Source organism: Aquimarina mytili (genome assembly GCF_016735115.1).
Lineage (GTDB): Bacteria > Bacteroidota > Bacteroidia > Flavobacteriales > Flavobacteriaceae > Aquimarina > Aquimarina mytili.
The window spans coordinates 519,043-565,502 of sequence record NZ_JAERQJ010000002.1 but is presented as its reverse complement, the minus strand read 5'-3'; the positions used below and the strand labels follow the sequence as shown (position 1 = coordinate 565,502).

42 protein-coding genes and 1 pseudogene (1 of these 43 running past the window's edge) are annotated in these 46,460 nt (G+C 32.6%); 24 read left to right on the top strand and 19 right to left on the bottom strand.

Going from position 1 to position 46,460, the window contains the following annotated elements:
* Positions 1–282: 282 nt before the first annotated feature.
* The 4 genes from JJQ60_RS07335 to JJQ60_RS07320 all read right to left on the bottom strand — a co-directional run bounded on the left by JJQ60_RS07335 (position 283) and on the right by JJQ60_RS07320 (position 3,927).
* Positions 283–1,470, bottom strand: coding sequence for a class I SAM-dependent methyltransferase (locus JJQ60_RS07335; RefSeq protein WP_201918192.1), 1,188 nt, complete (start codon positions 1,468–1,470; stop codon positions 283–285).
* Between the two features lie 79 nt (positions 1,471–1,549).
* Positions 1,550–2,638: an AI-2E family transporter gene (locus JJQ60_RS07330; protein ID WP_201918190.1), complete on the bottom strand. Its 1,089-nt coding sequence runs from the start codon at positions 2,636–2,638 to the stop codon at positions 1,550–1,552.
* A gap of 129 nt (positions 2,639–2,767) precedes the next feature.
* The gene (locus tag JJQ60_RS07325) at positions 2,768–3,283 is read right to left on the bottom strand and encodes a TrmH family RNA methyltransferase (RefSeq protein WP_201918188.1); all 516 of its coding nucleotides are present in this window, start codon (positions 3,281–3,283) and stop codon (positions 2,768–2,770) included.
* Positions 3,283–3,927: a DUF4159 domain-containing protein gene (locus tag JJQ60_RS07320; RefSeq protein WP_201918186.1), complete on the bottom strand. Its 645-nt coding sequence runs from the start codon at positions 3,925–3,927 to the stop codon at positions 3,283–3,285. The genes JJQ60_RS07325 and JJQ60_RS07320 overlap by 1 nt, the downstream gene beginning before the upstream one ends.
* Before the next feature lie 44 nt (positions 3,928–3,971).
* Between JJQ60_RS07320 and JJQ60_RS07315 the strand changes: the two genes are divergently transcribed.
* From JJQ60_RS07315 to JJQ60_RS07290, 6 genes are all read left to right on the top strand, one after another.
* The gene (locus JJQ60_RS07315; RefSeq protein ID WP_201918184.1) at positions 3,972–4,691 is read left to right on the top strand and encodes a DUF1223 domain-containing protein; all 720 of its coding nucleotides are present in this window, start codon (positions 3,972–3,974) and stop codon (positions 4,689–4,691) included.
* Positions 4,692–5,246: 555 nt separating this feature from the next.
* Positions 5,247–6,311 (top strand): hypothetical protein, encoded by a 1,065-nt coding sequence (locus JJQ60_RS07310; protein WP_201918182.1) that lies wholly within the window; start codon positions 5,247–5,249, stop codon positions 6,309–6,311.
* 17 nt (positions 6,312–6,328) lie between these two features.
* On the top strand, positions 6,329–7,198 hold the full coding sequence (locus JJQ60_RS07305; protein WP_201918180.1) for a hypothetical protein: 870 nt from the start codon (positions 6,329–6,331) through the stop codon (positions 7,196–7,198).
* A 23-nt stretch (positions 7,199–7,221) separates the two neighbouring features.
* A complete protein-coding gene (locus tag JJQ60_RS07300) occupies positions 7,222–8,286 on the top strand; it encodes a GTP-binding protein (protein ID WP_201918178.1) in 1,065 nt (354 codons plus the stop codon).
* Positions 8,276–8,872: a hypothetical protein gene (locus JJQ60_RS07295; protein WP_201918176.1), complete on the top strand. Its 597-nt coding sequence runs from the start codon at positions 8,276–8,278 to the stop codon at positions 8,870–8,872. The genes JJQ60_RS07300 and JJQ60_RS07295 overlap by 11 nt, the downstream gene beginning before the upstream one ends.
* Positions 8,873–8,942: 70 nt before the next feature.
* On the top strand, positions 8,943–9,488 hold the full coding sequence (locus JJQ60_RS07290; protein WP_201918174.1) for a pyridoxamine 5'-phosphate oxidase family protein: 546 nt from the start codon (positions 8,943–8,945) through the stop codon (positions 9,486–9,488).
* Positions 9,489–9,526: 38 nt separating this feature from the next.
* Here the strand turns inward: JJQ60_RS07290 and JJQ60_RS07285 are convergent, their stop codons facing one another.
* Positions 9,527–10,684 carry an esterase-like activity of phytase family protein gene (locus JJQ60_RS07285; RefSeq protein WP_201918172.1) on the bottom strand — a complete coding sequence of 386 codons (1,158 nt, stop codon included), beginning with the start codon at positions 10,682–10,684 and terminating at the stop codon, positions 9,527–9,529.
* A 307-nt stretch (positions 10,685–10,991) separates the two neighbouring features.
* On the opposite strand from JJQ60_RS07285, the gene JJQ60_RS07280 reads away from it, so the two are divergent.
* Positions 10,992–12,677, top strand: a complete 1,686-nt coding sequence (locus tag JJQ60_RS07280; RefSeq protein ID WP_201918170.1) for a T9SS type A sorting domain-containing protein — start codon at positions 10,992–10,994, stop codon at positions 12,675–12,677.
* Between the two features lie 92 nt (positions 12,678–12,769).
* Here the strand turns inward: JJQ60_RS07280 and JJQ60_RS07275 are convergent, their stop codons facing one another.
* On the bottom strand, positions 12,770–13,474 hold the full coding sequence (locus tag JJQ60_RS07275) for a 16S rRNA (uracil(1498)-N(3))-methyltransferase (protein WP_201918169.1): 705 nt from the start codon (positions 13,472–13,474) through the stop codon (positions 12,770–12,772).
* Positions 13,475–13,597: 123 nt separating this feature from the next.
* Complete coding sequence (tsaD, locus tag JJQ60_RS07270; protein ID WP_201918167.1) at positions 13,598–14,620, bottom strand: tRNA (adenosine(37)-N6)-threonylcarbamoyltransferase complex transferase subunit TsaD; 1,023 nt, start codon at positions 14,618–14,620, stop codon at positions 13,598–13,600.
* An 81-nt stretch (positions 14,621–14,701) separates the two neighbouring features.
* Here tsaD and JJQ60_RS07265 point away from each other — a divergent pair, with 81 nt between their 5' ends.
* The 3 genes from JJQ60_RS07265 to JJQ60_RS07255 all read left to right on the top strand — a co-directional run bounded on the left by JJQ60_RS07265 (position 14,702) and on the right by JJQ60_RS07255 (position 20,880).
* Positions 14,702–19,132: a translocation/assembly module TamB gene (locus JJQ60_RS07265; protein WP_201918165.1), complete on the top strand. Its 4,431-nt coding sequence runs from the start codon at positions 14,702–14,704 to the stop codon at positions 19,130–19,132.
* 104 nt (positions 19,133–19,236) lie between these two features.
* Positions 19,237–20,223, top strand: a complete 987-nt coding sequence (gene pfkA / locus JJQ60_RS07260; RefSeq protein WP_201918163.1) for a 6-phosphofructokinase — start codon at positions 19,237–19,239, stop codon at positions 20,221–20,223.
* A gap of 183 nt (positions 20,224–20,406) precedes the next feature.
* Positions 20,407–20,880 carry a hypothetical protein gene (locus tag JJQ60_RS07255; protein WP_201918161.1) on the top strand — a complete coding sequence of 158 codons (474 nt, stop codon included), beginning with the start codon at positions 20,407–20,409 and terminating at the stop codon, positions 20,878–20,880.
* A gap of 761 nt (positions 20,881–21,641) precedes the next feature.
* Here the strand turns inward: JJQ60_RS07255 and JJQ60_RS07250 are convergent.
* Together JJQ60_RS07250 and JJQ60_RS07245 are read right to left on the bottom strand one after the other, a co-directional pair.
* Positions 21,642–22,022 (bottom strand): RidA family protein, encoded by a 381-nt coding sequence (locus JJQ60_RS07250; protein ID WP_201918159.1) that lies wholly within the window; start codon positions 22,020–22,022, stop codon positions 21,642–21,644.
* 91 nt (positions 22,023–22,113) lie between these two features.
* Complete coding sequence (locus JJQ60_RS07245; protein ID WP_201918157.1) at positions 22,114–24,891, bottom strand: putative LPS assembly protein LptD; 2,778 nt, start codon at positions 24,889–24,891, stop codon at positions 22,114–22,116.
* A gap of 285 nt (positions 24,892–25,176) precedes the next feature.
* On the opposite strand from JJQ60_RS07245, the gene JJQ60_RS07240 reads away from it, so the two are divergent.
* The 9 genes from JJQ60_RS07240 (at position 25,177) to JJQ60_RS07200 (ending at position 35,175) form a co-directional block, all read left to right on the top strand.
* Positions 25,177–26,307, top strand: a complete 1,131-nt coding sequence (locus JJQ60_RS07240) for an N-acetylmuramoyl-L-alanine amidase family protein (RefSeq protein ID WP_201918155.1) — start codon at positions 25,177–25,179, stop codon at positions 26,305–26,307.
* A gap of 86 nt (positions 26,308–26,393) precedes the next feature.
* Positions 26,394–27,344, top strand: a complete 951-nt coding sequence (locus JJQ60_RS07235; protein ID WP_201918153.1) for an MlaD family protein — start codon at positions 26,394–26,396, stop codon at positions 27,342–27,344.
* Between the two features lie 6 nt (positions 27,345–27,350).
* Positions 27,351–28,676 (top strand): (Fe-S)-binding protein, encoded by a 1,326-nt coding sequence (locus JJQ60_RS07230; protein ID WP_201918151.1) that lies wholly within the window; start codon positions 27,351–27,353, stop codon positions 28,674–28,676.
* Positions 28,677–28,735: 59 nt separating this feature from the next.
* Positions 28,736–29,182: an LNS2 domain-containing protein gene (locus tag JJQ60_RS07225; RefSeq protein ID WP_201918149.1), complete on the top strand. Its 447-nt coding sequence runs from the start codon at positions 28,736–28,738 to the stop codon at positions 29,180–29,182.
* Positions 29,183–29,241: 59 nt separating this feature from the next.
* The gene (locus tag JJQ60_RS07220) at positions 29,242–30,033 is read left to right on the top strand and encodes a (Fe-S)-binding protein (RefSeq protein WP_201918147.1); all 792 of its coding nucleotides are present in this window, start codon (positions 29,242–29,244) and stop codon (positions 30,031–30,033) included.
* A 120-nt stretch (positions 30,034–30,153) separates the two neighbouring features.
* Complete coding sequence (locus JJQ60_RS07215; RefSeq protein ID WP_201918145.1) at positions 30,154–30,639, top strand: ABC transporter ATPase; 486 nt, start codon at positions 30,154–30,156, stop codon at positions 30,637–30,639.
* A gap of 16 nt (positions 30,640–30,655) precedes the next feature.
* A complete protein-coding gene (locus JJQ60_RS07210; RefSeq protein ID WP_394369536.1) occupies positions 30,656–33,571 on the top strand; it encodes a glycoside hydrolase family 3 N-terminal domain-containing protein in 2,916 nt (971 codons plus the stop codon).
* Positions 33,572–33,607: 36 nt separating this feature from the next.
* A complete protein-coding gene (locus tag JJQ60_RS07205; RefSeq protein ID WP_201918143.1) occupies positions 33,608–34,510 on the top strand; it encodes an aldo/keto reductase in 903 nt (300 codons plus the stop codon).
* Positions 34,511–34,719: 209 nt separating this feature from the next.
* A complete protein-coding gene (locus JJQ60_RS07200; protein ID WP_201918141.1) occupies positions 34,720–35,175 on the top strand; it encodes a hypothetical protein in 456 nt (151 codons plus the stop codon).
* A gap of 1 nt (position 35,176) precedes the next feature.
* On the opposite strand, the gene JJQ60_RS07195 is transcribed toward JJQ60_RS07200, so the two are convergent.
* Genes JJQ60_RS07195 through JJQ60_RS07185 form a run of 3 tightly spaced genes read right to left on the bottom strand, consistent with a single transcriptional unit; the run spans position 35,177 to position 37,167 of the window.
* Positions 35,177–35,716: an RsmD family RNA methyltransferase gene (locus tag JJQ60_RS07195; RefSeq protein WP_201918139.1), complete on the bottom strand. Its 540-nt coding sequence runs from the start codon at positions 35,714–35,716 to the stop codon at positions 35,177–35,179.
* Between the two features lies 1 nt (position 35,717).
* Positions 35,718–36,542: a DUF3822 family protein gene (locus JJQ60_RS07190; RefSeq protein ID WP_201918136.1), complete on the bottom strand. Its 825-nt coding sequence runs from the start codon at positions 36,540–36,542 to the stop codon at positions 35,718–35,720.
* Entirely contained in the window at positions 36,523–37,167 is a 645-nt protein-coding gene (locus JJQ60_RS07185; RefSeq protein WP_201918135.1) for a hypothetical protein, read from the bottom strand. The genes JJQ60_RS07190 and JJQ60_RS07185 overlap by 20 nt, the downstream gene beginning before the upstream one ends.
* A gap of 134 nt (positions 37,168–37,301) precedes the next feature.
* Here JJQ60_RS07185 and JJQ60_RS07180 point away from each other — a divergent pair, with 134 nt between their 5' ends.
* The 5 genes and pseudogenes from JJQ60_RS07180 to JJQ60_RS07165 all read left to right on the top strand — a co-directional run bounded on the left by JJQ60_RS07180 (position 37,302) and on the right by JJQ60_RS07165 (position 41,893).
* The gene (locus tag JJQ60_RS07180; RefSeq protein WP_201918133.1) at positions 37,302–38,729 is read left to right on the top strand and encodes an ATP-dependent DNA helicase; all 1,428 of its coding nucleotides are present in this window, start codon (positions 37,302–37,304) and stop codon (positions 38,727–38,729) included.
* A 46-nt stretch (positions 38,730–38,775) separates the two neighbouring features.
* Positions 38,776–39,327 carry a DUF4126 domain-containing protein gene (locus tag JJQ60_RS07175; RefSeq protein WP_201918131.1) on the top strand — a complete coding sequence of 184 codons (552 nt, stop codon included), beginning with the start codon at positions 38,776–38,778 and terminating at the stop codon, positions 39,325–39,327.
* A gap of 140 nt (positions 39,328–39,467) precedes the next feature.
* A pseudogene (gene kdsB, locus JJQ60_RS22000) lies at positions 39,468–40,172 on the top strand (3-deoxy-manno-octulosonate cytidylyltransferase); the annotation flags it as partial.
* A gap of 78 nt (positions 40,173–40,250) precedes the next feature.
* On the top strand, positions 40,251–41,312 hold the full coding sequence (locus tag JJQ60_RS21995) for an iron-containing alcohol dehydrogenase family protein (RefSeq protein WP_236669063.1): 1,062 nt from the start codon (positions 40,251–40,253) through the stop codon (positions 41,310–41,312).
* Positions 41,313–41,335: 23 nt separating this feature from the next.
* Positions 41,336–41,893 carry a 1-acyl-sn-glycerol-3-phosphate acyltransferase gene (locus tag JJQ60_RS07165; protein WP_201918129.1) on the top strand — a complete coding sequence of 186 codons (558 nt, stop codon included), beginning with the start codon at positions 41,336–41,338 and terminating at the stop codon, positions 41,891–41,893.
* On the opposite strand, the gene JJQ60_RS07160 is transcribed toward JJQ60_RS07165, so the two are convergent.
* The 7 genes from JJQ60_RS07160 to JJQ60_RS07130 all read right to left on the bottom strand — a co-directional run.
* On the bottom strand, positions 41,890–42,396 hold the full coding sequence (locus JJQ60_RS07160; RefSeq protein ID WP_236669060.1) for a hypothetical protein: 507 nt from the start codon (positions 42,394–42,396) through the stop codon (positions 41,890–41,892). The genes JJQ60_RS07165 and JJQ60_RS07160 overlap by 4 nt on opposite strands.
* A 103-nt stretch (positions 42,397–42,499) precedes the next feature.
* Positions 42,500–43,000 (bottom strand): hypothetical protein, encoded by a 501-nt coding sequence (locus JJQ60_RS07155; RefSeq protein ID WP_201918127.1) that lies wholly within the window; start codon positions 42,998–43,000, stop codon positions 42,500–42,502.
* Between the two features lie 93 nt (positions 43,001–43,093).
* Positions 43,094–43,813 carry a YebC/PmpR family DNA-binding transcriptional regulator gene (locus JJQ60_RS07150; RefSeq protein WP_201918125.1) on the bottom strand — a complete coding sequence of 240 codons (720 nt, stop codon included), beginning with the start codon at positions 43,811–43,813 and terminating at the stop codon, positions 43,094–43,096.
* A 136-nt stretch (positions 43,814–43,949) separates the two neighbouring features.
* On the bottom strand, positions 43,950–44,237 hold the full coding sequence (locus JJQ60_RS07145; protein ID WP_201918123.1) for a 4a-hydroxytetrahydrobiopterin dehydratase: 288 nt from the start codon (positions 44,235–44,237) through the stop codon (positions 43,950–43,952).
* Between the two features lie 16 nt (positions 44,238–44,253).
* Complete coding sequence (locus JJQ60_RS07140; protein WP_201918121.1) at positions 44,254–45,186, bottom strand: septum formation inhibitor Maf; 933 nt, start codon at positions 45,184–45,186, stop codon at positions 44,254–44,256.
* 43 nt (positions 45,187–45,229) lie between these two features.
* A complete protein-coding gene (locus tag JJQ60_RS07135) occupies positions 45,230–45,817 on the bottom strand; it encodes a Maf-like protein (protein ID WP_201918119.1) in 588 nt (195 codons plus the stop codon).
* Between the two features lie 3 nt (positions 45,818–45,820).
* Positions 45,821–46,460 carry the 3' portion of a geranylgeranylglycerol-phosphate geranylgeranyltransferase gene (locus JJQ60_RS07130; RefSeq protein WP_201918117.1) on the bottom strand. It continues 263 nt past the right edge of the window, so only the last 640 of its 903 coding nucleotides appear in the window; its start codon lies beyond the right edge, outside the window; its stop codon occupies positions 45,821–45,823.

The window sequence follows — 46,460 nt, the reverse complement described above, 5'->3', positions numbered from 1 at the left end:
CCCTAATTTCTATTTGAGTTTATAACTGAACGGAAAAGGTCTGAATCGAATGTATAAGTTTAAAAACTTAGAGTGTATAGATAGTGTACCTTTTCCGTTCTTTAAAATATAAAAAATTTAAATGCAAATCTAAAGGAGTGATTCGACCTGAGAAGAAGTGTATCGAGAATAGGATTATTGATTAAAAAAAGCTATTCTCGATACATTTTGTTTTCATCACAGTACAACAAGGTGCTCGAATTGACGCTTTTTTGTAGTATTTTTCTTAATTACACAACAGATTTAACCCTGTATTTTTTTACATAATATAACGATCCTTTTGTTGTTACAATTGGTTGTAAAAAAGAGGTAGTTATCACCTCCATCTTTGATTTTATGCTTTTTTCTTAAGACTGCGACACTTTCAGGGAAGTTGCGTGTTGTAATATTGGCTTTTGTAATTCCTGCTTTAGAAATGGTTTTCTTATGATATAAAAAAGTTGTTATAACTTCAAACCGTCGACCAGGAAAGTCAATTTTCTGATCAGAAGTATATAAATGGGAATGTAAATGAAGTTTTTTTACTTCAAAGGCATTACCAACACTCAAAAAACCACCGCTCTTAAGAATTGCGGCATTGGGTTCGTATAAAAATGCTTTTGGTTCTGAATAATATATCGATTGCTTTACCTCTTCCTTTAAAGAGAAAGAGAACTCATGCGTTCGATTTTTTGTAATGTTTATGGTCTTAATGATACAGTCACCATCAAAACTTTTCTCCAAAATCCACAGTAGTTCTTTTACTTCGTTTTCTACCGCTACTACATGAATTTCTTTTACATATTTTAAGGCATTTACCCCGAGATGTATATCGAGTAGAGGAGAAGTTTTAATTAGAATGTTCTTACTTTTGGCAAATAGAATATCTAAATTATCGATTACATTAGGAATACAATCTTCCAGAAAGAAAACCTTTCCTTTACTGTCGTGCCTTCTGGAAGGATCGATGTATATCCAATCCAACTTTTCAAAATTTTTAAGAATAGTTACTCCGTCTCCCGTAAGCGATTTGATGTTTTTTACATCGAGGAGATCAAAATTATATTTGGCAATAGCACTAAGGTCAATATTAAGTTCGCAATGTATAACGTGTTGCATTTTTTTAGAAAAAAAATAATCATCTATTCCAAAACCACCGGTTAGATCTATTAAAGTGTCTCCAGAAACTAGGCTGCTTTTGTAGATAGCTGTTGCTTCAGAAGAAGTTTGCTCCAAGTTTAATGTGGGTGGGTAATAGATACCTTTTTTAGAAAACCAAGTGGGCAGTTTTTGTTTCGCTTTTAATCTTCCGTTAATTTGTTGGGCTATTTCTTGTATGGAAATATCGACAAAAGGACTTCCTCTTAAAATCAATTTATTTAAATCAATTGAAGTATTTGATTTTTCGAATATAAATTCTTGAACTTCTTTATGTAGTATTTTTTTGTTCAAATTTTCAAAGTTTCAGAATTGCAAAACCATAATGTTTGTAAGTGTTCAGTTTTATTTAAAATTCTTAACTAGTAACTAACTACAAATCCTTGGTAAGTGTTTTTACGATTTTATATTCAGACAAAAACTCTTTCGCAATTACTTTTATAGCGGTATAAAAAGGAACAGCTACAATTAACCCACCAATTCCGAATAGTAAACCAAAAATAAGAATGGCTAAAAAGATTTCTAAAGGGTGAGATTTTACGCTAGTACCAAAAATTAGTGGTTGATTTAAAAAATTGTCAATCATTTGAATTCCTAAATATCCAATTAAAATATAGGTGAGTTTTGGCAACATCACGGTTTGAAAATCAAGTCCCAAATTACTTGTTATGGCAAGAATTAGCACAAACATTCCACCAAATAAGGGGCCTATATACGGAATAAGATTAAAAATTGCAGCAATTAATGCTACGGCAATTGCATTATGAACACCAAAAATAAGAAGTAAAATAGTGTATAGAACAAAAAGAATAAAGACCTGTAAAAGTAGGCCAACAAAATAACGAGATAATAAATCTTTGATTTTAGTAAAAGCTCTCATAAACTTGTTTTCGTCTTCTTTTTTGGCAAATACCAGCAAGCTATTTTCTAATAAAAGACTATCTTTTAGTAAGAAAAAAGAAATGAATAAAACTGAAAACAATCCAATTAATACGGACCCAAATCCACTTAAAAAAGAGTTAATCATATTGGGTACCGCCTTAAGATCAAAGAACTGCATGAGGTCAGTTTTTTTGACAAGTTCGATAAGGCTTAGTTTTTCTATATTGAAATAATCACTAACTTCTTGATTAAGTCGATCTAAATCATCGCCAATACTATTTACATCAATCTCTCCAATCAATTGTCCTTGTTCTACAACAATAGGCACAAACAGCGTAAAAATACTTAAAAACAGCCCTATGGTTATAACTAAGGTAAATACTACGGCAAGAGTATTGTTGAATTTTAATTTCCTTTTTAAAAAAGAGACTAAAGGTCTTCCCATTAAAGAAATTACCGCGGCAAATGCAATATAAATGAGTACGGATTGTATTTTATACAAAAACCATAATAACCCTAGAATGCCCACAATAATTGCTACTGCTCTTAGGATACCATATGCGATTGTTTTTGAAGTCATATTTTAAGAATTTCTAAGCAATAAAGAATCAAAGTTACAAAGATTTATAGTGCCAACGTTAGAAAGCTATAAAGCTGTTAAGAATTAAGACTATAAGCATATTTAAGTTTTCAAGTTAATTTAATACATTCAATCAACCGTTAACTGTTTCGTAATTTCATACAATGCTATTCCTGTTGCAGTGGCCACATTCATACTACTATTATTGCCGTGCATAGTAATATGAACAATTTGATCTGATACAGCCAAAAGATTTTCAGATACACCAAGGTTTTCTTCTCCGATAACAATGGCTATTTTTTCAGAAGATGTTAAACGATACTCAGAAACTGGAATACTATCCTTAGTGATTTCTAAAGACAAAATAGTATAATCTTCAGTTTTTAATTGTTGTATAACATCCATAATTTGCTCTGATTGCTCATAAGGAATAATTTCATGAGTTGAGCGAGCGGTACGTTGCATACGTTTGCTAATTACAGTGACGTTTTCTCCGCAGAAATGGATTCTTTCTACTCCAAAACTATCTGCAATTCTAAATATACTGCCAATATTTGCTGGAGAATTAACCCTGTCGCATACCAATGTTATTGGAAACTGGTTTTTTGTAAATCGGTTATTTTCGTGCTTCAGTTGTTGATCCATTAATTCTCAAAAGCGTATTTCATAATATTAGCACCCATTTTTAGCGCTTTTATACGTACTTCAGGAGGGTCATTATGCACTTCAGGGTTTTCCCATCCGTCACCTAGATCACTTTCAAAAGTAAATAATAAGACTAATCGACCTTCATGTTGTACTCCTAATGCTTGTGGGCGTTTTCCATCATGTTCATGAATTTTTGGCAATCCTTTCGGGAAATCATACTTTGAAGAAAAAATAGGGTGATTATTAGGAAGTTCTACTAATTCTTTATCTGGAAAAACTTTAATGAGCTCCTTTCGTATATAAGGCTCCATCCCATAATTATCATCAATATGTAAAAAACCACCACTAAGTAGGTAATTTCTTATGTTTTCTGCATCTTTTTCAGTAAAAAAAACATTGCCATGCCCCGTCATATGAATATAAGGATACTGAAAAATATCAACACTCTCAGGTTTAACAGTTTTGGGCTTATTAGCGATTGTAGTATTTATATTTTGATTACAAAAAGAAATAAGATTAGGTAATGCTGTAGGATTGCTATACCAATCTCCCCCTCCTTTATACTGCAAAACTGCAATATCTTGAGCGCTAATACCTGCTGAAATTAAAAAAATGAAGATATACCCAGTAAGTTTACCCATAACATTCGTCTAAATTAAAGTCTAAAAGTACTAAAATAAAACAGATGCGAAAGAAGCTTTTACTCCTATTTATAACTATCATTTCGTCATTAGCAAGTGGTCAAGATAAAAATGAATCTGCAATTGTATTAGAATTATTTACCTCTCAGGGGTGTAGTAGTTGCCCTCCGGCAGACGAATTGCTAGATAAGATTCGACAACAGTATCAGGATCAAAATGTGTTTGTATTGTCTTATCATGTTGATTATTGGAATAGGTTAGGATGGAAAGACCCCTTTAGTACTAAAACATTTACTGATTATCAAAGAGCATACGGATCACAATTTAAGAGCAGATCGATTTATACACCTCAATTAGTAGTAAATGGTAGCGAGCATTTTACGGGTTCTAATCATTACAAAACTGATATTGCTTTACAAAAATATGCTAAATCTAAAAGTACAAATGTCATTATGTTGAAAAACATAAAAAAGAAACAAGAAGAAATAGAACTAGAGTATGGAGTTGAAGGCGATATGTTTAATACGATCACTTTTGCTTTAGTAGTTTCTGAACGCATTACCGTTGTATCCAGAGGCGAAAATAGAAACAGAACCTTAAAAAACACGAATATTGTTGCCAGTCGTAAGGTTACAAAAGGAAGTACAGGAAATGTTTCTATTTCTATTCCTAATTGGATAACAGATAAAGATGAACTTTCTATTATTGGATACACGCAAGATACATCTTTGAAAACCACAGGAGCGTCAAAAATTAGAATTTAGGATTTTGAAATCATGTATATTTTCCAGGGAGCTTTTTTTGTGAGATTTCGTTTTTGAATAGCGTAAATACCTCCTGTCACTGACGAGAGCTTTTCACAAACTTTGAAATACCTCCTGCCATTGACGAGAGCTCTTCGCAAACTTGAGAATATCTCCTGCCACTGACGAGAGCTCTTCGCAAACTTGAGAATATCTCCTGCCACTTACGAGAGCTCTTCGCAAACTTGAGAATATCTCCTGCCATTGACGAGAGCTATTCGCAAACTTGAGAATATCTCCTGCCACTGACGAGAGCTATTCACAAACTTAAAACCATTCTGGTATTATACTGATTATTAATCATAAAGAAATATTAAATCCGGATAAGTATATATTAAACGAAAGTTTTTTTAAAGATTAAATCGCTATATTTGAAACACTTACGTTTTAAGCACCTCCTCTAAGCATAATTGTACAAGCTAATCTAGTAATACAATGATTATAGTATTGTTTATCATTAGATGTATGGTCTGATGATCACTCATTGCTATATTTTATTGCATAAAATATGTCGATATGGATAAGGATGTAATTAAAAGGTTTATTGCCGAGGGCAAAACCCAAAAAGCTATTGAGTTTTTATTGTCAGAAAATGGTAACAACAAGGATATAATAATTTTATCTGGGCGATATGAATCTATAAATGATTTGTTTCGTAAAAATGCTGTTGATATAAGTTATAAAAGTATAGAAGAAGTAAAGATTAACAACGAATTACTTAATCTAATAGAAGATTTAGAGATAGATACAGTCAAAAATTCAAAAGAAATTATCCCTTCATTCAAATTTATTGATAATACAGAAATAAGAATGGATTATCAATTGATAGATAAAAAGGAGCATGAGATCAATTATGTAGATGAAGCTATTGGATATGGATTAAGTATACCTAATAAAAAATTATGGACAGATCCTCAATATTTGAATTATTTTGAATACTTATCCAAATTAGGTTTGAAGGGTATGGAGGAAGAATTAAAAATGGGCCTTGCGATCATACCTTTTGGCAATATGCTTCAAAATTCTAAGCATATTATTTTTCAATATGGTCGAGAGTTGGATATCAAGTATACCGATACATCTTCTACAGAACTAATCGACAAAATCATAAAGTTGGCCAATAAAGCTAGTCTTGAAGAAAATCAACAAGAATTAGATGAACAGACGATAGCTGAATTTAGAGTAGGTATGTTTAAAGGTGATTTAAATATGGATGGATCGGTATTTTCTAACGCAATCACCATAGCGGTCTATGAGAAAAAATATGCGCAAAGTAGTTCTCTGCCTATTAATCTTCCTAATTTTTTTAAGGCAATGATAGGACATAATTTAAATGAATCTATAGATAAATTAGAAGCTTTTTCAGACTCAATTATGTGGGTTACAAAGAATAAATTGTTAAATCTTGAGATTGATAATAAACGAAGTAATCTTTCCATATTTAGAGCGAATAAATTAGTCGAAAACGATGAACAAATCTTTGCAATATCGGTACAATATGCACCAGAAACGGATACAACTATAGAAATTTGGAGCGAGTTGAAAGATGTTTTTGACTCATTTTCGATTTTGAGTAATTAAAATTAGATCGAAATGTTATGACAAAACAAGAAATTACAGATGTGGTTAACGTGCTGATACAAAAAGGAAAAGTTAAAGAGGTTCTTGAACATTTGGCTAATTATGTTAAAGGAAAGGATAGGTACTTAGAAAATGATTTGTTATTGCAAACTGCTTCTTTTAATCGAAATAAAAGAGACTTTAATAGAGGCATGATATCGCAAGGCAATTTTAATGTGGCTTTAGCAAGATTAAATAATGCACTCCTGGAAATTATGGATCAATTGCCTGAGAAAGGCAATGCTGTTTCTACTTCTTCTAATGGTGTAACGGCTTCAGTTCGTAAAATACTTTTTCTTAGTGCCAATCCTAAGCATACGCTTCAATTGCGGTTAGGAGAAGAACTCCGAAAAATAAAAGATAGTATGAGTATGGCTACCTTAAAAGATCAATTTGATTTAGAAATTGAACCTGCCGTAAAAATTTCAACAATTACAAAAGCAATGCAGGTACAAAAACCAGAGATTGTTCATTTTTTTGGGCATGGAGCGGGTAGTGATGGAATTCATGTAGAAGATGATAGTGGACATTCAGTTTTATTTCCTACAGAAGGGTTAGGTAGATTGTTTAAAAATTTTAAAGATACGTCCAAATGCGTTGTACTAAATGCCTGTTATAGTAAAGCGCAGGCAGAAGTAATTAGTGAGCATGGAATTTATGTTGTAGGGATGAATGATGCTATTGGAGATAAAGCAGCTATAGATTTTTCTGTTGGTTTTTATCAAAGTATAGGAGAAGGTAATGATTATGAATTCGCCTTTGATATGGCTTTGGTAAATAATTCTACTAACCTAAAATACGCCGATACTCCAGAACTTTGGTTAAATGGTTCTAAATTAGATGTTTAGTTTTCTTAACTTTATAGTGTACTATGGAAGACACAAAAAAACAATTAGATAAAGTCAGGACATTTGTTGGCAAAGCAAAACTAGCTGAAGCAATCGAAGAATTATCTACCATAGTAAATATACATCAAGAAACGAATTATAAAAGTACCACCTTATTGATTAGTAGGCTTAATAGACTTAAAGAGAATCAAAGATTAGGAATCATTAATCAATCCGAAATCGCAACAGAGTTTAATAGAATATCCAATAGTATACTCGATATCATGTATGATATTGAATTAGAGATACATTTAGAAAATGTAAAGAAAGATACAAAAACTGAGCTTGAAAATATTCAAGAAGATAGAATTGAAGAAATACCAAAAAAAGAAAATAGGACAGTAGATCTAGATAAAAAGAATAAATTAATAATTGAGAATGGTCAGGAGGATAGTAATGAAAATGATGAAATAATAATTGAAAACTTAGAAAAAAAATTAAATTATTTAACTGAAAACAATCTTCAGAAATTCTTTAATCAAAAAATATTATTACTTGGTGCATTTGGTGTTGGTAAAACGAGTTTGGTGAATCAATTTGTTCATGGTAGCTTTTCTGAAGAATATAAGACTACTTTGGGGGTTTGTATTAAGAAAAAAAAAGTAGTTTATAATCATTCAGAAACCACATTGATTATTTGGGATATGGAAGGTGTGATAGGCGCCGAAGAATTGCGCCAATCGTATCTTAGGGGAGCACATGGAGCATTAATAGTAACAGACCTTACAAGACCTGATACAGTGGAAGTTGCTCAAAAAATAAGGAAGCTTCTAAAAGGCTTTTTACCTAATATACAAGTACTAACGATATTTAATAAATCTGATAAAACTCCGATTATAGAAACAAGTACAATGGCACATTTGGCATCAAAAGGACATAGAATACTTTTGACTAGTGCCAAAACAGGAGAAAATGTTGAAGATGCCTTCATTTATCTAACCAAACTAATTCATAGGTTACTAGTTAAATTTCGTAAAGAAAGAATTGTAAAAGTTAAAGAAAAACTTGAATATCGTAGGAATAAAAAAAACACTCAAAATGACCACTAATATTGATTTATCATTTATTCGTATCAATGACGCATCAATTACGATATTGGGTGATATTCCGACCTGGCTAAACGTGCTTTATCCAGAAATTAAAAAGGAAATATCTGTTGAAAATGTATTGAATCGATATCCATTTCTACTTTTAGCAATGCAAAAAAACGAAAATCTGGATTTTGATAATAATGCAATGAAGATTGATAGCTCTATTGAAGAGAGAGAAGATAAGATTTATGAAATTGATATTTATCGAATAGATATAAATAGTGTAAAATTTATTATTCTGCATCATATTTCTAATCGTCAAACTGGTTATGAATCCATTGCTAATGCTCGTAGTGTGGCCTTAAAAAATGAGATAGAAAATGCTAGTCATATAAATAAATTATTTGAAGTACAAGGTATTCTTTATGATATCGAAACAGGAATGACAGGGATCAATAACTTTTTTGAGATTGTAAACTATAACGGTCTTGATCATAATGAAAAAGCCCTATTTAAAATAGGAAAACGACAGATATCAAATATTAAGAGGTTATTACTAGAGTTTAAAGATATAGTCAATCCTGAAAATGAAAAACCTTTATAAGATGCTCAGCGAGATTCAAATAAAAAAATGAAAATAATTAACTTTATCACAAATCAACTTTACGATAAAAATGGCAAAAATATTCGATCACATATCAGATGACTTAAAAGAGTTTATAACGCGTCAAAAGATATTTTTTGTAGGTACAGCGGCCCAAGAAGGAAGAGTAAATGTTTCACCAAAAGGAATGGATACCTTTAGGGTCTTAGATGCAAATACTATCGTATGGCTTAATCTAACCGGTAGTGGTAACGAAACTGCTGCTCACTTGTTAAAACATAACCGAATGACTATTATGTTTTGTGCCTTTGAAGGTAAACCCCTTATCCTAAGATTATATGGGGCAGCAAAAATATATCACCAAAAAGATGATACTTATCAAAAATATATAGACTTATTTCCTAAAACAATAGGTTCTAGACAAATAATTGAGATGAATGTAGATATGGTACAAACATCTTGCGGATTTGCAGTGCCTTTTATGGATTTTAAAGAAGAGAGGACACAATTAATATCCTGGGCAGAAAAAAAAGGAGAAGACCGATTAATAGAATATCGAAAAGAAAAAAATACCGTAAGCATAGATAATTTTGATACGGGATTGCCTACAGATTAAGAATGAACTTCAAAAACTAGTGTTCCCGTAAAGAATCTTTATGGAATTACTTTAAAAACAATCAATTGATTAAGCTGTGGATAAAAAGAGTTAAAGTTATTATCAGATATAAGTACTAATGTTTTACTGCCATCTTTAAGGGTTGGTCCAAAAGTAATTCCCTCGAGATTATCTACTGTCGTATTTGTTAGGTTGCTTCTAATGGTTTCAAAATCAAAAAGCAAAGTTTTGGTAGCCTTTGTATAGTTAGCACTGTTTAAAGTCTCTATAGAAAGGGTGTTTGTTGCATTAGTAGCATCAACCTTATAAATTTTTACATTATTACCGCCATCAATATATCCAGAAGCGAAAGATCGCTCTAAGGCCAAAAATTTATTGTTTTCATATTCTAGTATTTCAACCAAACCATTAACTTCAAAAGTAGTTCCTAATGCTGCTTCTCGGGCTACTGGATCTAACTCATATGCAAATTGTCTTTCTGCAATACCGGTTGTTTTATTAAATGAGGTTATTCTTACTGGAGATTCGGTATCTGTTGTAGTAGGTTCTGGACCATCTTGTATAAGAGGTAACTCAAAAGAAACCCAATATCCTTTAGAATCAAATCGTAACGAAAGTCCTTCTAATACCCCATTATGCCTGGGGCCTGAAGTGTCGTTTGTAGTATTAGCCTTAAAATTGTCAGGCAACGTAAAACTTCTTACTTGATCACCTTGTGTAGAGATTTCAATCAAAGCAGGATCCACATCATTGTTAATAGAACCCTCGCTAGTATATACAAAAGTATTCGAAATAGGATCATATCTAATAGCTTCAGGATCTACAATTCCTGGAGTCATCGGATTACCAGAAACATCTTTTATTTCTATCATTTTGGTGATCTCCACATTCTGAAAAGCATCTTTGTCGTATATAATATCGGCTTCATAAAAACGAATTGGAGGGGTAGAAGTATCACATATGATATACCATTTTCCGTTTTGGTAATCTATCCCAGAAAACCCGCCAATAGGGACACCGTTTATTTCTTGATTAGGAATAACAAATTCATCTATAAACTCAATAGAACTAATCGTATTCTGATTATTTATCGATGGAGTATTATCTGTATTGGTGCTCGTTTCGGTAGTGTTGTTTGATGAACAACTCCAGGATAATAAAATAAGAATAAACACCCTTTTGATACTCTGAAACATAACAAATTTGATTGAGAGATAAAGGTATAGATTTCTCATCAAAATGATGCACGATGGTTTCATTAGTTTGTAGTTATGATAGTAAAACCTTACTTAGGGATAGGTGTTTAACCCTTGTTTATAAGGTGTATACCTCTTGATATTGATAATGGCATTGTATTACTTAGCTCCAGATATTGAAACTCAATTATCTTAGACTTACCCCTTTCTGTAGATTCAGAAAAACCACGAACTACTTTGTGCAGATTGATACAAACAAGCTGCGACCATACAAGAAAATTTATTAACTAATTTAATATGAATCATTATGAAAACATTTTATTACTGTATGGCCTTTTGCTTTATTACAAGCATTGGTTTTTCACAATTTCAACATTCTTATGGAACCGAAAGGACAGAAATGGGAAGATCACTCACACAGCTTCAGAAAATCGAGAAAGGATATTTATTAGCAGGGTATACTTCGCAACAATTTATTGGAAGTCAAGAAGCAACATTAGTCAAAACGGATCTTAGTGGTAATCAGATCTGGTCTCGTGTTTACGGAGGTGAAGATCGAGAATACTTTAACTCTGTAAGACAGTCTACAAATTTTAGTCCTAATAACAATACTTCGTATGTGGCCGCTGGGATGACGCGTAGTTTTGGTTTTGGCGGAGGAGATGCTTTTCTTTTGGGAACAAATACCAATGGTGCTCCTGTTTTTGCCAAAACTTATGGTGGAGAAAGGTATGATGCTGCCCATTGTGTACAAAACATCAAAGATGAAAATGGAAGGCCCGGATATATTATGGTGGGTGAAACGAGAAGTTATCCTCAGGCTTATCCAGGAACCAATATATACGTTGTACGTACTGATGATCAAGGAAATCTTACCAGAGCTACTGTAATTGGTGGAGAAGGAGATCAACGTGGTATGTGGATAGAACAAACAAGAGATGGAGGGTATATCATAGCGGGTTCTACTACTAATTATAGATGTGTTGGTAGTGATGGTTTGGCTTTTCCTCCAACAGATATCTTTGTGATAAAGTTGAAACCTGATTTAACAATAGAATGGAACAGGATACTAGGATATCCAAAAGACTTAGATCCCACTCAAGGTTATAGAAATGTTGCTACATGTGTAAAACAAAATAATAAAGGAGATTATGTATTAACAGGGTATACCAATAGTTTTGGACTTAACCATTCATATGATGCTTTTCTTTTAAATATAAGTAGAACAGGTAATTTCTTAGGGTTGAAAACCTATGGTTCAGAGCGTACCGAGGTTGGATATGGTTTAGAAGAAACTATAAGCCCAAATGGAAATCAATTATATACTATCGTAGGGTTGCAATATGTTACGTCAAGAAAAGCACTGATGTTTCAAACCGATGCCGGTGGTAATCTATTATGGGCACGTAATTATGGAAGAGATGGGCAAGAAGGAGGTCTTGAGTTGGTAAGGGATGATTTTGATAAAGGATTTGCTTTTACCGGATATACTACATCTATTGGAGCTGGTGGAGCAGATATTTACCTGGTAGAAACAACAGATACAGGTAAAACCGGAACGGTTTGCGAAAAAGAGATAGATTTAAAAGAAGTAAAGCATGAACCTTGTATTATTCGAAGTGTTCAACAAATCTTTGTAGACGATTATAGAAAAATACAACCGAAGGCAATCAGAATGGAGTATAAAGAAGATAGATGCGGCAGTGTTTTTGGTGGTAGAGCAAATGAAATTAAAGCACTAGAAAAGTTTCCGGGAGCACAGCTATTTCCAAATCCTGTAAATAATCTACTAACAATTCGAACGGGAGGTGGATCTAAGGTTGTCGCTGTTAAAATTTTTGATATACATGGCAAAGAAGTCATCGAAAATGTCCATACAGGAAGCGCGGGCGAAATGGTATTGTCAACAGAAGCTTTATCCAAAGGAGTATATATTGTAAAATTACAAACAGAAGATGGGAAAAAACATGTTATGCGATTTTTGAAGAAATAAGATTTTCAAAAGTAATACAAAAATTAGCTACACCTTCCTTGTTAAAAAAGGGAGGTGTTAGTTTTTTATGAACTCAATACGTTAGTTTATGTTCATGAATTGATAAATGCAATGCTATGTGCAGCGACCATGGCTGCAGTTTCGGTGCGTAATCTTGTTTCACCAAGTGTTATTGGCAAATATCCTTTTGATAAAGCATTTTGTATCTCTTTTTTTGAGAAATCACCTTCGGGACCAATTAGTATAGTTGTATTTAACTTAGAAGTTACCACATTTTTCAAAGACTGTTTTTTAGTTTCTTCGCAATGAGCAATAAGTAATTGATCTTCATTTTTTTGTGCTACAAAATCGGAAAAAGAAATAGCAGGATTAAGTTTTGGTAAATAACATTGTAGAGATTGTTTTGTTGCACTCAACAAGATACGTTCAAAACGTTCATGCTTAATAACTTTTCGTTCGCTATGATCACAAATAATCGGTGTGATTTCATCAATACCAATTTCTGTTGCTTTTTCTAGAAACCATTCGTATCGATCATTCATTTTGGTAGGGGCAACAGCAAGATGAAGCCTATATTTTCGGTGTTCCTGTTTTTTATGAGATTCTATAACGGCATGACACTGTGATGGATTAGAAAAGGTAATACAAGCTGTAAACAAGTAGCCTTTACCATTGGTTATATACAATACATCTCCTTCATTTTTACGTAATACCTTAGCAATATGTTTGCTTTCTTCTCTTGAAAACTTTATTTCTGTGCTGGATGTGGTTAAGGTATCGTTATAAAATAATTGCATTTTAATAGGTACAAAGTCGTTAATGTTACGTTGTAAGAAGTCGTAAAGTTATAAAGTTTTAAATGATCCGATTTTATATATGTTTAAGTTTTCAATTTTATTTATAAAATCACATCAAACTTCTCAGAACTTAATTCGGGCTTTAGCAACTACAGCCATATCTGTAAAATCTTTTTTCAAATATTTTAAATATCCTACAATAGCAATCATAGCAGCATTATCTGTGGTATATTCAAACTTAGGTACATAGGTTTTCCAACCATACTTGTGTTCGCCTTCTTTTAATGCTTTTCTGATACCAGAATTAGCTGAAACTCCACCGCCAATAGCAATATGTTTAATACCCGTTTGTTTTGAAGCTTTTTTCAACTTATCAATAAGAATATTAATAATCGTGTACTGCAAAGAGGCGCAAATATCATTCAGGTTTTCTTCTATAAAATTTGGGTTTTCTTTCACCATTTTTTGAATAAAATACAATACAGAAGTCTTAAGTCCACTGAAGCTAAAGTTTAATTCGCCAACCTTTGGTTTTGGAAATGGAAATGCTTTAGGATTACCTAATTGAGCGTAACGATCTATTAAGGGGCCACCGGGATAAGGTAATCCAAGTATTTTGGCACTTTTATCAAAGGCTTCTCCAACAGCATCATCGATAGTTTCTCCAATGATTTCCATATCAAAATGATCATTTACCTTTACAATTTGTGTATGTCCGCCACTAATTGTCATTGCTAAAAATGGAAATTCTGGTTTGTCAAATTCATCTTCATCAATAAAATGAGCCAGAATATGTGCTTGCATATGATTGACATCAATTAGTGGGATATCTAATGCTAAAGCAAGTGATTTAGCGAATGATGTTCCGACCAATAATGACCCCATCAATCCTGGGCCTCTTGTAAATGCAATTGCGCTAAGATCTTTCTTGTCAATATTTGCTTGTTTTATGGCTTGATCTATAACAGGAACAATGTTCTGTTGATGCGCTCTGGACGCTAATTCGGGTACTACACCACCATATTGTTCATGTATTTTTTGTGAAGCTACAACATTTGATAAAACTTTTCCGTTGCATAATATAGCCGCAGAAGTATCATCGCAAGAAGATTCAATACCAAGAATGTATATTTTTTGTGGATTCATTATGAGGAAAAGGGCATAGAAATTGTTAATATTGTCTACAAAGTTAAAACAATAAAACGGATCAAAAAATTAAGGAAAATATTGTTAAGGGTATTTCTTACCCTTTTATCACTTTTTGCATTTCTAGTGGTCGTATTTTCTATTCCTGCTTTGCAAACTTTTCTGGGTAAAAAGGCTACTAATTATCTTAAATCTACATATGATGTCGATATAGCGATCAATAAAATCGGCCTAACCTATGCCGGAAATATTGCACTAAAAGAAGTTTTTGTAAAAGATCATCATGCCGATACCCTTATGTATGCCGCTAGTATAGAAACTTCTATCGGTAGTATGAACGATGTGTTGGATAATAGACCAGAACTTGGAGATGTTTTGATTGAGGACCTGGTTTTTAATATGAAAATATACAAGGATGAACAAAGTGATAATCTTATGACTTTGATCAGAAAGTTTAATTCTGGTACTACAAAACCATCTGGCAAACGTTTCCTGTTAACTACACGTAATATTATTCTTAATCAAGGTTCATATAAGTTTACTAACGAAAATTTGAGGGCAACAGAAATAGTATATTACAAAAATATCTTTTTGGATGCCGAAAATCTAATGGTCGACGGACCAGATGTATATATTGATATTAGTAGTTTAGCTTTTAATGACCAACGTGGAATGAACATTTCGAGGTTGCAAACGTGTTTTGTAATTAAACCTGAAGAAATGAATTTTCAAGAACTGGTTATTGAAACGCCAGATTCTAAAATAGAAGGAGAAGTATTGTTTTCTTTTGAAGAGGGTGGACTTAGCGATTTTGAAAACAAAGTAAATATTAATGCAAGTTTTAATAGCGCCGTGGTTTCTACCAATGATTTGATTCCTTTTTATCGAGAATTTGGAAAAGACAGAAAGTTGAGACTAAGAAATACTTCGGTGAGAGGTGTTTTAAATGATTTTAAGATTGTAAATGCCAATATTTCTGGTTTAGATCGGTCTATAATAAAAGGAGATATACGAATTAAAAATGTTGTTTCTAATGCTTCAAAATTTGAACTTGAAGGAGATTTTGAAAACCTTACTACCAATTATTATGATTTGGTGAACCTATTACCTAGGGTATTGGGTAACTCTCTTCCAAGAAAATTATATCAGTTTGGTAGTGTGCGGGCTGTTGGTAATGCTATTGTTACTACAAAAGCTGTAGATGTTGATATGGATTTGTTTTCGCAATTAGGAAAAATAAATGCCTTTGTTTTATTAGAAAAATTGAACAACCTAAACGAAGCTACATATAATGGAAATGTTATTTCTAACAACTTTAATGTAGGTCAATTATTAGGAAGAAAATCTATTGGTAGTGCGTCTTTTGATATTCATGTTGACGGAAGCGGTTTTAATCTAGAAAGTTTAAATACCAAAATAGAAGGAGATATTAATGCATTAGAAATTAATGGATACACATATACAAATCTAAAAGCATTAGGAAATCTTAAAGATAGGGTGTTTGATGGAAAACTGGATTCTAGTGATCCCAATGTAAGGTTCACTTTTAACGGGGTAGCAAATTTGGCAGAAGAAATACATAATTATGATTTTGTGGCTAATGTCGATCATATAGACCTTAATAAGATTAACGTATTTACCAGGGACAGCATTTCAGTATTTAACGGGGATGTATTTATGAATATGAAAGGAAGAGGTATTAATGACGTATTTGGTACTATTTCTTTTCAAAAAACATTGTATACGAATCAAAATGCTGGATATTACTTCGAAGATTTTGATATCACATCAAGTTTTGATGAAAATAACGTAAGAACCATTACTATTAATAGTCCTGATATTGTAGATGGTAGTGTGAAAGGGGTTTTTAGATTTGAAAACGTATATGATTTATTTAGAAACTCGATAGGAAGTCTATATACCAATTTTGAAGCGACCGAAATTACAGATGATGAGTTTATGGAATTCAACTTTAACATCTATAATAAAATAGTGGATGTGTTTTTTCCTGAAATCCAATTTGCACCAAATACCATTATAAAAGGAAAAGTAGAAAGTAATGAATCAGAGTTTAAACTTACCTTCAAATCACCTTCTATTCAGATTTTTGATAACCTGATGCAGGATGTAGATATTCAGGTAGATAATAAAAACCCGCTGTTTAATACCTATGTAGCTATAGATAGTGTAGATTCAAAATATTATGATGTTTCAGAGTTCAGTTTGATTAATGTTACATTAAAAGATACTCTATTTATGCACTCTGAATTTAAAGGAGGGAAAAATAATGAGGATAATTTTAATTTAGAATTTTATCACACTATTAATGAAGAAAATAATTCTGTAGTAGGGTTACGAAAATCTGATTTTACCTACAAAGGGTATACCTGGTATGCAAATAAAGAAAAAGATAAAAATACAAACAAGGTAGTTTTTGATAATGACTTTAGCAGTATTGATATACAATCTATTATCCTTAGTTATATGGATGAAGAAATAAAGGTAGATGGTACTACAAAAGGAAAAGATTATAAAAACTTGAAAGCAACATTTACTGATGTAGACCTTAATAAAATTACTCCAAGAATCGATAGTTTAAAATTTGATGGACGAGTAGATGGAGAATTATCCATTGTACAGGAAGCTGGAAATTATTTTCCTAACTCTAAAATTATTGTCGACAATCTAGCAATTAACAAAACCTCATTAGGAGAACTAAGACTCAATGTAGCCGGTAATTCGGATCTTACCGAATATAATATTAATACCAGGCTAATAAATGATGCTAATAAAAGAACATTATCGGCATTAGGATCTATAATTGTTTCCAAAGAAAACCCATCAATAGATCTAGATCTGGATTTAGATAAGTTAGATGTTTCAGAGTTTAGCGCATTAGGGGGAATTGTAATTTCTAATATCAGAGGATTTGTAACAGGCAAAGCCAAAGTATCTGGAAATTACAAAAATCCCGATATCAATGGAGTACTAAGTCTTAGTAAAGCCGGGCTTACAGTGCCATATCTTAATGTTGATTTAGATTTTGATGATAATTCTAGAGTGATATTAAACAAACAACGTTTTGATTTTGATAATATTAATATCACAGATACAAAACATAAAACTAAAGGGGTTCTTGGGGGCTATATTGCACATAGACGCTTTTCAAAGTGGGAAATGGGACTAGAGCTCCTGGCAAATGAACGGTTATTGGTGTTAGATACTGAAGAAGATGAAGAATCACTATACTATGGTACAGGTTTTATTAGTGGCGAAGCTACTATTAAAGGCCCAACAGATGAGTTAGTAATTGATGTAAATGCTACAACAGAAGAAGGTACTGTATTCAAAATTCCTCTTAATGATACAGAATCAATAGGTGATAATAATTCTATACATTTTTTAAGCCCAGAAGAAAAACGTGCACGATTAGAGGGGAAAGAGATCATTTTAGAAGATATAAAAGGATTAGAGCTTAATTTTGAATTGGACGTAAATAAGAATGCAGAAGTAGAAATTGTAGTTGATAAAAACACTGGAAGCTCTTTAAAGGGAAGAGGGGCAGGGACCTTGCTTATAGAAATCAATACCAACGGAAAATTTAATATGTGGGGGGATTTTGTGGCATATGAAGGAACCTACAATTTTAGATACGGAGCATTTGTCGAAAAACTATTTACCGTACGTGATGGTGGAACAATAAACTGGGATGGGAGTCCAACAAGAGCTGTTCTGGACATGAGTGCCGTATATAAAACTGAAGCAAATCCTGCAATTTTACTAGAAAACTCTTCGATTAATCGTAAAATACCAATCGAGGTAGTTGTTGACTTACAAGGAGAGCTAATTCAACCTAATCTAAATTTTGATATAGAGTTTCCTAATCTAAGCTCTGTAGTAAAGAGTGAGTTGGATTATAAGTTGAATGACCAATCTAATAAAGAACTTCAAGCCATATCACTAGTGTCTTCTGGACAGTTTTATAGCGGTACACTTGATGCCAATGCAATAACAGGAGGTATAGTGGCTGAGAGAGCATCAAGCCTTTTTAATAATATCCTTTCTGATAAAGATGATAAATTTCAAGTAGGGCTAAATTATGTGCAAGGAGTTCGAACCTTAGATCAGGAGAATGCTGATCAATTTGGTTTAACGCTTTCTACTCAGATTAATAAACGAATCCTGATCAATGGTAGAGTTGGGGTTCCTATTGGTGGAGTAAATGAATCTAATGTTGTTGGAGATGTTGAGGTAGAATACCTTTTTAATGAAGATGGATCATTACGAGGTAAGATTTTTAATCGCGAAAATGATATTCAATTTATTGGGGCTGCAAATCAAGTATATGAGCAAGGATTAGGGTTGTCCTACTCAGTAGATTTTGACAATTTTAAAGAACTCTGGGCTAAGATTTTTAAGGCTAAAAAAGCGAAAGATTCCATAGCAAAACCTATAGATACAGTCAAAATTGAAACTCCGAATTTTATTAACTTTACAGAAAAGAATAAATAATTCATTCATAAATATTTGATAGTTATTTATGAATTGCAGTTCTCGTCATCCCGGTTTATGCCGGGATCCATATGTTTTAATAACAAACTAAACAACAAAATTACATGGCAAAAGAAATTAGAACAATTGGTGTTATGACTTCTGGAGGGGATTCTCCTGGTATGAATGCCGCTATACGTGCGGTGGCAAGGGCTTGTGCATATTATAATGTAAAATGCATAGGTTTTTATAGAGGATATCAAGGAATGATAGAAGGGGATCACTGCATACTAAATGCTCGTAGTGTAAGAAATATTATAAGCAGGGGAGGAACAATTCTTAAATCTGCACGATCAAAAGATTTTAGAACTGTAGAAGGCAGAAAAAAAGCAGCAGAACATCTTAAAAAGCTCGAAGTAGATGCTATGGTGCTTATCGGTGGAGATGGAACTTTTAGAGGAGGCGAGATTTTTAGTAAAGAATATGATATTCCGATAATTGGCGTGCCTGGTACCATAGACAATGATATTGCAGGTACAAATTATACGATAGGATATGATACTGCATTAAACACTGTTATTAATGCAATAGATAAAATAAGAGATACAGCAAGCTCACATGATCGATTATTCTTTATAGAAGTTATGGGACGAGATGCAGGTTTTATAGCTCTTAATACCGGTGTTGGTGCTGGTGCAGAAGAAATATTAATCCCTGAAGAAAACTTAGGACTTGATCGGTTGTTAGAATCACTTAAACGTAGTAAAAGATCTGGAAAATCTTCAAGTATTGTTGTCGTTAGCGAAGGAGACAAAATAGGTAAAAATGTATACGAACTTGCAGATTATGTTACTGATAATTTACCAGATTATGATGTGCGAGTAACTGTATTAGGACATATGCAACGAGGTGGTTCTCCAACATGTTTTGATAGAACGTTGGCAAGTAGACTTTGCGTTAAAGCAGTAGAGTTATTATTGGATGGAGAAAAAAATGTGATGGTAGGTATTATTAATAATGAAATTTCTGCAACTACTTTTGATGTAGGATTAAAAGAAGATCATGGTATCAACAGAGAACTTCTACGTATTTCAGATATCCTTTCTACATAAGTATATTTCGAAAAAGTAGGCAATAATCAAATATTATATATTAAGGGGTAAATACCCCTTTTGATTTGGAGTTAAACCCCCGATTAGGTGTAGAAACAAATTCTTAGATTCGCAATTTAAAGTATATGTTGTTTGAAGAAATGGCATAAAGAATAGTAAGAACCCCAAAATGATTGCCCCAAAATGAAAACTTTATTTTTATCCGTATTTGACGGGTTATTTTCTTCGCATACCAAAGAAAATTCCAAAAAAACAGAAAATAATCTGTTTTTGACTTCTACAAATCCTACAACAGGAAGAACGCTTATAATAGAAGAATATACATATTCCGTATGGGCATATATGTTACGTTCTGATAAAGAAGCAATTGATTTTGAAGGTTATTTGTGCACCGTAGTCGATCCAAAATCTATAGATTTTAGTACCGATAAGACATCTAAGAATAAGAAGGAAGTACCATTACCTCCTACATTGGTTAGTCGTTATAGTTATATTAGAAATCTGAAAAAAGAAGATGTACATATCAATTGGAAAGAAGAGCAAGCAATTATACATATAAGAAACAAACCATATTTAATTATGGATGTTATTACAAAAACAAGCTACTCCAAAGGCCTTGCATACGATTGTGAGTATGGTAAAGTTTTAGAACTGTAAATTTGATATTAGATTAAATATGAATTTATTTTTTCTTGAAAGAGTCGCTCATTAGCTATATCTCGGATTATATATATGCTATTTATAAAACCAAAAAGCGAGATGATTTCACCTCGCTTTTTCCACACTGTCCCAATCCTATAATGGATTGTTATTTCCTGCATTAGATTTTATCTATGTATTGCATAACTACAAGATGCAGGAAGTTCTTTTAAAAAGTTAATAATTGGCTCAAAGTTAAATCCGAATGTAATGTAATAAGTTTTCATAAGATATAATTTTAAAATGTTTGTTTCTTGTTTGGTATAGTATAAACAATTGCCGTGCCAAAAAACGAAAAAGCTTGTGAAGTACTTATTTTACTGATGCTTTCAAAATGTGATTTTCAATAAAATATAGAGGTGCTTATGTCGAAATATTGAAAATTATAAGTATTATACTTGAAATTCTAAAAGAAATTACCTGCTAATTATATAAGGGGAGAATAAAAAAATCGATCTTTTCATATCATGAAAAGATCGATAAAAGTGAGTTTTAACAACCATAATATTTTTGGCTAAGTCACAGGTTTGCATTGTATTAACGTGATTGTTATGAAAATATTTTACGTAAGTATTTGATTTTGTGATTTTTGCAGGTGTAAATGATGCTTTGTAGAATTGTGTTTTATATCGAAAGTATTGCGAGATAATTTAAGTTTTTAGAAATACAGAACCCTGAGATTTGTCTCAGGGTTTTGTGTTCTATATAAATATGATTTTCTACTGTACCGCAATCACAGAAATTTCAACATTAACAAATTTTGGTAATGCAGCTACAGCGACAGTCTCTCTTGCAGGTGCAGTATCTTCATTAAAATATTTTCCATAAACCTCATTTACCAAGGCAAAATTATTCATGTCGCTAAGAAAAATCGTTGTTTTAATCACATTTTCGAATGTCATACCTACTTCATCCAGAATTGCTTTAAGATTTTGCATTACCTGTTCTGTTTCGGTTTTGATATCATCAAGAACCAAATCTCCTGTAGTAGGATTAATAGCTACCTGACCAGAAGTATAAAGCGTATTTCCGTTTAAAATAGCCTGGCTATAAGGACCAATAGGCGCAGGGGCTTTTGATGTCGTTATAATTTTTTTCATGCGAAGTATATTTTATAATTAATTTATAATTTTCTCAAACCTGATCCCGAACTTTTCAATGGAGTCAAACTCTCGTTAATCCAATTAGCAATTATAATTGTCTGTCCGGTTCTCTTCGTTTATCATATTTAATATCACTAAGTACAGATGATTTAATACCTATGAAGAAATTCCAGGATGTTCTTTCACTAAAGGGAATCCAATTAAAACTCATTGTCCAACTTTCTAAATCCCGTTGAAATCTTAAGTTGGTAAATGTAAATCCAGGGTTTTTAAGGTCATAACCAGACGAAACGCCTACAGACCATCTGGGGGCAAGTTCTACATCTCCAGAAAATTGAATAGAATGGGAAGATATTTCATTTTGCCTGGCATTATTACTATAATTCACATTATAGGCCAATCGTAATGACCAGGGTATTTTATAGTTATAGTTTTTAACATCTTTATCCGATTTCTTTTCTTTATCTCGAACAAAAGATTGCGCTTCTCTAAAATCAGTTCCGGCACCAAAAAGATTATCAGGTCTTCCTTCGTTTCTAAAGTTTTGGTTTTCTAGGGGATCCTCGTTAACCGCTCCTTTTTCAAAATCGGTGTTTGAAAATGAATATCCAAAATTAGCACTAGCTCTTGTAAGCCTAAATAAACTACCGCCATTGTCTATATTCCAGACATCAATTTTACGATTGTTATTATCAAGTGCATAAGGGTCTAATTGTGCATTGAAATTTATGTCTAATTTATTCTGTATAATGGGGATATTACCACTAATGGATAAAGGACTTAGTTTTAAAGAATCTCCGGCAATATTGTAGGCAGTACTAAAATTAAGGTTATTTAATAATGTGATTTTTTTAGGTTCGGTTGCTGTAGTATCCCTACTTTTTACCTTCATTTCTATATTATTACTCAAAGAAAATCCGATACTGCTTGAAAATACATTACTTGGAGCACCAAAAAAACCACCTTCGAATCTAGAATATTCCACGACTTCGGTTTCATCAATATCTGTGGTGTTAGGATTGTCAGTAACCGTATAGGTGTCATAAAATTGATCAAAAGCCGGGTTAATACTATAGCTTACCGATGGCCTCATTGTATGGCGAATAGCCTGTATTCTTTTCCCTTTTTTAAAATTGAAAGTACCATAAATCGTTGTTCCTAAACTTGCGCTAAAATTATACGTTCTATAGGTATCAAAACCTGTTATTGTATCTCTAACAACTTCACCGGCTCCTTCATTTGCTGTAGAATCATAAGTTTGTTTTATAGTTTCAAAAACCCAGTTTTCCTGAAAATTTGTCCCAGCAGTGGCACTTAGATATTTTAGTATTTTAAAATTCGTACTTAACGGAATTGAATGTTGCATTCCTATTCGAGAATCTTCAAACATTTCAGAAGAAAAAAGAGCATCATCATCAGTTGTGATCCTGTTTTCTCCTCTAAAATTATATTGTGTATTTATGTTATGTATAATTCCTTTTTTAACACCAACTTTTGGTGCAAAAGGAAATATTCTTGATACACTAGCATTTACATTAGGTAAAGATAGGTTAACAATACCTGTATTGGTATTAGAGTTATGAGTTGCTGCCAGATTGAAATTAACTTGTGGGTCACCTTGAAATGTTCGGGCATACGATATCGATGAACTAATCTGATTATTCAAAAAATTACCGGTATTCAGTTGATTCGTGGATTGTTGAAAAAAATCGCTACTACCAAAGTTAACAGAAGCCGAAAATCGGGAGTTTGGATTTGCTTTAGCATCCTGACTGTGGGTCCATTGTATATTATAGGTTGTAGTTCTTGAAAAATCAGGGAAACCTCTTTCACTTTGTAAATTATTTTCAAATCTAAATCTAAGATTACCCCTAAACCTATATCGTAGGGCATAGGCAGATTCTACAGCAAAAGTATAACTACCATTGGTGTAATAGTCTCCAAGAAGTGTTAAATCTACATAGTCGCTAATGGCAAAATAATATCCACCATTTTGAAGAAAATACCCTCGTCTACTTTCTTCTCCGGGATTGGGAATAATAAACCCTGATGTTCTGTCCTCTGTTAATGGAAAATACCCAAATGGCAACCCAAGAGGTGTTGGAACATCAGCAATAAACATATTTACCAGGCCAGTTACAATTTTCTTTTTAGGAACAAACTTAATCCTGCGTGCATAGAAATAATATTCTGGATCTTCGATATTTTCAGAAGTAGTGAATTTTACATTTTTCATGTAAATAACAGAATCATTTTCACGTTTTGATACTTCATTTTTGATTTTAAACCCGTTTTGTTCGGTTCTAGAGTTAAATATTAATGCTTTTTCAGTATCAAAATTAAAACGAATGGAATCTGGTTCTACAACATTTTGTGCCTGTTTAAAAATTGGTGGTTGGGTGTACTCGCCTAAAGAGTCTTTAATTCCATAGGCATATACTTCATTTTTCTCATTATCCACAATAATGGATCCTGCATTGATCTGCATATCACCATAAATGATTTCTGCTTGATTATAGAGATACATTTTATTTTCTCTACGACTTAATCGCATATAGTCTGTAGCTTTATAATCAACTTTATCGGTAAGTAATTGTGGTTCTGGTGCTAACGTGTCTTTTTTTGTTGTATCCTGGGCTTTTTCGTTTAATAGTTGCTCAGGATCAACTTTGATTTCATTGGCTGTAGTGATACTATCTTTCTGTGCAGGAATGGGTACCTCTGTAGTCTTGTTTGTTTCTTGCGCAGTAATTTGACAAATACAAAACAGTGAAAAACTTAGTGAATAAAGTATGTAGCGTACCGTTGTTTGCAATGGTTTAAATCCTATTTTTGTAAAACTATGGCTTAGTTTTTGAAGTGCCAAAATTACATATATTTTTTGTGCTTAGATTGCAATTGATGAAAAAATAAAAAAATATGTTGATCGTATAACTCTAAAGCCATTTAAACGAAGAGGGTATGTATATGTTTTATAAATCATAATCTTACTACTTTTAAGTTGTTATTAAATACTGAAATATTTAGGGAATGTTTCAAATTAGTAGTCAAATTATTTAACTAATGCATAGTATTAAACTAAAAAAATAGCTAATTGTTACATATTAGTAAGTGATTGTAAATGATTATTGGAGAAAAATTGAATAGACACATGAGAAGACGGAATATTGGATATGGTATTTTCCTTACGGGCTTATTTTTTTTAATTTCTACCGTTACTACTTCAGCTTTTTCGCAAGAGAAAGAAAAGTTTGTAGTTGTTTTGGATGCCGGACATGGTGGACATGATTCTGGTAATAGAGGTAATGGATATAAAGAGAAAGAAATAGCACTTAATGTAGTCCTATCTGTAGGGGCTACTTTAGAGAAAGATCCAAGATTTAAAGTAGTGTATACTCGAAAAACAGATGAATTTATCGAATTGCATGAACGAGGTAGAATAGCAAATAAAGCCAACGCAGACTTATTTGTATCTGTACATTGTAATTCTCATAGATCTCAGGCTTATGGTACTGAAACTTTTGTACTTGGATTGCATGCTAATGATGAAAATTTTAATGTAGCCAAAAATGAAAACTCTGTAATCCTTTTAGAGGATAATTATGAAGCTAATTATGATGGTTTCGATCCAAACTCTCCAGAGTCGATAATTGGATTAACACTAATGCAGGAAGAATATCTGGATCAAAGTCTGACGCTCGCTAGTTTTGTTCAAAACAGATTTAAAAAGTCATTAGAAAGAAAGAGTAGAGGAGTTAAACAAGCTGGTTTTGTTGTATTACATCAAACATATATGCCGAGTGTTTTAATAGAACTTGGTTTTCTTACTAATAATAGTGAAGGAAAGTATCTTAATTCAAAAAAAGGGCAAGACGATATGGCAAAGTCAATTACGACCTCTATTGTCGATTACAAAGAAAGTCTTGATGCAATATATTTTGTGCCAAAACCCGAAACTCCACAAGAAGCCGGTAATGTAACTGCCGAAATGGAAGGTGATAAAGTGTATGAAGATATAACATTTAAAGTTCAAATTGCCGCAGGTTCAACCGATATAGAGCTTCAACCATTTAATTTTAATGGCTTAGATCAATTGTCAAAAATTAAAATTGGAGATCTATATAAATATTACTTCGGAAGCACTCCTAACTACACGCTAATACAAGAATTAAAAGAAATTGCTGTGGGCAAAGGATTTGATTCTAGCTTTGTTGTAGCTTTTCGCAATAATGAATCAATTCCGTTGACAGATGCGTTAAAAGCTAACACTTCTTCGAATTAATCTAAATAAATACTGAGAATTCATTAAAGAATAATCAGTAGATATGTATTTTTTATTCTAAATTTGTGTCCTAAATTTAAACTATTTTGAAATTTACTCGAGAAGTCAAGACAGGAATCTTAGCTATTTGTGCCATTGCACTTTTAATTTTTGGATATAGTTTTTTGAAAGGGAAAAACCTATTGGAAAATGATCGAACGTTTTATGCACTCTATGATAATGTAGAGGGTTTGATTCCATCTTCACCAGTTACTATAAACGGCTTAGTCGTAGGGCAAGTTGTATCTATTGATTTTGCAGATTCTAAAGGGACTTTGATGGTAGAGTTTAATGTAGATAGTGATTTCTCTTTTTCAAGAAATAGTGAAGCCAAAGTGTATGGAGGAGGATTAATAGGAGGGAAATCCCTTGCTATTATTCCTAAATATGAAAAAGGACTTGAAGCTAAAGATAAGGATACATTACCAGGTAGAATAGAAGCTGGGTTACTAGAATTGGTAAACGATAGATTAACACCCTTACAAGAAAAACTTGAAGCCGCTATTACTGATGCAGATACCTTGTTAACATCGGTTAACGGTATCTTAAATGTTGATAATCAAAATAATCTGAACTCAATTTTTAGAGATTTAAGTATCAGTGTAAAACAATTTAAAGGCACATCAATCAAAATAAATAGATTGTTAGAGCAAAATGAAGAAAAGCTTAATAAAGCTTTTACAAATGCAGATGAAATCTCTACAAAACTTAATAAGGTTTCAGATTCTCTGGCTCAAATTAATGTGAAACAGATTGGAAAAGAACTTGAAGTGGTATTAGCTAATTTTGAAAAGATATCCAGAGATCTTAATGATGGAAAGGGTACTGCGGGTAAGTTACTTAAAGACGATAAATTATATAATAATTTAGAAAAAACCACTAAAGAATTAGAACTCCTTCTTCAGGATTTAAGATTAAATCCAACCAGATATATTAATGTATCTGTTTTTGGGAAAAAGAATAAACCCTATAAAAAACCGACAGACTCAATAAATTAAAAGATTATGCAATATATACCTAATATCCTATTTGTAATTGCTTTAGTAGCCGGTATTGGATATTTTACAAAAAACATTCGTAAAGTTATTCGCAATATTCGTCTGGGTAAAGATGTGGATCGTTCTGATAATAAAGGAGAAAGATTTAAGAATATGGCAATGATTGCTTTAGGGCAGTCTAAAATGGTAAGACGCCCTGTGTCCGGAATATTACATATTGTAGTCTATCTAGGTTTTATCATTATTAATATCGAAGTTCTGGAAATTATAATCGATGGTATTTTTGGAACACATAGAATTTTTGCTTTTTTAGGAGGGTTCTATGATTTTTTAATAGCATCTTTTGAAATATTAGCTTTTCTTGTACTTGTTGGTGTTATTTTATTTTGGATCCGTCGTAACGTAATAAAACTAAAACGTTTTTGGAATCCTGAGATGAAAGGTTGGCCACAAAATGATGGAAATTTGATCTTGTATTTTGAAATGGTTTTAATGACATTGTTTTTAACTATGAATGCTGCTGATCTACAACTACAAGAATTGGGAGCAGATCATTATATTAAGGCAGGAGCATATCCCATTAGTCAATTTATTTCACCACTTTTTAATGGAATGTCTGAAGGGAGCTTAATACTTTTAGAAAGATCCGCTTGGTGGCTACATATTTTAGGAATTTTAGTCTTTTTGAATTATTTATATTTTTCAAAACATTTACATATTCTATTGGCTTTCCCTAATACCTATTTCGGTGATTTGAATCCTAAAGGAAAAATAGATAATTTAGATGCTGTGACTAGCGAAGTTATGTTAATGATGGATCCTAATGCAGATCCTTTTGCGGCCCCTGCAGAAGATGAAGAAGAGGCAGAACCTTCAACATTCGGAGCCTCGGATGTTACAGATCTTAACTGGGCACAATTACTTAATGCGTATACTTGTACTGAGTGTGGACGTTGTACCAGTGAATGCCCCGCGAACCAGACAGGAAAGAAACTTTCGCCTCGTAAAATCATGATGGATACCAGAGATCGTCTAAAAGAAGTAGGAGACAATATAGATAAGAATGGTAGTTTTGTGGATGATGGTAAAAAATTATTAAACGATTATATTTCACCAGAAGAATTATGGGCATGTACAAGTTGTAATGCATGTGTAGAGGCTTGTCCTGTAAGTATTAGCCCGTTATCGATAATAATAGATATGAGAAGGTATTTAGTTATGGAAGAAAGCGCTGCACCAACAGAACTAAATGTAATGATGTCCAATATCGAAAATAATGGAGCTCCATGGCCATTCAACCAAATGGATAGAGTAAACTGGAGTAACGAATAAATAATAGTAACCAAAAATTAACCAAATAAACCCTTAAAAATTAAGAGAAAAAAGAAGTTATGAAGAAGGAAGAAGTAGAAAAATTATTGCATGACAAAGTAGAAGCAGGAGAACATATAAGTCCTGTATTGCCAGAAGGTATAAAAAATTATCTGATCGATATCGATGGCACAATTACCGAAGATGTACCTAATGAAGAACCAGAACGTATGGTTACTTGTGAACCATTTCCTGATGCTTTAGCTACATTAAATAAATGGTTTGATGAAGGACATATTATATGCTTCTTTACCTCAAGAACCGAAGATCATAGGGAGGTAACCGAAACTTGGTTAACAAAGCACGGTTTTAAATACCACAGCCTATTAATGGGTAAACCAAGAGGAGGGAACTATCATTGGATTGATAATCACTTGGTTAAAGCAACTCGTTATACCGGTAAATTTACAGAATTGGTAGAAAGAGTGGTGACTATCGAGGTTTTTGATGATGGAAAACACGATTAATAAAAAGGTTATATTTTAAACGCCTTAGAATATAGACTAAGAAATATAAAAGATTACATATGAGCGAAACAGTAAAGGTGCCAACAATGGCAGAGTATATGGCTGAAGGTAAAAAACCTGAGGTTTTATTTTGGGTAGGTTGTGCTGGTAGTTTTGATGATAGGGCAAAAAAGATTACAAAGGCTTTCGTTAAATTACTACACAATGCTAATGTAGACTTTGCTGTATTAGGTACAGAAGAAAGTTGCACAGGTGACCCTGCTAAAAGAGCAGGTAATGAGTTTTTATTTCAGATGCAGGCCGTTACTAATATTGAAGTAATGAATGCATATGAGATCAAAAAAGTAGTTACTGCTTGCCCGCACTGTTTTAATACACTAAAAAATGAATACCCTGCTTTAGGAGGAGATTATGAAGTAATGCATCATACGCAGTTTCTTAAATCTCTTTTAGATGAAGGTAGGTTGACTGTTGAAGGAGGTAAGTTTAAAGGAAAACGAATTACATTTCATGACCCTTGTTACTTGGGTAGAGCGAATAATGTATATGAAGCGCCAAGAGATTTACTTAAAAAATTAGAGGTGGAGCTCATCGAAATGAAACGATGCAAACGAAATGGATTATGTTGTGGAGCAGGAGGTGCTCAAATGTTCAAAGAACCAGAGCCTGGAAACAAAGATGTTAATGTTGAAAGAACTGAGGATGCCCTAGAAACTAAACCAGATATTATTGCCGCTGGATGCCCATTTTGTAATACAATGATGACTGATGGTGTAAAGAGTAAAGAAAAAGAAGATAGTATTGAAGTACTGGATGTAGCAGAGCTTATCGCTAATGCTCAGGACTTGTAGATTTTTTCTTAGTTATATACAATTTAATTAGAGTTAATATGTTGTTCATATTAACTCTTTTTTATGTAAGAGAATAGAAATAGTTTTTGTTATTTTAGTAAAAAGTAAAAAAGATAGATAATGTTGGTAGATTTTAATGACCTTCCCGAGACCTCTAGAGTGTGGATTTATCAAGCTAACAGGTCATTTTCTGTAGATGAATTAGAAGAAATTAAGCAGAAATTAGATCAGTTCATAGCACAATGGACAGCTCATGGTGCGGACCTAAAAGCTGGGTATGATATTAAATACAAAAGATTTATAACCATTGGATTAGATCAAGGAGTAAATGCAGCTACGGGATGTTCTATAGATGCATCTGTACATTTTATTCAGGAACTTGAAAAGGTATATGATGTTGATCTAATGGATAAAATGAACGTTTCTTTTAAACAAGGAGAGTTTGTGGCGTATAAACCCTTGGCAGACTTTAAAAAAATGGCAAAAAATAGATCAGTATCCCCAAATACTATCGTTTTCAATAACCTAGTGACTAATATTGCCGAATATCGCACCAATTGGGAAATACCCGCGAGAGATAGTTGGCATAACCGTTTTTTAAATTAAGATTTTTGTGTGGCACATAATTAAAAAGTATATATCCTTAGTAGTAGTTCTTATAAATTTTAGTGTTTATGCTCAGCAACAAAACCCTTTGCATGTAGAAGAATACGATGCTCAAAAACGTTGGGTAGATAGTATTTATAATAAAATGACACTAAAAGAAAAAGTAGGTCAACTATTTATGGTTGATATATTTTCTTCAAAACCTAAAAAAGAAACCGATAAGATAAAACAACTCATTGAAGAGTATCATATAGGTGGGATCATTTTTTCTAAAGGAGGGCCTATACGTCAGGCTAAACTTAATAACGAATTTCAGGAAAAGTCAAAAGTACCTTTATTGATTGGTATGGATGCAGAGTGGGGGTTGGCGATGCGATTAGATTCTACACAAGCTTTTCCTTGGAATATGACCTTAGGAGCCATACAGGATAATAACTTGATAGAAGAAACAGGGAGACAAATTGCAAGGCATTGCAAACGATTGGGAGTACATATTAATTTTGCACCTGTGGTGGATATTAATACCAATCCTAAAAACCCGATAATTGGTAATCGCTCCTTTGGCGAAGGTAAAGAAATGGTTACTCAAAAAGCTTTAGCATTTATGAAAGGAATGCAAAAAGAAGGGATTTTGGCAAGTGCAAAACATTTTCCTGGTCATGGAGATACCGATAGCGATTCTCATAAAACCCTTCCGACTATTAATTTTGAGGCTCAACGAATAGATAGTATAGAATTGTATCCATATCGTAAGCTCATCGATGAAGGCTTGTCTAGTGTTATGGTTGCCCACCTTAATATACCTAGTTTAGAGCCTAGGTCTGGATATCCCTCTTCAATTTCAAAAAATGTAGTTACCAATATATTAAAGGATAGTTTGGGTTTTAATGGTTTGATCTTTACGGATGCACTAAATATGAAAGGTGCTTCTGACTTTAAAGAACCCGGAGAAATAGATTTGGCTGCTTTTTTAGCCGGAAATGATGTGCTGTTAATTTCTGAAGATGTTCCGTTAGCGTCTCAAAAAATAGTTTCTGCGTACTATTCTGGCATGATAACCGAAGAACGTTTAGCTCACTCTGTTCGAAAAATTTTATTAGCAAAATATAAAGCAGGTCTTAATGCCTATAAACCAGTAGAAACAGAGTATCTCTACCAAGAGCTAAATAGTATAAAAAATGAAGTGTTGCATCATGAATTGGTAGAGAATTCTATAACAATTCTAAAAAATAACAGGGCAACATTACCCATAAAGAACCTGGACCTTAAAAAAGTGGCGTATGTTTCTATGGGAGATGACTCTGGAGAAGCTTACTATAAGCAGCTTAGTAAATATACTCAGGTAGATTGGGTTAAAGCAAGCCAATTGAGTGAAATGATAGAGAAATTACGTGATTATAATTATGTAATTGTAGGCTTTCATAAATCTAATGCTTCGCCTTGGGCATCCTATAAATTTAAAGATAAAGAGCTTGTTTGGTTGTATGAAATCGCCAGGCTTAATACCACTGTGTTGAATATATTTGCCCGTCCATATGCAATGTTGGATATGTTAACAACAACTAATTTTGAAGGGATTGTAATGTCCTATCAAAATAGCACGGTTGCACAAGAAAAATCTGCTCAGTTGCTCTTTGGTGCTATCGAGTCAAAAGGAAAACTTCCAGTAAGTCTGGGTGAAGATTTCCCTTTAGGAACAGGAATAGAAACAAGGTCTTTAAAGAGATTGACGTATGGCTTGCCAGAGAGTGTTGGAATGAATTCTTATAAACTAACAAGAATTGATTCTATTGTAAAACGAACACTTACAGAAAAAATGGCACCTGGTTTACAATTAATTGTTGCCAGGAAAGGAAAGGTGGTTTTTAATAAAAATTATGGATATCATACCTATAATAAAATACGTAAAGTTAAAGGATCTGATATTTATGATTTAGCTTCACTAACAAAGATACTGGCAACATTACCACTTACAATAGAATTAAAGGATAAAGGGATTATTTCTCTGGATACTCGGATAGGAGAGATGTTACCAGATTTTAAAGAGTCGAATAAAGAACATATAACAATTAGATCTATGCTGTCTCATTACGCAAAATTAAGGGCATGGATTCCATTTTATCTTAAAACATTAGATACAGTTACTCAAAAACCAGATAAAAAATATTATAGAAATAACTTGTCTAAAGAATTTAATATACAAGTAACAAACAACCTGTACTTGCGAAGTGATATGAGAGATTCTTTGATGTTGAGAATTAAAGAAAGCGAATTGCGAAAAAGACTGCGTTATAAGTATAGTGATTTACCTTATTATTTATTAAAAGAATATCTTGAAAACCATTACGGTAATACTTTAAATGCACTCACGCAACAACATTTTTATAGGCCTCTTGGAGCAAATAATACTTCATATTTGCCTATAACAAGGTTTAAAAGAAAGAGAATTGTTCCAACAGAGAATGATAAGGCTTTTAGAGATGAAATCGTACATGGATATGTTCATGATCAGGGAGCCGCTATGTTTGGTGGTATTGGTGGGCATGCGGGCCTATTTGCTAATGCTAATGATGTTGCTAAGATTATGCAGATGTATCTTAATGGAGGATATTATGGAGGTAAACGATATTTTAAGAGTCAAACACTAGAAGCGTTTAATACATGCTATTATTGTCATAAAGACGTACGACGTGGAGTAGGGTTTGATAAACCACAATTAGGCGATATTGGGCCTACGTGTGGCTGTATTTCTATGACTAGTTTTGGGCATAGTGGTTTTACAGGAACTTTTACTTGGGCTGATCCCGAAGAAGAAATTGTGTACGTGTTTTTGAGTAATCGTACATTCCCTGATGCTGCAAATCGAAAATTAATTTCTAATGATATTAGATCAGAAATACAAAGAGTTATTTATGAAGCGATCGATTACTAGTTGCTTTTAGGTATTACAATTTTTAGAATAATAAGTATGAAGAGTAAGATTTCTGATAATGGACCTGTGTTTTCTCGAATAGTAGCAGGTTGTATGAATTGGGGAGAGTGGGGGGCAAATTTGTCTATAGATGAGTCTCGAAAGTTAATAGAAGATTGTGTTGATATTGATATCACTACATTTGATCATGCTGATATTTATGGGCATTATACCACCGAAACATTGTTCGGTAATGCGCTTAATGGAATTTCTTCTTTACGGGAGAAGATACAACTGGTTACCAAATGCGGAATTAAATTGGTTACACCAAACCGGCCTGATAATAAAATTAAGTCCTATGATACAAATAAAGAATATATAATACAATCGGTAGAGCAATCTTTGGTAAATTTGAAAACTGATTATATAGACCTCTTATTAATACATAGGCCTAGTCCTTTGCTTAAACCGGATGAAATTGCCGAGGCATTTACTAAGCTTAAAAAGGAGGGTAAGGTGTTGTATTTTGGGGTTTCCAATTTTACTCCTTCACAATTTGATATGCTTCATACCTTTGTTCCTTTAGAGACCAATCAAATAGAAATTTCGCCTTTACATGCAGAGCCTTTTATTAATGGAGCTTTGGATCAATGCATTTCTAAGCGGATTAGACCTATGGGGTATTCTACACTTGCAGGTGGTAAATTCTTTGCAAAGGATCCCGAAGATAGGGTGATTAGGATAAACGCGGTAGTTGATAAATTAGCAAAGAAGTATGATATGACACCTGATCAGGTTTTAACTACATGGATTTTAAAACATCCATCAGGAATTCTTCCAATTATTGGGTCTACTAAAATTAATAGAATTCAATCTGCTGTTGATTCTTTAACAAAAGAAATGACTGATCAAGAATGGTTTATGATTTGGGAAGCTTCATTAGGAGAAGAAGTAGCTTAAAGAATAGTGTTTATACCTTGTGATTTTATGGGTTTACATCATTTTTGTAGTGTTAAAATACTTGTAAAATGCTGCGTAGTTTTATTTTTTACTTATATTTAACCATCCTGACTCTTAAACGCAGATGTAGTTTTTAAGGAATTATATCTAATCGTAAACCTAATAAACCGTCATAAATCATCACTCCCTAACTTTAATCCCCCTAACCAATGAACAAGTACAAACTAACGCTAGTAGGATTGTTATTGTCTGTTTTTATTTATTTTTCAACCATTTTTTTAGACCTCGACCTTTTTGAGCAGTTTATAGAATTTTTATCAAGCATAGATCATTTAGAACTTGATGAAATTATAATTCCTTTGTTGATCTTTTTTGTATTTCTATTTATTGATACCAGAAGGAATAGTAAAAAAAATCAAATGGAAAATGCAAAGCTTAATATTTATAAAGCTATGCTTTCGTCTAGTCACCATATCTTAAATAATTTTATATATCAAATGGATATATTTAAAATTACCGCAGAGGATACTCCGGGTTTTGATGCTAAAGTATTGGCTTTTTATGAAGATATTATAAGCAATGCATCACATCAAATCAATTCTTTAAGTAGCCTGACCACAATTGATGAGTTTTCGATCAGAATGTCGGTAATGAATGAGGCTTAGGTTATTCATTTTTAAAAAAACTAAAAACTGAACCACCATATTTTCTTGAATTGTCAAAATAAGGAGCGTCTTCTAATGAGGTGTATTTTGAGTGTTCTATAATTAAAATACCGTTATCCAGAAGCAGTTCATTTTTGAAAACTAATTCTGCTATTTTTAGGAACTGTTCTTTTGTGAAATCATAAGGTGGATCAGCGAAAATAATATCGGCTTTGTACCTTGTTTTTTCCAGGTAACTATATACATCACTTTTGATGGTTTCAATAGAAAAACCCAGCTCTTTGACTGTGTTTTTGATATATCCCATACAGGCATAATGAGCATCAACAGCAGTAATATGGTTTGACCCTCTGGATGCAAATTCATAACTAATATTACCAGTTCCTGCAAAAAGATCCAGAACAGATAATGTAGAAAAATTATACTGATTATTAAGGATATTAAACAATCCTTCTTTTGCCATATCGGTTGTAGGGCGAACAGGTAGCTTTTTTGGTGCACTTAACCTTTTTCCTTTGTATTTTCCTGAAATTATACGCATATCAAAAATGACTTAATAATGTAAAATGTTGATGAGGTTCAAAAGGTGTTATTGTGGGTGATATTTTTAAATCTCGCGAATATTTTCCGAAGGTGATTTTACGAATATATTTATGTGCAATCTTGAAACATTCACTTTTTTTAGTGATATCTCCTAAAAAAACTAACATAAACTCTTCCGGGTTTAGTTTTGTTTGCTCGGTTGTGAACATCAAATAGTATAGAAAATCTTCTTTGTTTTCATATCTAAAAGTGTTTTCTAAGATTAATTTCCCTTTTTTAATGATTACAACGTCAAATAACTTATCCGACATATTTACAAAAACGGTAGTAGCTTCACTATTCTTTTGTTGGGTTAATAGAGAATTTGTTAAAATTGTATTTGCATGTTTATAGGTAAATGAGCCAAAAGTGTCAAAAAAGAAATTGTTTATATTGGCATAGGGTATATATACAGTAACAATATCATGTTGATCTAATTCATCGTACGCAATGAAATCATTTTCAAGTACTTTGATGTTGTATTGTAAATATTCCTTTGCCATATCTTGATTAAATAATGGTTTAGGAACCAAAGTATATAAATCGTTATGATAAATAACTTCTATGGTTTTAAAGTCATCTTTTAATACAGTATTGTTGTCTAATGTATATTTTATTTTATCAAGAACTTGTTCTGGCGTTAATTGTATTCCAAAATTATCATGCTCAATAGCAGTTATTTGCTGATCAGAATCTACTGTACAAAAAGAAAGTCCATTCAAGCTTACCTGAATGGACAATGTTTTTGATGTATAATCAATACTATTATTGGTCGTTTGCTCCATAAGTTAATGGCCAGTTACCCGAAGTTTTTACTTCATTCATTGAACCAACAGAGAGGAAAGGCCCATTCACACCGTCAACAGATACTACTTCTTTCTCTTGAGCTAAAAGATCTTTGTCTAGATCGTGTAACAATACATCTTTAGCTACTTTAACTTCAAAAACAGCAATTCTCAAATCATTTTTATTAATATAACCAGCATCCAGTTCAAAATTGGCGTCAACACCTTCAATAGGAACTTTCATCATGTTTTTATGGTTATTGGACTTAAATAAAGAATCCTTGACAGAAGCATAGCCTAAAGTGTCAATTACTACGGTATCTCTTGGCTCGTCTATCTTTAAAATTTTATTGAATCTAATAAAACTGGAGTCTCTTCTTTGTGTAAGAGTGAACTTAGCAGTGTCAATAAATGCAATTAATTTGGCGGGATCTTTTTCAAATCTTCCGGTTACAGTTTTATAAGCTAATTGGGCTGTACGGATGTTTCTTAAGTTTTCAACGGCTTTAGCGTATCTTGCTTCTTTTATTTTGTTGAATTCTACAGGACCCATTACAGAATTATATACTAGGTATCCTAAAAAACCTATAACTACCCAAAGAACTAATTGAATAACAATTTTCATTTTATGATTTAGCTTTAAACATTAGTGTATACGCAAATCTACAATTTTTTTTTAATCGTAAAAGTTTATTGCCAAAAAATCATCCCTATCTTTGATTTATTAACTAAAGTATTAATACCAGATAATAATTATTAATGGGGGAAAAAGAGTTTTATGGGTTATTGAAAGATGATTTTCCGTTTGAACCTACACTAAAACAAGACATTGTTTTACAAAAATTATCTCATTTTGTCCTTTCTGGATCAAAAGATTCGCTTTTTTTATTAAAAGGATATGCGGGTACAGGTAAAACAACCTTGATAGGTACTTTGGTCAAAAATTTATGGAAAGCCAAATTAAATGCTGTTCTTTTGGCTCCAACAGGGCGAGCAGCCAAAGTAATTAGTAATTATTCTGGAAAACATGCGCAAACCATCCATAGAAATATTTATTACCCCAAAAAGAATAAAAGTGGTGGTTTAGCTTTTCAGCTCAAACAAAATAAAAATCGTAATACTATTTTTATTGTTGATGAAGCTTCGATGATTCCTGATACGCCTAGTGATAGTAAACTTTTTGAAAATGGATCATTGTTAGATGATTTGATAATGTATGTGTATTCGGGATATAATTGTAAAATTCTCTTTATTGGGGATACGGCTCAATTACCGCCGGTAAAATTAGAAGTTAGCCCAGCTTTAAATCCTGATAATCTATCAATAGGTTTTAATAAAGATGTTACACAAATAGAACTTGATGAAGTTGTAAGACAAGCTGAAGGTAGTGGTATTTTAATGAACGCTACTAAATTAAGAGAACTCTTGAATGATGGATTCTACGATACTTTTCAGTTTAAAATTTCTGGATATCAGGATATTGTTAGATTTTTAGACGGGCATGAAATTATGGATGCTTTAAATGAAGCCTATTCAAGCTCTGGTCATGAAGAGTCTGTCATTATTCTTCGGTCTAATAAGAGAGCAAATATCTATAATCAGCAAATTAGATCACGAATATTATTTCAAGAAGAAGAATTATCGGCTGGAGATTATTTGATGGTTGTGAAAAACAACTATTTCTGGTTAGATAATGAAAGTGAAGCTGGTTTTATTGCTAATGGAGATATAATCAAAGTATTAGAGATTTATTCATTCAAAGAGTTATATGGGTTTCGGTTTGCAGAAGTAAAAATTAATATGGTAGATTATCCAAATCAAAAACCTTTTGAGACAGTTCTACTTCTAGATACATTAACATCTGAAACCCCATCATTATCTTATGAAGAATCTAATACGTTGTATCAAGAAGTAATGAAAGATTTTGAAGGAGAAAAATCAAAATACAAGAAGTTTTTAGGGGTAAAAAACAATAAATATTTTAATAGCCTACAGGTTAAATTTTCTTATGCGATAACTTGTCATAAATCACAAGGTGGGCAATGGGATAAAGTCTTTATCGAACAGCCTTATCTTGCAGATGGTATAACCAAAGATTACCTGCGGTGGTTATATACTGCAGTAACAAGAGCTAAGAAAAAACTCTTTCTTATTGGGTTTAAGGATGATTTTTTTATTGAAAACTAGTATATTATAACCTCAGAATAGTATTTGTTAAATTAGAACAGCATATATGCAGGAAACGATATTGAGTATTTGTTTAGGTATTGGTTTGGCAGCTTCAGTAGGATTTAGAGTGTTTTTACCATTATTGGCATTAAGTCTGGCGGGACATTATGATATAGTTCCTTTAAGTGAAAATTGGGAATGGATTTCGGGTACAATATCCATATGTATATTATCTATCGCTACCATTGCAGAGATACTGGCATACTATATTCCCTGGTTTGACAATATTTTAGATACGCTTGCAATTCCTTTGGCTACTATTGCAGGAACCGCAGTAATGGTTTCGGCTATTACGGATTTAAGCCCAGTGGTTACATGGGCCTTGGCTATTATTGCAGGGGGAGGAACTGCTGCGACTGTTAAAAGTACTATGGGAGCTACTCGATTGACCTCAACAGCAACTACTGGTGGTGTTGCTAACCCATTAGTCGCAACAGTAGAAACAGGAACGGCTACAATAATGTCTGCGGCATCGGTTTTCATTGCCCCATTAGCAGTTGTATTAGTTGTTATTTTACTTTTTGGAATAAGAAAATTATTTAAAAAACTATTTTGAAGCAATACAGTATTATATAGTTTTCTGTGGATATAGTTAAAATTTAAATGTTAAGTCAGAGAAATAATTATAAAAAAACTATTTTTGTAATTCTTTAAAAGCAATAAATTTTGAACAAAAATACTCTAAAAACCATCGCTATGATACCTGCGAGGTATGCGGCTACGCGATTTCCTGCTAAATTAATGCAGGATCTTGGTGGGAAAAGTGTTATCAGAAGAACCTATGAAGCAACCGTTAATTCTGGTTTGTTTGATTCAGTTTACGTAGTGACAGATAGTGATATCATCTATAAAGAAATTGCTTCCAATGGTGGAAAAGCTATTATGAGTGTGAAGGAGCATGATTGTGGTAGTGATAGAATTGCTGAAGCAGTAGAGGATATGGATGTAGATATTGTGGTAAATGTGCAAGGGGATGAACCGTTTACAGACCGTGAGAGTTTAGAGAAGGTTTTAAGTGTCTTTTATGCAGAAGATTCTGATAAAGTTGATTTGGCTAGCCTTATGACCCCAATGGATGATTGGGATGATATCATGAATCCTAATAGTGTAAAAGTTATTGTAGATGAAAATAACTACGCATTATATTTTTCTCGTGCTCCAATTCCTTATCCAAGAGAAAAGGAAATAAACCACGTATATCATAAGCATAAAGGTGTTTATGCCTTTAGAAAACAAGCTCTTTTAGATTTTTACCATTTACCAATGCGTTCTCTAGAAGCTTCAGAAAAAATAGAATGTATACGATATTTAGAATACGGTAAAAATATTAAAATGATCGAAACTAGTCATGAAGGAGTTGAAATTGATACTCCAGAAGACTTAGAGAGAGCCAAAAAGATAATTAATAAAGAAAATCCATTGATTACCAAATCTATAAATACTCCTGTGATTCAGACAACGAACCATAGAAACTTTCCGATGGTTCCAAAAGTAGTGTTTGGAAAAGGATGTTTTAATCAAATCGGAAAGATTCTTTCTGATAAAAGAAATGGTATTGCTCCATTTGTTTATTTGATAGATAGTGTTTTTGAAAATAATACCTCTTTTATTGAAGAGAGATTATCATTATCCTCAACAGATGAAATAATTTATGTTTCTACTGCAGAAGAACCTAAAACGTCTCAAGTCGATGAGATCGTTTCTAAAATTAAAAATAGTTATCAGTTTATACCTAGCGGAATTATAGGAATTGGAGGAGGATCAATCCTTGACCTTTCTAAAGCCGTGGCTATTATGTTAACTAATCCTGGAAGTGCATCAGAGTATCAAGGTTGGGATCTAGTTAAAAATAAAGCGGTGTATCATGTAGGAGTTCCTACAATTTCAGGTACTGGGGCCGAAGTATCCCGAACCACGGTGCTTACTGGACCTGAAAGAAAGTTAGGGATCAATTCAGATTATACTCCTTTTGATCAGGTAATACTTGATCCAGAATTAATTAAAGATGTCCCTAAAGACCAGTGGTTTTATACCGGAATGGATTGTTATATTCATTGTGTAGAATCTTTGGATGGAACATATTTAAATGCATTTAGTCAAAGTTATGGAGAAAAAGCATTGGATTTGTGTAATGAAATTTTTCTTGAAAATAATCTAAGCAAAGAAGATTCTGATGCTAAACTAATGATGGCTTCTTGGCATGGCGGTATGAGTATTGCCTATTCTCAAGTGGGAGTTGCACATGCAATGAGTTATGGACTCGCCTATGTATTAGGTACAAAGCATGGAATCGGAAATTGTATTGTCTTTGATAAATTGGGTGAATATTACCCTAAAGGAGTCGAAGTTTTCAAGAAAATGAAAGACTATCATGGTATTAACTTACCTGAAGGAATATGTGCAAATATTACTGAAGAGCAATTAAATACGATGACTACAGTAGCACTTGGATTAGAACCTTTATGGGAAAATGCGCTGGGACCTGATTGGAAATCAAAAATTAATGCAAGTAAATTGAAAGAGATTTATCGCTCTTTGTAAATAAAATCTCAACGTATATTTTCATGAAGCGATTATGGACTTTTGTATACAATAAAATCTTGGGATGGAAGATTGTCGGAGATTTCAATGCAGATAAGATAAAAAAATGTGTTGTAATTGCTGTACCACACACAAGTTGGCATGACTTTTATATTGGCTTGTTTATACGGCAGCTTGCGAATATAAAAATTAGCTTTATGGCTAAAAAAGAACTTTTTAAATGGCCTCCATTTGGATGGTATTTTAAAAAAGTAGGAGGAATTCCTCTTGATCGTACTCCAGGTCAAAATAAAGTTGATGCTATTGCAGAACTCTTTAAGAAAAGAGATGAACTTCGGTTAACAATTGCACCGGAAGGTACCAGAAAAAAAGTAAAAGAATGGAAAACAGGCTTCTATCATATAGCAAAAAAAGCCAATGTCCCTATCATTATGGTTACTTTCGACTTCGGGAAAAAGGAAAATAAAATATCAGAACCATTTTATCCAACAGATAATATTGATAAGGATTTTGAATATATGTATTCCTTCTTTAAAGGAGTAAAAGGTAAAGTACCCGAATATAGTTTTGATGTTGACTAAAACTTATGAATTTTTTCTTCTTTAATTTTTTCTTTTGAGTTTTGTTGTTCAGTATTATTTCTTCCACCAAAAAGAAGTTGGGTACTAGAAAAGGTCGTGCCAAAAGTTTTTGCTGCAAAGTATACCTGTGAAATAGCGCTTTCTACTTGTTCGTTTGTGAGTTCTTTTAATGGATGAATATATACAGACCATAAAATACCATTAGAAATTGCATATTTTACATCCAAAGCAGAATGAAAATTTGCCGTCATAGCATCTAATAATAAGTCTTTGTCTAAATTATCTGATTCTGTTATAGGAGAAATTATTCTCATTCTGTTATTGGTTTCATCAGTGACACAAAGCATTGGTATTTGTTTGTATATAAATTTCCAGTTTCCAGAAACACCTCCTAATGTATCTGATTTTGTATGTATAATTTCTCTTAATGCATTATTATTCATATGCTGTGCATATGATGAACTACTTGCTAGAAGTATAAAGATGATCAATAAATTCTTCATGATAAATGTTTCATATATAGTCGAATTGAAGAGAGAAACATAACAAAAAAAGAGCTTAGCAGTGCTAAACTCTTTTTTATTATAACACAAAATGTGTATTATTTTATAGACCAGGGAATGCAGCAAATGCTCCTGAATAATTTAAAGTTAATGTTACATCATTTTCAAATGTAAGGTTTGCTGTCACATTGTATGTGTTACCAGAACCAGCAACAACTACTTGACCTCCAGTAGCAAAACGAGTATTTTCAGAACCGACTGTTACTTCAGCGGCAGAAAAATAATACGTTCCGGCTTCAGGTTGAGTTGCTCCAGAAACAAAATTAAAGGTGCCTGGTTTAAAACCTGTTCCATCAGTTGGAGAAAACAATTCTAAATACACTTCAGTAGTAACTGTACCGTCAGAACCACTAAGAGTAAAATCAGAATTATGATGTGTCGAATCTGCACCAAAATCTTCAATAACAGCTGATGTAATAGTTACTTGTTTTCCTTCAAAAGTAATACTTCCCGTATTAGCTGGAGCTCCAGCATCATCATCACTAGAGCAAGATGTAAAAACAACTGCTGCACTTAGAGCAAATAAATAAATAAATTTTTTCATACTAGATAGGTTTAGGTTTTTAAAGGGCGCAATATATGAAAAAATACGTTTAAGTTTTCAAAAATGGAAACCCTAAACAGAGGATTTCTATGTTTAAGAAGAGGATTCTTCCATAGTGTGATACACATTCTGGACATCATCATCTTCCTCAATTTTTTCTAATAATTTTTCTACATCCGCAGCTTGCTCTGGAGTAAGTTTTTTGGTAACCTGAGGAATACGCTCAAAACCAGAGGATAAAATTTCCATTTCACGACTCTCTAATTCTTTCTGTATAGTACCAAAACTTCCAAAAGGGGCATAAATCAATATACCATCATCATCTTGAAATACTTCTTCTGCTCCAAAGTCTATAAATTCTAGTTCCAGTTCTTCAGGATCGATACCTTCGCCATTAATTCTAAAATTACATGTATGGTCAAACATGAATTCTACAGATCCAGAGGTTCCAAGATTTCCATCACACTTATTAAAGTATGACCTTATGTTTGCTACAGTTCTATTATTATTATCAGTTGCAGTTTCTACCAAAATCGCTATTCCATGAGGGGCATATCCTTCAAAAAGCACTTCTTTATAATTTCCTTGATCTTTATCGGAAGCACGTTTTATCGCTCTTTCGATATTGTCTTTAGGCATATTTACAGACTTGGCATTTTGTATTACAGCTCTAAGTCTAGAGTTAGAATCCGGATCAGGTCCACCTTCTTTTACTGCTATTACAATATCTTTACCTATACGTGTAAACGCTTTGGCCATTGCAGACCAACGTTTCATCTTACGTGCTTTTCTAAATTCGAAAGCTCTTCCCATATACTAATTTTAAAATCTGAAAATACAAACATAAGTAGAAACCAAGTTTTTGGCAAATGTTTGTTTAAACTTCAGAATCGAGAATATGTAATACTCTTAATATTTTTTTACTGATAGATAAAAGTGATGTAAAAAATCACTCTCCTTCAATAATATCTTCTATTGTTTTTGCCAGTTTAAAATCGTTTTCTGTAACGCCACCGACATCATGAGTAGAAAGACTAATTTGTAGTTTGTTGTAGACGTTTGTCCAGTCAGGATGGTGTTGTTGTAATTCGGCTTCAAATGCAATACGAGTCATTACCGAAAAGGCATCTTTAAAATCACTAAATTCAAAAGTAGTATGAATGGCATTATCATTATATTCCCAGCCATCGATATCTTTTAATTTTTCTTGTATTTCAGATTCTGATAATTTTATCATTGTTTTTATATTAGTGTTATAATCCAAGTTCGTCTCGTAGTGCTTCATCGGCATTACTATTCTTACCCCAATATGCAGATTTAATTTGCTTAATTTTTGTTGCTTTTGTAGTCAGTTCTTTGGCATTGGGGCCGAAGCCACTTCTAAAAGTTTCTTTCCAACCTTGTATTTCATAAGGAAAGGAGTTTCCAAAGGTAATACTAATAGTTCTTTTAAGTTCGGGATACTCAATAGTATAAATACGAGTGTTGTTTTGTTTCTCTATAGATGCCTTGGCTGAATAGGCTTTGATTTCCTTATGGCGTAATCTCGAATATTCAAAAGAAGGAATTATGTTTATATTGCCTTTTGGTAAATTGTCTGGATTGATTCTGATTTTGGTCCAAAGTTCATTTTCTAAGATAGCTTTATCTATAGTAAACTCTTGATCTGCTTCACCTTCAAAATAAGAGTGAGACATAACTTCAAATTTTGTTCTATTATTCAATTGTGCATATACATGACCACACCATTCCTGCATGGAACTAGATATCTTTATTGCATGTTGATTGTCTTTGACGGGGTAAAAAGTGCTTTGCATAATCGAATACGGGTAAATACCTGTGTTGAATTTTTTCGTAGCATTTAACTTTAGTACCGGAATATTATCTGTATGCTGTCGATCAGCTTTTACTTGTTCTTTTTTAAGAAAATCTTCGGTTACATATATTAACACAGCTTTTCCTTGTCGTATTTGGCCATATCGAGCTTGTTCTAATTGATACGAAGTTATTTCAGCTTCACCAGCATACCAATACTTCTTAAAATCTTCTGAAAGATCTTTTACTGGATCAATGTTCTCTGAAATATTTTTCTCCTCCGTTATCGAAGAGTCATTGGCTTTTATATTACTACATGCAATAATGACTAGTATTCCAAGAATTCCAAATAATAGTATTGACTTTTTCATGGCTATATTTTTTAATTTGCCTTTAGCGCAAATTACAATAAACCTATGATGTAGCAAGTGTTGTTAACGTTTCGTAAACAAGATGAATTGGTAACCCCATTACATTAAAATAACTACCTTCTATTGAAGATATTCCGATAAAACCGAGCCATTCTTGAATCCCATATGCTCCAGCTTTATCTAATGGTTTGTATGTATGAACATAATATTCAATCTCTTCTGGAGATAATTCTTTGAAAGTAACCTTGGTGGTATGGTGTACTAGTTTTGTGCCATGAATAGTTTTAAAACAAACCGAAGTAATCACTTGATGCGTATCATTTGATAATGAAACGATCATTCTTTTAGCATCTTCAAGATCTTTAGGTTTTCCTAATGCTTTATGGTTATGCCAAACAATAGTATCGCTAGTAATTAAAATATCCTTGGGTCCCAGGTTAGAGAATGCATTGGCTTTTAAAAGAGCTAAATAATCCGAAATTTCTTCAGCCCTTAGGTGATCAGGGTATATTTCTTCTATTTCTTTTAATTGTATAGAAAAATCCAAACCAAGGTCTTTAAAAAACTGCTGCCTTCTAGGGGATCCAGAAGCAAGAATAACGTTATGCTCTTTTAAAATGTCTTTTAACATGGCTTATTTTAATACAAATTGATAAAGTAATAAAGATAGAGAAGCAATTATAAGAATGATTTTTAAAATACCTTTTAATATGTTAAGATGTTTATCAGATTCTGCAGTAAAACTTCGTATCATAAAATAAAGTAGTGGCGCAATAATGAGTATAAGTATAGAAATAACGGCATTACTGTTAGAAAAAAGATACGTATATATATAGTATACTACTGCAATAAGAGGAATTATTGTTAATATGCCGATAAGTTTGACGGTGCGATCTTTTCCCACGATAATGGGGATGGTTTTTATTCCAATATTATGATCTCTGTCTATGGTTAGGCAATCTTTTATAATTTCTCTTAGCATGATGATCATACAAGCAAATATTGAGTAATCCAAAATAATTGAAAAAATTACTGTTTGTGATGCTCTATTCTTTTCGGTAATTGCTGGTAGAAGATCAAAAATTCCTACAACAATTAAACTTAATGCTGCAAGAACAGCTATGATAATGTTTTTAAGAATCAATATTTCTTTTAGATAAGAGGCATAAATATAGAACACACCTGATATTATAATAAATAGAGCAGCAAAACCAGGCCTGCTTATTAGGTTTGCTAAGTAAAATCCTATCAAAACTCCAATAACATTAAAGATA

Coding starts and splice junctions, on each gene's coding strand:
- JJQ60_RS07330 (WP_201918190.1), bottom strand. CDS start 2,638: ATGACTTCAAAAACAATCGCATATGGTATCCTAAGAGCAGTAGCAATT.
- JJQ60_RS07325 (WP_201918188.1), bottom strand. CDS start 3,283: ATGGATCAACAACTGAAGCACGAAAATAACCGATTTACAAAAAACCAG.
- JJQ60_RS07320 (WP_201918186.1), bottom strand. CDS start 3,927: ATGGGTAAACTTACTGGGTATATCTTCATTTTTTTAATTTCAGCAGGT.
- JJQ60_RS07315 (WP_201918184.1), top strand. CDS start 3,972: ATGCGAAAGAAGCTTTTACTCCTATTTATAACTATCATTTCGTCATTA.
- JJQ60_RS07310 (WP_201918182.1), top strand. CDS start 5,247: ATGGATAAGGATGTAATTAAAAGGTTTATTGCCGAGGGCAAAACCCAA.
- JJQ60_RS07305 (WP_201918180.1), top strand. CDS start 6,329: ATGACAAAACAAGAAATTACAGATGTGGTTAACGTGCTGATACAAAAA.
- JJQ60_RS07300 (WP_201918178.1), top strand. CDS start 7,222: ATGGAAGACACAAAAAAACAATTAGATAAAGTCAGGACATTTGTTGGC.
- JJQ60_RS07295 (WP_201918176.1), top strand. CDS start 8,276: ATGACCACTAATATTGATTTATCATTTATTCGTATCAATGACGCATCA.
- JJQ60_RS07290 (WP_201918174.1), top strand. CDS start 8,943: ATGGCAAAAATATTCGATCACATATCAGATGACTTAAAAGAGTTTATA.
- JJQ60_RS07285 (WP_201918172.1), bottom strand. CDS start 10,684: ATGTTTCAGAGTATCAAAAGGGTGTTTATTCTTATTTTATTATCCTGG.
- JJQ60_RS07280 (WP_201918170.1), top strand. CDS start 10,992: ATGAAAACATTTTATTACTGTATGGCCTTTTGCTTTATTACAAGCATT.
- JJQ60_RS07275 (WP_201918169.1), bottom strand. CDS start 13,474: ATGCAATTATTTTATAACGATACCTTAACCACATCCAGCACAGAAATA.
- tsaD (WP_201918167.1), bottom strand. CDS start 14,620: ATGAATCCACAAAAAATATACATTCTTGGTATTGAATCTTCTTGCGAT.
- pfkA (WP_201918163.1), top strand. CDS start 19,237: ATGGCAAAAGAAATTAGAACAATTGGTGTTATGACTTCTGGAGGGGAT.
- JJQ60_RS07255 (WP_201918161.1), top strand. CDS start 20,407: ATGAAAACTTTATTTTTATCCGTATTTGACGGGTTATTTTCTTCGCAT.
- JJQ60_RS07250 (WP_201918159.1), bottom strand. CDS start 22,022: ATGAAAAAAATTATAACGACATCAAAAGCCCCTGCGCCTATTGGTCCT.
- JJQ60_RS07240 (WP_201918155.1), top strand. CDS start 25,177: ATGAGAAGACGGAATATTGGATATGGTATTTTCCTTACGGGCTTATTT.
- JJQ60_RS07230 (WP_201918151.1), top strand. CDS start 27,351: ATGCAATATATACCTAATATCCTATTTGTAATTGCTTTAGTAGCCGGT.
- JJQ60_RS07225 (WP_201918149.1), top strand. CDS start 28,736: ATGAAGAAGGAAGAAGTAGAAAAATTATTGCATGACAAAGTAGAAGCA.
- JJQ60_RS07220 (WP_201918147.1), top strand. CDS start 29,242: ATGAGCGAAACAGTAAAGGTGCCAACAATGGCAGAGTATATGGCTGAA.
- JJQ60_RS07215 (WP_201918145.1), top strand. CDS start 30,154: ATGTTGGTAGATTTTAATGACCTTCCCGAGACCTCTAGAGTGTGGATT.
- JJQ60_RS07205 (WP_201918143.1), top strand. CDS start 33,608: ATGAAGAGTAAGATTTCTGATAATGGACCTGTGTTTTCTCGAATAGTA.
- JJQ60_RS07200 (WP_201918141.1), top strand. CDS start 34,720: ATGAACAAGTACAAACTAACGCTAGTAGGATTGTTATTGTCTGTTTTT.
- JJQ60_RS07195 (WP_201918139.1), bottom strand. CDS start 35,716: ATGCGTATAATTTCAGGAAAATACAAAGGAAAAAGGTTAAGTGCACCA.
- JJQ60_RS07190 (WP_201918136.1), bottom strand. CDS start 36,542: ATGGAGCAAACGACCAATAATAGTATTGATTATACATCAAAAACATTG.
- JJQ60_RS07185 (WP_201918135.1), bottom strand. CDS start 37,167: ATGAAAATTGTTATTCAATTAGTTCTTTGGGTAGTTATAGGTTTTTTA.
- JJQ60_RS07180 (WP_201918133.1), top strand. CDS start 37,302: ATGGGGGAAAAAGAGTTTTATGGGTTATTGAAAGATGATTTTCCGTTT.
- JJQ60_RS07175 (WP_201918131.1), top strand. CDS start 38,776: ATGCAGGAAACGATATTGAGTATTTGTTTAGGTATTGGTTTGGCAGCT.
- JJQ60_RS21995 (WP_236669063.1), top strand. CDS start 40,251: ATGGTTCCAAAAGTAGTGTTTGGAAAAGGATGTTTTAATCAAATCGGA.
- JJQ60_RS07165 (WP_201918129.1), top strand. CDS start 41,336: ATGAAGCGATTATGGACTTTTGTATACAATAAAATCTTGGGATGGAAG.
- JJQ60_RS07160 (WP_236669060.1), bottom strand. CDS start 42,396: ATGAAGAATTTATTGATCATCTTTATACTTCTAGCAAGTAGTTCATCA.
- JJQ60_RS07155 (WP_201918127.1), bottom strand. CDS start 43,000: ATGAAAAAATTTATTTATTTATTTGCTCTAAGTGCAGCAGTTGTTTTT.
- JJQ60_RS07150 (WP_201918125.1), bottom strand. CDS start 43,813: ATGGGAAGAGCTTTCGAATTTAGAAAAGCACGTAAGATGAAACGTTGG.
- JJQ60_RS07145 (WP_201918123.1), bottom strand. CDS start 44,237: ATGATAAAATTATCAGAATCTGAAATACAAGAAAAATTAAAAGATATC.
- JJQ60_RS07140 (WP_201918121.1), bottom strand. CDS start 45,186: ATGAAAAAGTCAATACTATTATTTGGAATTCTTGGAATACTAGTCATT.
- JJQ60_RS07135 (WP_201918119.1), bottom strand. CDS start 45,817: ATGTTAAAAGACATTTTAAAAGAGCATAACGTTATTCTTGCTTCTGGA.